Origin of the sequence: Methyloceanibacter sp., from assembly GCF_050726195.1 — a bacterium.
In the GTDB taxonomy this organism is placed as follows: domain Bacteria; phylum Pseudomonadota; class Alphaproteobacteria; order Rhizobiales; family Methyloligellaceae; genus Methyloceanibacter.
On the sequence record NZ_JBOHJC010000003.1, the window covers coordinates 115,343 to 171,515 of the forward strand.

Annotated in this window: 51 protein-coding genes and 2 tRNA genes (2 of these 53 cut by a window edge); 21 read left to right on the forward strand and 32 right to left on the reverse strand. The window is 64.6% G+C overall.

What is annotated here, in order from left to right:
- The 4 genes in view from ACRECX_RS03025 to ACRECX_RS03040 are tightly spaced (at most 18 nt apart) and all read left to right on the forward strand, a layout consistent with a single transcriptional unit that may run on beyond the window.
- Window positions 1-1,609: the 3' portion of a molybdopterin cofactor-binding domain-containing protein gene (locus tag ACRECX_RS03025; protein ID WP_431557332.1), read on the forward strand. It extends 581 nt beyond the left edge of the window; the window shows 1,609 of its 2,190 coding nt (coding positions 582-2,190); the start codon falls outside the window, past its left edge; its stop codon occupies window positions 1,607-1,609.
- A 12-nt stretch (window positions 1,610-1,621) separates the two neighbouring features.
- A complete protein-coding gene (locus tag ACRECX_RS03030; RefSeq protein ID WP_431557333.1) occupies window positions 1,622-2,233 on the forward strand; it encodes an Isoquinoline 1-oxidoreductase subunit in 612 nt (203 codons plus the stop codon).
- 18 nt (window positions 2,234-2,251) lie between these two features.
- Window positions 2,252-3,262, forward strand: coding sequence for an XdhC family protein (locus tag ACRECX_RS03035; RefSeq protein WP_431557334.1), 1,011 nt, complete (start codon window positions 2,252-2,254; stop codon window positions 3,260-3,262).
- Window positions 3,262-3,882, forward strand: a complete 621-nt coding sequence (locus ACRECX_RS03040) for a nucleotidyltransferase family protein (RefSeq protein WP_431557335.1) — start codon at window positions 3,262-3,264, stop codon at window positions 3,880-3,882. Before ACRECX_RS03035 ends, ACRECX_RS03040 begins: the two co-directional genes overlap by 1 nt.
- A gap of 297 nt (window positions 3,883-4,179) precedes the next feature.
- Here ACRECX_RS03040 and ACRECX_RS03045 read toward each other — a convergent pair whose 3' ends face one another.
- The 3 genes from ACRECX_RS03045 to ACRECX_RS03055 are packed head-to-tail and all read right to left on the reverse strand — an operon-like array spanning window position 4,180 to window position 6,073.
- Window positions 4,180-5,358: a calcium-binding protein gene (locus ACRECX_RS03045; RefSeq protein WP_431557336.1), complete on the reverse strand. Its 1,179-nt coding sequence runs from the start codon at window positions 5,356-5,358 to the stop codon at window positions 4,180-4,182.
- A 57-nt stretch (window positions 5,359-5,415) separates the two neighbouring features.
- Window positions 5,416-5,547 carry a hypothetical protein gene (locus ACRECX_RS03050; RefSeq protein WP_431557337.1) on the reverse strand — a complete coding sequence of 44 codons (132 nt, stop codon included), beginning with the start codon at window positions 5,545-5,547 and terminating at the stop codon, window positions 5,416-5,418.
- Complete coding sequence (locus ACRECX_RS03055) at window positions 5,522-6,073, reverse strand: hypothetical protein (RefSeq protein ID WP_431557338.1); 552 nt, start codon at window positions 6,071-6,073, stop codon at window positions 5,522-5,524. Before ACRECX_RS03055 ends, ACRECX_RS03050 begins: the two co-directional genes overlap by 26 nt.
- Before the next feature lie 218 nt (window positions 6,074-6,291).
- On the opposite strand from ACRECX_RS03055, the gene ACRECX_RS03060 reads away from it, so the two are divergent.
- The 5 genes from ACRECX_RS03060 to ACRECX_RS03080 all read left to right on the forward strand — a co-directional run bounded on the left by ACRECX_RS03060 (window position 6,292) and on the right by ACRECX_RS03080 (window position 14,228).
- Complete coding sequence (locus ACRECX_RS03060) at window positions 6,292-7,266, forward strand: helix-turn-helix transcriptional regulator (protein WP_431557339.1); 975 nt, start codon at window positions 6,292-6,294, stop codon at window positions 7,264-7,266.
- A 188-nt stretch (window positions 7,267-7,454) separates the two neighbouring features.
- Entirely contained in the window at window positions 7,455-9,401 is a 1,947-nt protein-coding gene (locus ACRECX_RS03065) for a hypothetical protein (protein WP_431557340.1), read from the forward strand.
- A gap of 980 nt (window positions 9,402-10,381) precedes the next feature.
- A complete protein-coding gene (locus ACRECX_RS03070; protein ID WP_431557436.1) occupies window positions 10,382-11,836 on the forward strand; it encodes an autotransporter domain-containing protein in 1,455 nt (484 codons plus the stop codon).
- A 257-nt stretch (window positions 11,837-12,093) separates the two neighbouring features.
- Window positions 12,094-13,275 (forward strand): hypothetical protein, encoded by a 1,182-nt coding sequence (locus tag ACRECX_RS03075; protein WP_431557341.1) that lies wholly within the window; start codon window positions 12,094-12,096, stop codon window positions 13,273-13,275.
- Window positions 13,276-13,304: 29 nt separating this feature from the next.
- Entirely contained in the window at window positions 13,305-14,228 is a 924-nt protein-coding gene (locus ACRECX_RS03080; protein WP_431557437.1) for a cation diffusion facilitator family transporter, read from the forward strand.
- A 38-nt stretch (window positions 14,229-14,266) separates the two neighbouring features.
- On the opposite strand, the gene ACRECX_RS03085 is transcribed toward ACRECX_RS03080, so the two are convergent.
- From ACRECX_RS03085 to infA, 5 genes are all read right to left on the reverse strand, one after another.
- Window positions 14,267-14,342: transfer RNA gene (locus ACRECX_RS03085), tRNA-Phe, on the reverse strand.
- Window positions 14,343-14,466: 124 nt separating this feature from the next.
- Complete coding sequence (locus ACRECX_RS03090) at window positions 14,467-15,303, reverse strand: universal stress protein (RefSeq protein WP_431557342.1); 837 nt, start codon at window positions 15,301-15,303, stop codon at window positions 14,467-14,469.
- 11 nt (window positions 15,304-15,314) lie between these two features.
- The gene (gene yacG / locus ACRECX_RS03095; RefSeq protein WP_431557343.1) at window positions 15,315-15,554 is read right to left on the reverse strand and encodes a DNA gyrase inhibitor YacG; all 240 of its coding nucleotides are present in this window, start codon (window positions 15,552-15,554) and stop codon (window positions 15,315-15,317) included.
- On the reverse strand, window positions 15,551-16,342 hold the full coding sequence (locus ACRECX_RS03100; RefSeq protein WP_431557344.1) for a Maf family nucleotide pyrophosphatase: 792 nt from the start codon (window positions 16,340-16,342) through the stop codon (window positions 15,551-15,553). Before ACRECX_RS03100 ends, yacG begins: the two co-directional genes overlap by 4 nt.
- Window positions 16,302-16,520: a translation initiation factor IF-1 gene (infA, locus tag ACRECX_RS03105; RefSeq protein WP_045365920.1), complete on the reverse strand. Its 219-nt coding sequence runs from the start codon at window positions 16,518-16,520 to the stop codon at window positions 16,302-16,304. The genes ACRECX_RS03100 and infA overlap by 41 nt, the downstream gene beginning before the upstream one ends.
- 655 nt (window positions 16,521-17,175) lie before the next feature.
- Here infA and ACRECX_RS03110 point away from each other — a divergent pair.
- On the forward strand, window positions 17,176-18,099 hold the full coding sequence (locus ACRECX_RS03110) for a hypothetical protein (RefSeq protein ID WP_431557345.1): 924 nt from the start codon (window positions 17,176-17,178) through the stop codon (window positions 18,097-18,099).
- 20 nt (window positions 18,100-18,119) lie between these two features.
- Here ACRECX_RS03110 and ACRECX_RS03115 read toward each other — a convergent pair whose 3' ends face one another.
- The 3 genes from ACRECX_RS03115 to ACRECX_RS03125 form a co-directional block, all read right to left on the reverse strand.
- Window positions 18,120-18,686 carry a DUF4760 domain-containing protein gene (locus ACRECX_RS03115; protein WP_431557346.1) on the reverse strand — a complete coding sequence of 189 codons (567 nt, stop codon included), beginning with the start codon at window positions 18,684-18,686 and terminating at the stop codon, window positions 18,120-18,122.
- A gap of 379 nt (window positions 18,687-19,065) precedes the next feature.
- Complete coding sequence (locus ACRECX_RS03120) at window positions 19,066-20,001, reverse strand: IS1595 family transposase (RefSeq protein WP_431557347.1); 936 nt, start codon at window positions 19,999-20,001, stop codon at window positions 19,066-19,068.
- Between the two features lie 177 nt (window positions 20,002-20,178).
- Window positions 20,179-20,583, reverse strand: a complete 405-nt coding sequence (locus ACRECX_RS03125) for a hypothetical protein (protein ID WP_431557348.1) — start codon at window positions 20,581-20,583, stop codon at window positions 20,179-20,181.
- A gap of 184 nt (window positions 20,584-20,767) precedes the next feature.
- Here ACRECX_RS03125 and ACRECX_RS03130 point away from each other — a divergent pair, with 184 nt between their 5' ends.
- Window positions 20,768-21,040 (forward strand): DUF3303 domain-containing protein, encoded by a 273-nt coding sequence (locus ACRECX_RS03130; RefSeq protein WP_431557349.1) that lies wholly within the window; start codon window positions 20,768-20,770, stop codon window positions 21,038-21,040.
- Between the two features lie 49 nt (window positions 21,041-21,089).
- Here ACRECX_RS03130 and ACRECX_RS03135 read toward each other — a convergent pair whose 3' ends face one another.
- The 6 genes from ACRECX_RS03135 to murA all read right to left on the reverse strand — a co-directional run bounded on the left by ACRECX_RS03135 (window position 21,090) and on the right by murA (window position 27,019).
- Window positions 21,090-22,778, reverse strand: a complete 1,689-nt coding sequence (locus tag ACRECX_RS03135; protein ID WP_431557350.1) for a calcium-binding protein — start codon at window positions 22,776-22,778, stop codon at window positions 21,090-21,092.
- Between the two features lie 125 nt (window positions 22,779-22,903).
- Window positions 22,904-23,356 carry a low molecular weight phosphatase family protein gene (locus ACRECX_RS03140; RefSeq protein ID WP_431557351.1) on the reverse strand — a complete coding sequence of 151 codons (453 nt, stop codon included), beginning with the start codon at window positions 23,354-23,356 and terminating at the stop codon, window positions 22,904-22,906.
- A gap of 4 nt (window positions 23,357-23,360) precedes the next feature.
- Complete coding sequence (locus tag ACRECX_RS03145; protein WP_431557352.1) at window positions 23,361-23,870, reverse strand: UPF0262 family protein; 510 nt, start codon at window positions 23,868-23,870, stop codon at window positions 23,361-23,363.
- A 2-nt stretch (window positions 23,871-23,872) separates the two neighbouring features.
- Window positions 23,873-25,171 (reverse strand): histidinol dehydrogenase, encoded by a 1,299-nt coding sequence (gene hisD, locus ACRECX_RS03150; protein ID WP_431557353.1) that lies wholly within the window; start codon window positions 25,169-25,171, stop codon window positions 23,873-23,875.
- 9 nt (window positions 25,172-25,180) lie between these two features.
- Complete coding sequence (locus tag ACRECX_RS03155) at window positions 25,181-25,654, reverse strand: DUF2948 family protein (RefSeq protein ID WP_431557354.1); 474 nt, start codon at window positions 25,652-25,654, stop codon at window positions 25,181-25,183.
- Window positions 25,655-25,729: 75 nt separating this feature from the next.
- A complete protein-coding gene (gene murA / locus ACRECX_RS03160) occupies window positions 25,730-27,019 on the reverse strand; it encodes a UDP-N-acetylglucosamine 1-carboxyvinyltransferase (protein ID WP_431557355.1) in 1,290 nt (429 codons plus the stop codon).
- Window positions 27,020-27,475: 456 nt separating this feature from the next.
- Here murA and ACRECX_RS03165 point away from each other — a divergent pair.
- Window positions 27,476-27,550 (forward strand) — tRNA-Thr (locus ACRECX_RS03165).
- Window positions 27,551-27,584: 34 nt separating this feature from the next.
- Here ACRECX_RS03165 and ACRECX_RS03170 read toward each other — a convergent pair.
- A complete protein-coding gene (locus ACRECX_RS03170; RefSeq protein WP_431557356.1) occupies window positions 27,585-28,790 on the reverse strand; it encodes a calcium-binding protein in 1,206 nt (401 codons plus the stop codon).
- Between the two features lie 718 nt (window positions 28,791-29,508).
- On the opposite strand from ACRECX_RS03170, the gene ACRECX_RS03175 reads away from it, so the two are divergent.
- Window positions 29,509-29,724 (forward strand): hypothetical protein, encoded by a 216-nt coding sequence (locus tag ACRECX_RS03175; RefSeq protein WP_431557357.1) that lies wholly within the window; start codon window positions 29,509-29,511, stop codon window positions 29,722-29,724.
- Between the two features lie 9 nt (window positions 29,725-29,733).
- Here the strand turns inward: ACRECX_RS03175 and ACRECX_RS03180 are convergent, their stop codons facing one another.
- The 9 genes from ACRECX_RS03180 to ACRECX_RS03220 are packed head-to-tail and all read right to left on the reverse strand — an operon-like array spanning window position 29,734 to window position 37,916.
- Window positions 29,734-30,531 (reverse strand): sulfite exporter TauE/SafE family protein, encoded by a 798-nt coding sequence (locus tag ACRECX_RS03180; RefSeq protein WP_431557358.1) that lies wholly within the window; start codon window positions 30,529-30,531, stop codon window positions 29,734-29,736.
- 55 nt (window positions 30,532-30,586) lie between these two features.
- Entirely contained in the window at window positions 30,587-32,071 is a 1,485-nt protein-coding gene (locus ACRECX_RS03185) for a GTP-binding protein (protein WP_431557359.1), read from the reverse strand.
- Complete coding sequence (cysD, locus tag ACRECX_RS03190; protein ID WP_431557360.1) at window positions 32,071-32,976, reverse strand: sulfate adenylyltransferase subunit CysD; 906 nt, start codon at window positions 32,974-32,976, stop codon at window positions 32,071-32,073. The genes ACRECX_RS03185 and cysD overlap by 1 nt, the downstream gene beginning before the upstream one ends.
- Complete coding sequence (locus ACRECX_RS03195; RefSeq protein ID WP_431557361.1) at window positions 32,973-34,088, reverse strand: phosphoadenylyl-sulfate reductase; 1,116 nt, start codon at window positions 34,086-34,088, stop codon at window positions 32,973-32,975. The genes cysD and ACRECX_RS03195 overlap by 4 nt, the downstream gene beginning before the upstream one ends.
- A complete protein-coding gene (locus ACRECX_RS03200; protein ID WP_431557362.1) occupies window positions 34,075-35,730 on the reverse strand; it encodes a nitrite/sulfite reductase in 1,656 nt (551 codons plus the stop codon). The genes ACRECX_RS03195 and ACRECX_RS03200 overlap by 14 nt, the downstream gene beginning before the upstream one ends.
- Window positions 35,717-36,010, reverse strand: coding sequence for a DUF2849 domain-containing protein (locus ACRECX_RS03205; protein WP_431557438.1), 294 nt, complete (start codon window positions 36,008-36,010; stop codon window positions 35,717-35,719). Before ACRECX_RS03205 ends, ACRECX_RS03200 begins: the two co-directional genes overlap by 14 nt.
- The gene (gene cysG / locus ACRECX_RS03210; protein WP_431557363.1) at window positions 36,003-37,433 is read right to left on the reverse strand and encodes a siroheme synthase CysG; all 1,431 of its coding nucleotides are present in this window, start codon (window positions 37,431-37,433) and stop codon (window positions 36,003-36,005) included. The genes ACRECX_RS03205 and cysG overlap by 8 nt, the downstream gene beginning before the upstream one ends.
- A gap of 4 nt (window positions 37,434-37,437) precedes the next feature.
- A complete protein-coding gene (locus tag ACRECX_RS03215; RefSeq protein WP_431557364.1) occupies window positions 37,438-37,785 on the reverse strand; it encodes a 2Fe-2S iron-sulfur cluster-binding protein in 348 nt (115 codons plus the stop codon).
- A 2-nt stretch (window positions 37,786-37,787) separates the two neighbouring features.
- Window positions 37,788-37,916, reverse strand: a complete 129-nt coding sequence (locus ACRECX_RS03220; RefSeq protein WP_431557365.1) for a hypothetical protein — start codon at window positions 37,914-37,916, stop codon at window positions 37,788-37,790.
- Between the two features lie 463 nt (window positions 37,917-38,379).
- On the opposite strand from ACRECX_RS03220, the gene ACRECX_RS03225 reads away from it, so the two are divergent.
- Complete coding sequence (locus ACRECX_RS03225; RefSeq protein ID WP_431557366.1) at window positions 38,380-41,076, forward strand: hypothetical protein; 2,697 nt, start codon at window positions 38,380-38,382, stop codon at window positions 41,074-41,076.
- Window positions 41,077-41,081: 5 nt separating this feature from the next.
- Here the strand turns inward: ACRECX_RS03225 and mscL are convergent, their stop codons facing one another.
- Window positions 41,082-41,507 (reverse strand): large conductance mechanosensitive channel protein MscL, encoded by a 426-nt coding sequence (gene mscL / locus ACRECX_RS03230; protein ID WP_431557367.1) that lies wholly within the window; start codon window positions 41,505-41,507, stop codon window positions 41,082-41,084.
- A gap of 137 nt (window positions 41,508-41,644) precedes the next feature.
- Between mscL and ACRECX_RS03235 the strand changes: the two genes are divergently transcribed.
- The 3 genes from ACRECX_RS03235 to pip are packed head-to-tail and all read left to right on the forward strand — an operon-like array spanning window position 41,645 to window position 44,768.
- Entirely contained in the window at window positions 41,645-41,926 is a 282-nt protein-coding gene (locus ACRECX_RS03235; RefSeq protein ID WP_431557368.1) for a DUF4212 domain-containing protein, read from the forward strand.
- A 3-nt stretch (window positions 41,927-41,929) separates the two neighbouring features.
- The gene (locus ACRECX_RS03240; protein WP_431557369.1) at window positions 41,930-43,774 is read left to right on the forward strand and encodes a solute symporter family protein; all 1,845 of its coding nucleotides are present in this window, start codon (window positions 41,930-41,932) and stop codon (window positions 43,772-43,774) included.
- Between the two features lie 13 nt (window positions 43,775-43,787).
- Entirely contained in the window at window positions 43,788-44,768 is a 981-nt protein-coding gene (pip, locus tag ACRECX_RS03245) for a prolyl aminopeptidase (RefSeq protein ID WP_431557370.1), read from the forward strand.
- On the opposite strand, the gene ACRECX_RS03250 is transcribed toward pip, so the two are convergent.
- Together ACRECX_RS03250 and ACRECX_RS03255 are read right to left on the reverse strand one after the other, a co-directional pair.
- Window positions 44,758-46,971, reverse strand: coding sequence for an autotransporter-associated beta strand repeat-containing protein (locus ACRECX_RS03250; protein WP_431557371.1), 2,214 nt, complete (start codon window positions 46,969-46,971; stop codon window positions 44,758-44,760). The two genes, pip and ACRECX_RS03250, sit on opposite strands and share 11 nt — an antisense overlap.
- Before the next feature lie 357 nt (window positions 46,972-47,328).
- Window positions 47,329-47,763: a secondary thiamine-phosphate synthase enzyme YjbQ gene (locus tag ACRECX_RS03255; RefSeq protein WP_431557372.1), complete on the reverse strand. Its 435-nt coding sequence runs from the start codon at window positions 47,761-47,763 to the stop codon at window positions 47,329-47,331.
- A gap of 189 nt (window positions 47,764-47,952) precedes the next feature.
- Here ACRECX_RS03255 and ACRECX_RS03260 point away from each other — a divergent pair, with 189 nt between their 5' ends.
- The 3 genes from ACRECX_RS03260 to ACRECX_RS03270 all read left to right on the forward strand — a co-directional run bounded on the left by ACRECX_RS03260 (window position 47,953) and on the right by ACRECX_RS03270 (window position 52,738).
- Complete coding sequence (locus ACRECX_RS03260; protein ID WP_431557373.1) at window positions 47,953-50,844, forward strand: peptidoglycan-binding protein; 2,892 nt, start codon at window positions 47,953-47,955, stop codon at window positions 50,842-50,844.
- 164 nt (window positions 50,845-51,008) lie between these two features.
- Entirely contained in the window at window positions 51,009-51,935 is a 927-nt protein-coding gene (locus ACRECX_RS03265; protein WP_431557374.1) for a sulfite exporter TauE/SafE family protein, read from the forward strand.
- Window positions 51,935-52,738 carry a TIGR02186 family protein gene (locus ACRECX_RS03270; RefSeq protein WP_431557375.1) on the forward strand — a complete coding sequence of 268 codons (804 nt, stop codon included), beginning with the start codon at window positions 51,935-51,937 and terminating at the stop codon, window positions 52,736-52,738. Before ACRECX_RS03265 ends, ACRECX_RS03270 begins: the two co-directional genes overlap by 1 nt.
- 3 nt (window positions 52,739-52,741) lie before the next feature.
- On the opposite strand, the gene pdeM is transcribed toward ACRECX_RS03270, so the two are convergent.
- Window positions 52,742-53,467, reverse strand: a complete 726-nt coding sequence (pdeM, locus tag ACRECX_RS03275; RefSeq protein WP_431557376.1) for a ligase-associated DNA damage response endonuclease PdeM — start codon at window positions 53,465-53,467, stop codon at window positions 52,742-52,744.
- Entirely contained in the window at window positions 53,454-55,991 is a 2,538-nt protein-coding gene (locus tag ACRECX_RS03280) for a ligase-associated DNA damage response DEXH box helicase (protein ID WP_431557439.1), read from the reverse strand. The genes pdeM and ACRECX_RS03280 overlap by 14 nt, the downstream gene beginning before the upstream one ends.
- A 110-nt stretch (window positions 55,992-56,101) precedes the next feature.
- Here ACRECX_RS03280 and ACRECX_RS03285 point away from each other — a divergent pair, with 110 nt between their 5' ends.
- On the forward strand, window positions 56,102-56,173 hold the 5' end (the start) of the coding sequence (locus ACRECX_RS03285) for a DUF6460 domain-containing protein (protein ID WP_431557377.1). It continues 228 nt past the right edge of the window; the window shows 72 of its 300 coding nt (coding positions 1-72); its start codon is at window positions 56,102-56,104; its stop codon lies off the right edge, out of view.

Below are 56,173 nucleotides of genomic sequence, written 5' to 3' on the forward strand. Positions count from 1 at the left end.
CAAGGACGTCGCGCTGAAGGAACCGAGCACCTTCAAATTGATCGGCACGCCCGCCAAGCGGCTCGACACGCCGGACAAGGTCAACGGCAAGGCCGTCTACGGCATCGACGCCAAGGTGCCGGACATGAAGATTGCGACGCTGGCGATCTGTCCGGTGTTCGGCGGCAAGCTCAAGAGCGTGGACGACAGCAAGGCGCTCGAGGTGAAGGATGTCCTCCAAGTCGTGCAGACCGACGACACCGTGGCCGTCGTCGCCACGAATACAGGCGCGGCGAAGAAAGGCTTGGCAGCGCTGGAGATCGTATGGGACGATGGTCCCAACGCCAAATTGACGACGGACGACATCGTTGCCGACATGGCGAAGGCTTCCGAAGCGGAGGGCGTGCTCGTCCGCCACGACGGCGACGTGCCAAAAGCGTTAGACGGCGCGGAGCAGACCTTGGATGCGATATACCAGGTTCCCTTCCTCGCGCACACCACGATGGAACCCCTCAATTGCACTGTCCACGTGCGCGAGGACGGTTGCGACATCTGGGTCGGAACCCAGGTCATCGGCCGCGCGCAAGCCGTCGCCGCCGAGTTGACGGGTCTTCCATCCGAAAAGGTCGTCGTGCACAACCACATGCTCGGCGGAGGTTTCGGCCGACGCCTGGAGATCGACTTTATCGCCAAGGCCGTGGAACTCGCCAAGCAGGTCGAGGGGCCGGTGAAGATCATCTGGAGCCGCGAGGAGGATATCCAGCACGGCATGTACCGGCCGTACTTTTATGATCGGCTGGACGCGGGACTCGACTCAAACGGCATACCGGTCGCCTGGAGCCATCGCATTTGCGGGTCATCGGTCATCGCGCGTTGGGCGTCGCCTGCCTTCAAGGACGGTTACGACTTCGACACGGTCGATGGCGCCCTTGAAATGCCCTACGCGATTCCCAACGTGAGACTTCAATATGTGCGGCACGAGCCGCAAGGGATTCCGACGGCCTTCTGGCGAAGTGTGGGGCCTTCCCACAACATCTTCGTGGTCGAGAGCTTCATCGATGAGTGCGCTGCGGCGACCAAGAAAGATCCCTTGGACTATCGTCGCGCGCTACTCGCCAAATCGCCTCGTGCGCTCGCCGTGCTCGAACTTGCGGCGGAAAAGGCCGGATGGGGCGGGCCTCTGCCGGAAAGGTCAGGTCGCGGCATCGCGGTGCAGACCGTGTTCGGAACTTTCATGGCGCAGGTTGCCGAAGTGGCGGTTTCCAAAGCTGGCGAAGTTCGGGTCAAGCGTGTCACCTGCGCGGTAGATTGCGGTGTCGCAATCAACCCGAACACCATCGAAGCGCAGGTGCAAAGCGCCATCGTCTACGGCCTCAGCGCGGCGCTGTTCGATGAGATCACACTCAAGGATGGCCGGGTCCAGCAGAGCAATTTCCACAATTACCGCGCCCCGCATATCAACGACATGCCGCAGATCGACGTTCACATCATCAAGAGCAGCGAAGCGCCGGGCGGCATTGGCGAGCCCGGAACCTCGGCACTGGTGCCGGCCGTTTTCAACGCAGTGTACGCCGCGACGGGTGTGAGGCTGCGCAAGCCCCCGCTCAATTCGGATCAGTTGAAAGTTTAGGGGCAACAGGACATGCGCGCGCTACTGATGGCGCTTGGTACGGGCTTGATGGTCCTTGCGGCAGGCATCGGTTTGTCGCTGGCGCAACCCAAGGCCGAAGACGACTCGCTGAAGCCGGTCAACGACTTCTTTGCGATTACCGACGAGAGCGAGCGCTCAGTCGCCCTGTTCACCGAAGCGGGCAAGGTCATCCAGCATCCGAGATGCCTGAACTGCCATCCGGCAGGCGACCGGCCTTCTCAAGGCGAGGACGGCCATCCGCACTTGCCGCTGGTGCTGCGCGGGGCCGGCGGCTTCGGCGTGGTCGGGATGCAGTGCCAGACGTGCCATCAGCGCGCCAATGTCGAACTGGCCGGCGTACCGGGGCACCCGCTCTGGCATCTGGCACCCATCGAGATGGCGTGGCAAGGCAAGTCGCTCACCGAGATTTGCGTCCAGATCAAGGATCCCGAGAGGAACGGTGGCATGAGCCTTGACGATTTGATACATCACATGTCCGAGGATTCGCTGGTGGGTTGGGGCTGGAATCCTGGAGATGGCCGCACGCCCGCGCCCGGTTCGCAGCAGCAGTTCGGAGCTCTGATCAAAGCCTGGGTGGAAACCGGCGCTGTCTGTCCCGATTAAGCCGCAAGAGGGAGGCCTATGAATAGGGTGGAGCCGCAGCGGCCTGCTGAGTCCACACCCATCTCGGCCGCGCGCGACTGGCTTGAGGCATTCGACACGGTCGCGCTGGCGACCGTTGTGTCCACGTGGGGCTCCGCGCCCGTGCCCGTCGGCGGGCAGCTCGTCGTCGCGCCCGACGGGCGCTTCGAAGGCTCCGTGTCGGGCGGATGTGTCGAGATCGACGTCATTGCCGAGGCGCAAGACGTTATCGCGAACGCTAGACCCACGCTTCTCGAGTTCGGCATTGCCGACGAGATCGCTTGGCGTGCCGGGCTCCCCTGCGGCGGCTCGATCAAGGTCTTCGTCGAACCACTCCTTGCTTCGGATAGAGACTTTATAGATCAGATCCTCGCGGCGCGCCGGTCACGGCGCCTGCTCGCTGTCGCGACCAATCTCGCGACGGGAGACCGCAGCCTCGTCGATCCCACATCGGCTGAAGACCGCGAGCTTGCCGTGCAGATTTCGGCAGGCGAAAGCGGGATCGTCACAGTGACCGATCGAGAGGTCTTTCTCCACGTCTTGATGCCTGCCGTCCGGCTCGTCCTTGCCGGCGCGACGCACATTACCCAAGTCCTTGCCGACCTGGCCGCCCGCGTCGGCTATGACGTCGTCATTGTCGATCCGCGTCCTGCATTCGCGAGCGCAGCGCGCTTTGGCGGCATGACCATAGTGGAAGAGTGGCCAGAACCTTCCTACGCGGCGTCAGCGTTCGACAGACGGACGGCGGTCGTCGCGCTGACCCATGCCGCGCACCTTGACGATGAGGCGCTCGCGGCGGCGCTCCGCTCCGATTGCTTCTATGTCGGAGCGCTCGGATCAAGGAAGACCCACGCTAAACGCCTCGAGCGTCTGCGAGCCGCCGGCATTGCAGAAGACCAACTGGCGCGCATCCACGCCCCTGTCGGGCTCGCCATCGGCGCCAAGGGACCGGCGGAAATTGCCGTCTCGATCTTGGCCGAGATCGTCAAGGTGGCGCGCGGAGCGAACTGATGCGGAGGCTCGGCGCGATCCTTCTCGCCGCAGGATGCTCTTCCCGTTTTGGAAGAGACAACAAGCTTCTCGCTAAGATCAATGGACAGCCGATGGTGCGGGTCGTGGCCGACGCCCTCTTTGGCGCGAGCTGCATCGACGAGGTGCTTGTCGTCACGGGACATGACGCACCCGCCGTAGAAGGCACACTCGATGGTCTAAAGGTCCGCTTCATCTTCAACGCGGATTGGCGCGACGGAATGGGCGGATCGATTGCACTCGGCGTTTCGAAGCTCGCGGCGGCGCTGGACGGCGCCGCAATCGTGCCGGGAGATATGCCGTTTCTCACGTCGAGCGTGATCGACAGGCTTGGCGCGAAATTTCAGGAATACGATGGAACGTCGATCGTCTTTCCAGCGACGCCTGCCGGAGAACAACGGAACCCCGTGATTTGGCCGCGCCGATTTTTCGGATTGTTGGAGGATTTGACGGGACCAGAGGGAGGCAAGAGGCTGTTGATCGAACTGGCCGACTCCTCCTGCCCTGTTCTCATTCCGGACGAGAGGCTGCTTCTCGATATTGACGCCCCTGACGATATGCCGGACGCGTCTAAGGACTCGCAGCCCCAAGCTCCTAGTTGAGAGCTAATCTGCTAAAACAGAGTCTAAATCACCTAGCGCATTGAACACAGTAAGAAATTCTGGTGCCGGGGGCGGAATCGAGGTCGCCCACTAGCCCATTGTTTCCGCTGAATGATAGTGCGCGTCAACGCGTCGCGATACCCACATCCGTACCCGCACTTCTCCGCCTGATCGGCATCAAGCGATCGACCGCGTGTTAGGGTTTCGGAGTGTGACCAGCGATGGGTCGCCACAAGCAGCGTGGGGCTCGGCCAGTTCATCCTCCAAGAAGAAACAGGCCGCGCGCGACGACTTGTTCTATAGCAGGAAGTCGCCCTTGCTGAGCGCGCCGACGCCGACCCAGATCTCGAAGTCGGCCTTGCCGTCGCCGTTCACGTCGCCCTGAACAATGACCTTCGAGCCCTTGTCCTCGTAGCGGAGCTCGCCCTTCTTGTCGTGAAAGTCCTGCTTGCCGATCCACTTGAACTTCTGATTGCCGGACACGCCCTTGTGGGCATCGATACCCTTGAGGTCGATGTCGTCGGTGCCGCGCTGGAAGTCGAGGATCTTGTCGCGCTTGCCGCCACGCACACTGTCCTTGATCGAGTTGAAGTCGAACAGGTCCCGGTCGGCACCGCCGAATAGGAGGTCCTTGCCTCTGCCTCCGGTGAGCACATCCGCGCCCGCGCCTCCGTCGAGTTTGTCATTGCCCTTGCCGCCGATCAGCTTGTCGTTGGCTTCCTCGCCGAACACGACGACCGGGAATTTGCCGGCATTGCCGTTGAACAGATCGGCGCCGTCGCCGAGATGGACCTCGCCGATGATCTTGCCCCGGTTGACGATGCTGTCGTTGACGTTGCCGCTCGAGGCTTCGAGAAGGATGTCGCCGTCGATCTTGCCGTTATTGGTGAGTGCGATGCGCCCGCCGGTGTCCAACGTGTGGATCGCGGTCACGTTGCCCGCGATGGTTCCGCCCGCGGCGTTACCGATGACGGTTGCCAGGCCGTTGGCAGTGGCGATCAATACGCCGTCGATACCGGAATGGATAAAACCGGAATTGTTGATCGTTCCGCCGTCGACCGTCGAAGCGATGGCGACTCCGCCTTGCCGTCCATAGACCTCGCCGGAGTTCGTCAGGGCGAAATTGGTGGCGCCGTTGCTGGCGAAGATGCCGAACTGGCTAGAACCACTCACCAGGCCGTGATTGAAAATGGTCGCGTTCGCATCATTGGCGACGATGCCCGCCACTAAACCGACGATGCTGTAGCCGGCATTGTTGGTGATGGTGGCGTTGGGATTGTCGAACCTGGCGCCGATATTGCCGCCAAAGATATAGCCGTTGTTGATCAGCGTGCTGCCGTCTTGCTCGCTGACTACGCCGTCCATCTCCTGTGAGGCGACCAAGACGCCCGTGTCGATGGTCCAGGTCTCGGCCGGACCGCTGTACTCCAGGCCGTGGTTTGTAGTCTCAAAGATGTCGACGGTCACTGTTGGCATTGTCCAGTCTCCTTGGGCGATCGATTGTTGGGGTTCGCAGTGCCGGTCGGATCGGCATCACGTCTGCTGTGGGATCACGATTTTGATGACGTAATCGTCGGCGACCACGCCGTCGGTGACGAAGTCGTTGGAGATCTGAAGGATCGCGTCGCGAAGCTCGCCATCAGATCCTCCCGTGGGCTGTCGCAACTTGCGCGAAATCTCGATGTGACGGATTGCTTGTCTGAGTGTCGGGCCAGACATTGGGACCCCAATGCGACGTCCGCCGTCGGTCGTCGCCGTTCATGCTGTCGGCGCTCTCTACTGTCACACCGGACAGGCTGACGATTGCACCTCGGTTGACCGCGACAGTACCGTCGGCACAAACGCGAAAACCATCGTCCATCCAGGCATCGCCGTCACCGACATTGCCCCGAGTTGGCGTGTTGGCGATCACGACGTTCTTGATCTCGACCTTGCCGCTGTCGATGAGGAACACACGACCGGTATTGGCGGCATCGACGGTGAAGCCGTTGCCGTTGATGGAGATGGTATGAACGCCGTCGCCGCGGATGATGGGCAGCAAATGCGTGAGGACGACAACGCCGCCATGGGGACTGACGATATGGATCGCGTAGTCGTGCGCGACCACGCCGTCGGTGGCGAAGTCGTTGGAGACTTGAAAGATCGCCTGCCGAAGTTCGATCTGATTGGAAACGTTGATCTTAATCGTCATAGGCCTATCCGGTCGACGGCCACAGCGACCACCGAGATTGGTTCAACTCACAATGTCTCCGAAGGCCGGGGTGGGATCGGGCCCAATGCGGCCTCCTTCGGCCGCTCAACGCAGCCTCACCACCCACCGCAAGGAATACGAATTCGTTCGGCCGACTCAACCCTTCGCGTTGTATGATCGCCGGAGCGAATAGTTGTCGGAGATGAAAGGGTAAAGGAATGCCCAATTCTCGTGCCGCTCTGGACTGGCTGCTACGTGAAGACGACGACGAGCGCGCTGTACCGGTCAGCGAGCGCGTCGAGGTCGACGATGATCATTGGCGGATGAGCACGGAGCGGCTCGACATCGGACCCGGCATGTGGGTTTTTCTGTCCTTGGCCGACGTTTGGGGCGAGCCCACGCTCGAACCCCGGCACGAGGAACCCAGCGCTTGGCTTTGCAGCAATATTGCGGTGAAGGGTAAGGTTTCGCTCTCGCTCTCCGATGGCTTGAGCACCGATATCACCGACCGATGTTCCGTGCTCTACCGGGCTGTCGACAAACGCGCGCGATTCAGTCCCGCGCCGAGCCAGCGCTTGCAGCTTGCGGGTTACATGCTGCGTAGTGACAGAGTGAGGCAGATGCTCGGCGAAAGTCTTCCTGCCATGCTTCCGCCGCTAATCGACGAAAATGCGGTGTCGAGCAAGCTCATCGAGGTCCCCGTCGGCGTGCGCGTCCGGCAGGCGGCGGGATCATTGTTCACGACCAAGCTGAGGGGTGCCTTGCGCCTTCTGTTCCTAGAGGGCGTGGTCCTACAGCTGCTTGCCATGCAGACAGCGCGACTCGATCGCGGAGTGAGCGGGAGAGAGAACCCCTTGTCGCCGAAGGAGCGTTCCTCAATTCTCGAAGCGCGTGACCTTCTCCTCGCCAACATGCGCCACCCGCCGTCGCTTGCCGCCCTTGCTGCGGAGGTTGGATTGAACGAGAAGGCATTGAACGCGGGCTTCAAGGAGCTGTTCGGCACCACGGTCTTCGAGACCTTGCGCAACGAGCGGCTTGAGCACGCGCGGCAAGCACTTGAAAACGAAGACCTGCCGGTCAAGCGCATTGCTTTCCGCGTCGGTTACAATCATGTCAACAATTTCATCAACGCCTTTACCGCCCGTTACGGGACCCCGCCCCGCAAATACCGGGTGCGACGCAGCGAGCGCTAGTCGCCGCAGCACTGCCTGGACGCTAAGGCGACCGCGTCACAATTGACGCCGTCAAAGGCACTTCACTTCGGTCTGCACTATGAAGTCCGGCACGCATAGAACGCCAAGATTGAGCGCAAATGCCGATTCGGGTCTCCTCTCTTTCGGGGGGCGCCATTCCCGGTGTCCAGGACCGTTGAGGAGGCTTCATGCGTCGCGCCAAGCGACGCGTCCAGGGGACGCAACCTAGCGCGAGACGTGGGGGACGTTTCGCACATCCGGGGCGCGTTGCCGCGTGCCTGCCGCGGCCGGTTCGTGCCGACCGCGCATCGCTTCTGCTCGGCACGGCCCTCGCCACGACATTCCTCATCGGCAGCGTGATCGCGCCGGCGCCGGCGCATGCGGTGTTCGACTGCCTCGTGGGGCCGCCGCCTGCTCCAGCCTCTCCAGGTCCAATCAGCGCTCTCGGCATCAATGACTCGATCATCTGCGTCAACACCGAAGCGCGTACCAACGCCGCCGGCAACGCCATCGGACTTTCGACGGTCGATAACGATCACTCCATCTCTCTCAACAACAGCGGATTGCTGACGGCTTCCAACGCCGGCGACGCTGCCGGAATCTTCACGCAGACGTCCTCCTCGAACAGTTTCATCGAGATCATGAATAACGGCGACATCACCGCCGCCACCACCGGCTTCGGCGCTGCCTACGGCATCTACGCCGGGACGCAGGCCGTCGACAGCACCATCGAAATCGAAAACCACGGGGACATTACGGTGACTCGCGATGGCGCCCTGGGCAGTGGCCGTGGCATCTCCGCCTATGCCCCCCAAAGCGCCATCAGCATCACCAACTCTGGCGACGTCCTCGTCACCACCAACGGCAGCAGCTCTAGGGGTTACGGCCTGCGCGCCTATACCGACGAGAGCGGGGCACCCATCGGCATCGGCAACGCCGGCGGCATCACGGTAACCACCTCCGGCAATTATGCCACAGGATACGGCATTTATGCCTTCGCGAGACGAAGCGCCATTGGCATCGCGAACTCTGGCGACATCAACATCACCACCACGGGTGTGGAGGCTTTAGCCTACGGCGTGAGCGCCGCGACGTCCGGGAACGCGGCACCCGTCGGCATCGACAACGCCGGGAACCTCACAGTCACCACTTTCGGCCAAGAAGCCGATGCCTTCGGCGTGCTTGCCAATACGTCCTACAGTGCCATCGGCATCGACAACGCCGGCGACATCGTCGTGACTACCTCCGGCGACGGCGCGCAGGGCTTCGGCCTGCATGCCTATACGTTTGGAAGCACGGCTCCCATCGGCATCGACAACGTTGGCGACATCACGGTCACCACCTCCGGCGACCCGGTCAATTTCTTCGGTACCTTCATTGACGCCAACGCCTTCGGCATTCGTGCCCGTGCGCGCCGAAGCGCCATCGGCATCGACAACGCCGGCCACATCGTCGTGGAGACCACCGGCGACCGCGCGCAGGGCTATGGCATATTCGCTTATACGTATGAAAGCTCAGCTCCCATCGGCATCGACAACGTTGGCGACATTACCGTCACCACGCACGACTTCCAGGCCGAGGCCTACGGCATCTACGCCTACGCGAATCAAAGCCCTGTCGGCATAGCCAACGCCGGCGATATCAGGGTGACTGCCGCAGGCCAGGGGCTTGCTGCCGGCATTTCTGCCCGCACGGATACCGGGGACAGCTCCATTGGAATTCAGAACAGTGGGGATGTCAGCGCCGATGGTGGCTTGGTTTACGGCATTCGTGCCGGGGCCGATGGCGCCGCTGCAATCGGCAACGGCGGCTCCATTACCGTCAAGGGGGGCAATGCCAACTTTGCCTCTGCTCTCGGCATTCTTGGAAGCGCCAATTCCACGCTCAGCATCGTCAATAGCGGCAATCTTGCCGCGGCGGTGGGGAATGGCAACTATGCTCGAGCCAGAGGGATTCAAGGTTTAGCTACGCGGTCACCGCCGAGATCGTCAATGGCGGCGACATCGTGGCGACAGCCGGAGACGGCTTTAGGGCGGTCGCTGAAGGCATCAGCGCAATCTCCCCAAACGGCTCAGTTCGCATCCGCAACAGCGGCGACCTCATCCTTACGGCGGGGACCGGCGACCGTTCAGTAGCGAACGGCCTTGTCGCCGGCACAATCTATGGCGCAAATTCAATTGTCGTCGTGAACGACGGCGCAATCGACGCCACCGCCAACGGCTTCTACTCGGTCGCGAGGGGCATCACCGCGGTAGCAAGCCCTGGCCAAAATGGTGCCAGCATCGAGATTCGAAACAGCGGCGACATCGCCGCGACCGCCCCCAAAGGCTTCGCCTTCGGCATCGCCGCGAGGAGCTACGGCACCGCCACCCCCATCGAGGTCCACAACAGCGGCGACATCGCGGCGAAGGGGGGGACCAGCGCCCACGCGCTCTACGCCACAGCCGCCGGCTTAGGCAGCGCCGTCACCATTGTGAACACGGGCGACCTGACGGCGGACGGCGTCACTGCAACGGGCATCCGGGCGCAGGCGCAGGACGGCCCCATCACCATCTCGAACAGCGGCGGCATCGCGACGAAGGGACAGGTCGACGCCTTTGCGATCTATGCATTGGTCGCCGGCGCCGAGGCGGGCAGCGCCGTCAAAATTGTGAATACCGGCGACGTCACGGCAGACGGCGAAAATGCGGCGGGCATCCGGGCGCAGGCGCAGCACGGCGCCATCAGCATCTCGAACAGTGGTTCCGCATCGGCGACCGGCGCCAACAGCTATGGCATCTTGGCCCGCAATTTCGGCCGCAGCCCGATCATAATCGACAATTCCGGCACGGCCTTCGGGGGCACTGCCGCCGGAATCTACGCCTTCAGCAATGCCGGCATCACAATCGTCAATTCCGGCACCATCTCCGGTCAGTCGCTGCTGGCGATCCGGACTGCGGGCTCAGGCAGTGCGGAGATCTTCAATTCCGGCACCATCTTGGGCTTTGTGTCCCTTGACGCCGACGACCGCTTCATCAATCAGGCTGGCGGCACGTTCGAGGCGCGACTTACGAGCGATTTCGATGCGACCGGGCCAGGCGGCACCGACCTGTTCCGCAACGAGGCGGGCGGCACGGTGCATACCGCCGACAATCCCGGCGCGGCGGAGATAACCGCTTTCGTCAATCTCGACCGCTTCGAAAGCGCTGGGCTGATCTCGCTCCAGGACGGTGCGCCGGGCGATACCTTCACCATCTCCAACACGCCGGGCGGCAGCGGCCTCTCCTTCGCTGCCTCGGGCAACTCGACCTTGGCGGTGGACGCGTCTCTCGGCGGGCCGGGTTCGGCCTCAGACGTGTTCATCGTCGAGGGCAGTGTGAGTGGCAAGACCGCGGTCAAGGTGAACAACACCAATGCGGGGCCCGGCGTGTTCAATCCTGTGGGCATCCCGGTGGTGTTCGTGACCGGCGCGACGCCGAATTCCAATGCCTTTTTCTTGGCTGAGCCCATCAGCACCGGCTTCTTCGACTACGACCTGTTCTTCACACCGACCGGCAGCGGCATCTGGGAGTTCAAGAGCTTCCCAGGTGCCAACGCGTTCGTCCTGCCACAGCTCGTAACTGCGGCCCAGGACATCTGGCATCAAGGTTCGTCCACCTGGTTCGACCGCACGGCAGATTTGCGCGTGCTGCTGGCCGGCGGCGTGGCGCCGGCCTACGACCCTGCCGGCGGCGCGCCGCCGAGCAACATCACGCCGGCGACATGGGTGCGCGGTTCAGGGAGTTGGCTCGACCGCGACGACACGGCGACCACCACGGCGTATGGCCGCACCTACCAGTTCGATCTCGGCCGGGATTTGGAGGTCATGGACTTCCAGATGGGGCTCGATCTCGGCAAGCGGGACTTGCTGGCGCCCGGCGACATCCTCGTGTTCGGCGTGCTCGGCGGCTTCATCGAGGCGAGCCTCGACTACGACTCGATCGTGCGGGAGTTCGACTTCGACGGCGGCCAGATCGGCGCTTATGCCACCTATCTTAAGGGTGGGCTGTTCGTCGATACCCTGCTGAACGCGCATCTCTACGAGCTCGACGCCAACGGCACCTTGGGCTTCCCGAGCGAGCTTGACGCCTCGACCGTCGGTCTCAGAACCGACACCGGCTACCGCTTCGGCTCATTCACCCGCGGCGCCTTCCTCGAACCGCTGGCCACCATCGAAGTACTGTGGGTCGATATCGACGGCTTCGCGTTCGGCGGCAACACGGTCTCGTTCGATGATGATGCCAATGTGCGCGGGCGGATCGGGCTTCGCGCCGGCACCACCATGCAGGCCTGGGAAGGCACGATCATGGAGCCGTTCGTCATTGGCAGTCTGTGGAGCAACTTCACAGATGACAATCAGGCGACGCTGGTCTCGACCGGCACGACGTTCCGCTTCGAGGATGATCTCGACGATTTGTGGGGCGAGGTCTCGGCCGGCGTGAACTTCTTCAACCCGAGCGCCACCACCGCCGTGTTCGCCAAGGTGGACGTCGCCTTCGGCGACGACGTCACCGGCGTCGGCGGCAAGGCGGGTATGCGGGTGAATTGGTGACGAATGAAAAAGTGAAATCCTTAAGACTTCCAGGGCGCATTGGGGATGGGTGAAGTTGACTCGACCGGCGACAGTCGGGTCAGCCCTGCTAATTCGAAGCCGCGATGGAGCTCTGCATCCACGCGGCGGATTGCAACATTGCCATGCTCAAACGCCTTCGTTCGCCAGAACAAGCGCGCGAACAGACCCTAAGTCAAAGTTCTGACCAGCTGCCAGGCGGGTCTCGCGAGTCGCAGAGGAAGCAGCGGGCCGTTGTAGTGGGAAGCCTTGCCGGCCTCCTGCTTTACACCGCTTGGATCGGCGGTCCTTATCTCCGCTCGATCTTCATCCGCGACGCCGCAGTCACCACCTGGATCAGCGTCGCGGCCTCGCCTATTGAGGGCTATTTCGATAAGTCCCCGCTTTACCCGGGCCAGCGCGGCGGGCAGGACGGCGTCATCGCCACGATCGTGAATCCCCTCGCCGACGCGACGCCGCTGGCCAAGGCGCAGGCCGATCTCGATAAGGCGGAGAACCGGGTGGCGGCCCTGCAATCGCTCATCGGCAGCCTTCAGGTAGCCATCGACTCGCGCTCGAAGGAGGCGGAGGATTACGCATCCGCCTTCATGCGTGACCTCGATGCACGCATCCTAACCACCGCCGCCGACATCACGACCACCAAGGAGCGTCTGCGGCTCGCACGCGTGCACTCGGCGCGCCTCGCCAGACTATCGTCGTCCGGTTATGCCTCGCAGTCTGCCGCCGATGTTGCCGCTGCGGCCGTTCTCGAGGAGAAACGGGCGTTGATCAGGCTCGAGGGCGAGCTTCAACGTGCGGAGCAACGCCGGGAGGCGGCTGAACACAACACACTGCTCCTCGACGATGCCGAGGACGGCGCCGTGGCCTTGCGCAGCCTCGACGATTTCCGGGTGAACCTGAACCGGTCGGTTTGGGAACTCGAGGCCGCCAAGACCGACGCCATCACCGCGGCCGAAGTCTTAGAGAAGGCGCAGGCACTCTACGAAAGGAATCGGCGCGCGCCGATCGAGGCTAAGCCTGGCGCGATGGTGTGGAGCCTCATTGCTGCCCCGGGAGTGGCGGTTCAGCCAGGGACACCGGTCATGAGCTGGATCGATTGCAGCGTCATGCTGGTCGACGTGCCGGTGCAGGACGTCGAGATCGCGCTGTTGCCGCCGGGTGCGTCAGTCGACATCGTGATCGAGGGCGAGCACGAGGTGCGCAAGGGAACCGTCGTGCTCAAGCGCGGCGCGGCGGCAACCATCGGCCAGGTCGATCTCGCGGCGATCGCCAAAGGGCGGCAGCCGGGCATCGGTCAAGTCCTGGTCAAGCTGGACCCCTCGCCCGCGGACATTGACGCCTGCCCCATCGGCAGCGCCGCCTATGTGGACTTTCCCGGCGTGGGTCTCATAGACATTCTAAAGGCCCGTCTCCGGCTGTAGGCGTGACAATGGCCAAAGATTCCCAAGTCATGCCACATGAGGCGGCTGAGGAGCGCGCCCTCGTCTTTGCACTCTTGGCCGACGCAGGCGTGCTGGCCATCATGATTCCTGTCGGCATACTCGGCGGCTCGCTGACCCTCACCGCAGAGTCCATCCGCTTCGCGCTGATGATGGTCATCGAGTACTTCGTCTATGTGGTCATGTGGCGCGTTCACAGAAACAAACTTCTCGACATGGAGTTCGGCGGCGGGAAGCTTGAGCAGATCGCCAATACGGTCACCGGGCTTGGCATGCTCGGCGCCGCCGTCTGGATCGCCTTCAAGGCATCGGCAATTGTTTCAGGCCAAGCGACGGTCGGTGCGCCGCTCGGTCTAGCGCTTGCTGCGATTGTTGGCGCGCTCAACGCCGTCATTAACCTGTTGGCCTGGAACAAGATGCGCTTGGCCGCTTCGGACGGCAGAGCCAGCGTGGTCATGCAAGGGCAGTTGAAAGCGCGGCGCGTGAAGCTCGTCTCTTCAACTGTGGTCCTCGTCGCGATGACGGTCGCGGCCTTGTCGACGGACAATGTTGTCGTCGCCTGGGCCGATGCGCTCGGTTCGGTCTTCGTCGCGAGCTTCATCCTCTGGAACGGGATTGCCATGCTGAGGATTAGCGTCCCGGATCTTGTGGATCAATCCGCCGGTGGCGCCGTCCGCGACATAGTGGAGCGAATCCTTCGGCGCAATGCCGAGAACTTCAACCGGCTGGACGGCTTCCGGTCACGCCGGTCGGGCCGGGTCGTCTTTGTCGAGGTGGTGCTGAGCTTCGACGCGGGGCTCAGCATCGCCGAGGTAAGCCGGCGTATCGAGCTGCTCAAGAAGGCACTGCAGCAGGAGATCGAGAACGCCGATATCTCCATCCTTCCCATTACCGACGCGGGGTGGGATCTTCTGGAAAACGGCGCCTGCCCCTGACGTTGCTGCTTAACTCATTGAAAACATTGAGAAAATTCTGGTGCCCAGGGGCGGGATCGAACCACCGACACGCGGATTTTCAGTCCGCTGCTCTACCAACTGAGCTACCTGGGCCTGCCTTTGGGGGCATGTGGTGAGGCGGAAAGCTTTCCGCAAAGGCGGGGCCCCACACAAGGCCCTGGCTTATAGGAAATCGGCCCGCCCGTGTCGAGACCGGCAATAGCGCCTCCCGTCTCGCCTATTGATGCGCCATGAACACCGGGACCTCCATGTGCCCCAGGACATGGCGGGTGGCGCCGCCGAGTACCCATTCCCGGAAGCGGGACCGGCCGAAGGCGCCCATGACGATGAGGTCGGCGCCTTCGGCGGCGGCACGCTTCAGGATCGCCTCGCCGGCGCCCTCCTCCGGCGTGTCGGTCGCGCCGACCTCGGCGGCTACGCCATGGTGGCGCAGATAGGCGATGACATCGAGCGGCGCCATGCGCATGGTCGAGGGAAATGCGGCGCGCGACTGACCGATCATGACCGCGACGCGCTCGGCGCGCTGAAGCAGCGGCATGGCCTTGCGCAGGGCGGCGGCCGACTGGGCGCTGCCGTTCCAGGCGATGAGAACGCGGCGTCCGAACTCAGGCGACGTCCAGGCGCGCGGCACGATCAGAGCGGGATGGCCCGACAGCGCAATCTGCACCGCAGGGCCCCACAACAGATCGCTCGGATCCCGGCATTGCTCGACGATTGCCAAATCTTGCAAGCGGAGCGCATGGATGATGATGTCGGCCGCCTCCCCCTCGCCGGTCAGCCAGCTATGCGCCACGCCCACTTTGCCGGCGATGGCGTCGAAAACCTTTTCCGCCGCAAGCGCCTCCACCGATTCCTGCTCGATCAGACTTTCGACCTTGGCCGCCTCGAGGCGAATGAACGGGTTCTGCAGGGCGCTGCGCAGCATAGCCGTCTCGGTGAGGCCGCAAATGCCCGTGAGATGCGCGCCGAAGTTTTTGGCAAGGCGCGCGGCAAGCTCGATCTGCACTTTGGCATTGGCCAAGGGCACGTTGACGAGGATCGCCTCATAGGCCATGTCGCCTCCTCTCAATCCAGTTCATCGTCGCTGGTCTTGGCGGCGGGCGCGCCGGGGACGGCGTAGGCGCCCTTGAGCCAACGGCCAAGGTCGATCTCAGCGCATCGCTTGCTGCAAAAGGGACGATGCTCGCGGGAAACGGGCTTGCCGCAGATCGGACACCGGCCGGACTTCTTCTGCACGGGCGCCGTCGTCTTCTTATCCCCGGCCGGTCCTGGCCGCGCTACCGGCTTGCGCGAGGGCGCCGTCACTCCGTCTCGACCTCCGCCTTCGAGAGCCACAACAGAGTCACCGGATAGCCCTCGCCGGCGAGTAGGCTCACCACCTCGGTCAGCGGCAGGCCAACGATATTGGTGTAGGAGCCAACAAGCTTTACGACCCACGCCCCGGCGATGCCCTGGATAGCATAGCCGCCGGCCTTGCCCTTCCATTCGCCGCTCGCGAGATAAGCGCCGATCTCCTGGTCAGAGATATTGCGGAAACGCACGCGCGTCTCCACCACGCGTTCGCGCCAACGGCCCTCGGGGGTGACGAGGCAGATGGCGGTGTGGACCTTGTGTGCGCGGCCGCGCAGCAGGCGGAGCATGTCGGCGGCCTCGTGCTCGAGCTCGGCCTTGCCGAGCACGCGGCGGCCGACGGCCACCACGGTGTCGGCGGCCAACAGAAAACACTTGGCAAACTCGGGCTCGGTGCGGGTGATCTTGAGGGCGGCCTCGGCCTTGGCGCGGGCAAGCCGGCGCACGATGTGGCGCGGCACCTCGCCCTTGGCCACGCTTTCGTCGACGGAGGCAGGGCGGAGCGCGTCGGGCGCGAGTCCTGCCTGCTCGAGCAGAGCGAGCCGTCGCGGCGAGGCGGAGGCGAGCACGAGCTTCGGCCGGAAGCTCGATCCTGGCGTCGGCGCGCGCCGGCGCGGCGTCCGCGCGGAGGCTTTCGCCTTCTGCGGCGAAGGAATCGCAGGCTCAGCCGTCGCGGGATCGCTCCGCTTCAGCCCGAGCTTGCTACTTAAACCGGTAAGTGATCCGACCTTTAGTGAGATCATAGGGGGTCATCTCGACTAGAACCTTGTCGCCCGCAAGCACCCTGATACGGTTCTTGCGCATTCGTCCCGCCGTATGGGCGATGATCTCGTGTTCGTTCTCGAGCTTCACCCTAAAGGTGGCGTTCGGGAGGAGTTCGGTGACCACTCCCGGAAATTCGAGCATTTCTTCCTTCGCCATAAGGCTCCTTCCGCATCTGCCGATTGCCGCGGAGAATGGTCGGGCGGGGCCGCAAAATCAAGGAGATTGCGCGGCTTTCTGACCTCGGCCTGGCGGTGCGCCGCGCATGAATCGACATTGCCGCGGCGCAGGGTGCGTCCGGCTTATGCTCCTTTCTCCCCTCTAGGCACGAGGGGGTGGCGCGCCGAACGGCGCAATCCGTAATGGTGTCGTGTCCTTGGCGAGGACACGCGGGCGCCTTCCGGCGCGCCACATGCGCTCAAGTAGGCCAGAGGCCGGTAGCGCATGCTCATTTGCGGCGTCTTACTCGGCATCGGGCCCCGCTTTCCGTTGACCGGCGATAGGCTCCGGGCGGTCAGTCAGCTCCTGACAGGGGCCCGTAGTGGCCCCGGGGGGAGCCCCGATGCGGCCCGAGTGCCTCGCAGCGAACGAGACCCGCAGGCGCCGCACCCCGTCCCGCCACTCAAGACGCCTCTAGAGCAACGCCCCTTCAGAAGGACGAGGTGCTCGCAGTGTAGCGGCGCGCGATGCGGAGGTCTAGGAATATTTTCACAATATTATACTTTGCGTACCCACGCCGGGTGCGCTATGCTCGCGTGAGGGTTGAGCTATGCGGGCTCTACCCAAGAAGCGTGTTCAGGAGCGTCGGAAACCGATGACGGTGTGCATTGCTGCGGTGTGCGGGATGGGAACCCCCGGTGGTCCCTTCATCGTGGCGGCGGCTGATCGGATGATTACGATAGGCGAGCTAGAGTATGAGCCTGCGCAAACCAAGACTATTGCCCTGGCTACTCTCACGATTGGCCTGTTTGCTGGCGATATGCTGCTTCACGGCGCCGTTGTTCCACGCGCCATCGCGAAGCTAAAGGGCGGTGGGTATAACACATCCGACCTAAAGGTGAGTGAGATCGCCGAAGCCTACGCTGACGAGTTCGCAAACTATCGGCGGGGGCTGGCCGAGCGCCACACTCTTTCGCCCTTAAATATGACCTTTGATAGCTTTCTGCGGCGACAAAAGGACATGGCTCACTACCAAGTAGATATCATCACTGATCAGCTTCAATCGTTTTCAATTGACTCAACAGCTATCGTTGCGGGGCTCGATTCGACAGGAGGGCACCTTTACAGAGTAGAAAATCCCGGGCGCGCCATGTGCTATGACACGCCTTTCTTCGTTTGCACGGGTGCCGGCGAGGCGTTGGCGCGAACGCAGTTCGTTGTGTCTGGCTTTGACAAAACGTGGGATTTGCCCAGCACCATTTGGCTGACGTTCCTTGCTAAGGCGCGAGCTGAATCAGCGGGTGGCGTTGGGAGCCAGACGGATATGGTCCTTATAGCCGGTGGCGCAGACACGCCAATCTATCCGCTCAAGGAAGAGGAAAAGAACCTTCTATACGGACTGTACGAGAATACACTGCATGATGAGCGCATGGCGGCGGTTAAGGCCAGCGATGCGATTGCAGAGTATATTAAGGCTGGACTAGCGGCGGCGGCGACTACAGGTGACGCCACTACCCAAGCTGCAACAGAAGCCACTCCCGTCGAGGAGCCATCACCTAAAAAAGATGATGCGGACTAATAGCCTCCGGCTACGAACAGTCACTTGATGCTAACCACCCGCCTCCGATGGGGCATGGGTTGATCCGTCCGATGATAAGACATGTTGTTCTGCCATTGTGCTGCCAAACCCTCGAACTCAACATAGACGTGCGGAATGTGAGATAAATTTCGAAGCTCTATGACGTAGGGGCTTGCGGCCTCCCAATCGCGAATCAAGCCAGATTGCATGTAGCGGAACAGAAATTCCTCATCAAGGATGCCACGACGAATCCCAATGGCGATGTTCTCATAATCATTCAGGATCGCCTGAATCGATTTTATGCCTTCTTGGAATTTGTTCCGCTCTTCGGGAGGCCATTTTCCAGGATCGGCGTAGCGTGCAATGTCTTTGGCGTGGCGTAGCCGGCCAAATTGGACACGCTGCTCAATAAAGTCCTGGTCCCAGTTTTTGCGATCAAGAGTTTCAAAAGTAAGACGGGCACGCGCAATGTCTCGTTGGGACCATAGCGTCCACCAACCGAGACCTGCGGCGACTGCCACGGAGAGAATAAGGGCGGCGGCCTCCTGGCTCACCACACCAAAGATTAAGGGCGCCTGCTCGTTCACGAACAGACGCCCTTCGTTGCGGCTGGAAGCCGATCAATAAAACCATACCTCACGAGTAGCCATGAGTTTACTCCTCTGGGGCCGTGCATTTTGGCTGATTAACGCGTTGCGAAGGGCCTTTGTTTCAGGCCAGAACTATAGCGATTCCACGTCGGTTTCTTCAAGGTAAATCGGCTCTAAGAATCGGCACTTTCCCGTGATTTTGGCGGCACAATGAGCCTCAGCGCCCGCTCGAACAGGCTCCCCGACTTGTCAGCCTCAAGCTTCCGAGCGGTCTCCTTGAACCGTTCGGATTGAGGCTTCTCAGAAACGCCTTTTCTTGGCTTGGGCTTTTGCTTCCGCTTTGGTGAGGCCATAAGGCTTTCCACCTTTGATTAGGCTATCGGTACGTGAGGCGCTTGCCGACGATCCCCTTCAACGCGCGGTCGGCTCTTGCCTCGTCGTTCACGCCAAGCGCCACGCGCGCATTGTACCGGAAATCGAACTCGGCAAGATACCTATGCAGATGCTTTTCTGCACAGTGCTGGTAGATGCCCCTCATGCCGCGCTTGAACACTGAGAACACGTTCTCGACAGTGTTGGTATGCACATCGCCGCGAACGTACTCTTTGGCCGAGTGCTTGACGGTTTCGTGTGAGGCGAATTCCTTACCGACGCCGATGTAGATTTTGCTTTCGTCAGTGTGCAAGCGGGTCTCCCGGTGAAGGTTCTCTCTCACCAAGTTGGTGACGTTCAGGGTGCTCGCATGGGCAACGTGGAATGACCGCACGTTACCGCCGCGCTCTACCAGAGCCACGATAGCGCGCTTGCTATAACCCTTGCCGGTAGTGGTGAAGGGACGGCCGCGGCGCTGCGGCGAAGGCTTGGGGTCGGCTTGCTTGCCGTAGTAGGTCTCATCGGCTTCCACGATCTTGCCAGCGCCGCCCATAGGCTCTAGCACGCCCGAGCGCATCGCTTCCCGGATACGGTGAGACATGAACCAAGCTGTCTTGAGGGTGACGCCCAAGGTCCGGTGAAGCTGGTTAGAGCTGACACCCTTCTTGCTGGAGGCCATCAAGAAGATCGCCTGGAGCCACAGATGCAGCTTGACGTGGCTCGCCTCGAATACGGTCCCGACCTTCACGGTGAAGGGCTTGCGGCACTGGTAGCACTTGTAAGTGCCGATCCGGGTGCTGGAGCCCTTCATCTTGGAAATGCGGTCCACGCCGCCGCAGTGCGGGCACACCGGGCCGTCAGGCCAGACCCGCTTCTCTACAAAGCGGTAGGCCGCAGCTTCATCGTGAAAGTGCTTATCGGAAAGAACTGACTTGGGCATGACCCCCTCCTTGTCCCTTGGATATAGGGTTTCGGAGTGGGTACGTCAAGTATAATATTGTGAATATTTTCATATCACGTAGCCCGCATGAAGCGAAGCGAAATGCGGGGATGCAGATGCCCTCACGCGAGGCTCCCGGATTGCGCTGCGCTTCATCCGGGCTACAGACTACTGGACTCAGGACGATGGGGCCGGATCGGGCCGCTCAGGGTTCTCATCCGCATGATCGGCCTCGGCGAGCCGCTGCACCAGCGAGGCGGGCGGCGCGGCATCGCCGCGATGGGCCGCGCCATTGTGCGCCTCCTGCACGACCTCCCGCACCGTGCCGTCGAAATGCTCCAAATGGCCGACGACCTGCTTTGCCAGCTCGACGTAATGCTGGTGGATCAGGATGAGGCGGCGGCGAAGGTCCTCGTTGATCGAGCGCAGGGCAACGATTTCCCGGTGCTGCGCCCCAAGGCGGCTGCGAAGAGCGTTGCGCTCGGCGACAATGCGCTGGATGGCGGCGGCTCCGGCGAGAGCCGCGTTCTCCACAGCCTGATCGGAGGCGAGCTCGGCGGCATGGGGCTCGGCCCTCGGCATGTTTCTCGGCGCTTCATTCATTGGCGGTGCGTCCCCTTCTTGAAATGAGAGGAAAACGGCGTTCGCCCCTTGGCAGTTCCAAAGCGGCCCGATTGTGGCAAAAATCTATTGCCGCAGGTGCGGCATACCTGAAAACATGGGGATTGCGGGGAGCTGCCCGCCAAAACCCACCAGGGAGGCGCCCATGCTGTTTGTCTGCTACGTCACCATCGACCCTGAAAATCGCGATGAGAGCATCAAACGCTTCAAGGAGCACGGCGTCGCCGTGCCGAAGGGTGTCAAGCTCCTCGGCGCCTGGATATCGGTCACGCAACAGGAGACCTGGGCGATTTTCGAGGCGGACGACGCCGAGGCGGTCATGAAGCTCTACCAGCCGTGGACCGACCTCAACGTCCACCAGATCGCGCCAGTGATGGACTTCGCCGAGCTGAAGACATACGTGGACGCAAACGTCTAAGCGAGCGGCTCATACGCCCGGAGTCGCGACAAGCGAGCAGCCGCGCGGATCACAGCACGAAGTCGCCGGCGAGGAAATTGATGTTGCCTAGAGCCTCGATCTCGAAATCGACATTGGCGTCGAGGTCGCCAGCGAGCTCGCCCTGAATAATGGTGTTGGTGCCGTCGAAGAAGAAGCGAATCTCCCCATTTAGGCCCCCAGTGAAGTCGGCGTTGCCGATGAACTGGAACGCCTGGTCCAAGGGGGTCAGAGTGTCCGCGTCGATGGCGGACAGATCGATCAGATCGGCGGCGCCGGATTCGGAAAAATCGGAAATCCTGTCTCGATTGCCCGCGCCAATGCCCGAATCTGACACTAATAGGAACGTAAAGGTGTCTTGCCCGGCATCGCCGGCCAAAAAATCCGCGCCACCCCCGCCGATCAGTATGTCGTTGCCGCCTACGCCGTTCAGCGTGTTATTTCCGCCGTCGCCAATAAGTATATCGTCGAAGGTCGAACCGAAGACACTTTCGATGGCGATGAGCGTGTCTCCCTGCGCGTCGCTGCCGTTCCCGGTGCCGAGGCCAAGGTCGACCGTGACCCCAGCGGGCGACGTTGTGTAAAAGGCGAAATCGAGGCCCTCCCCGCCATCAAGCGTATCGGCGCCAGCACCGCCGATGAGCGTGTCGCTGCCGCCGAGTCCTTGAAGCGTGTCGGCGCCATCGCGCCCTTCCAGAGAATTGAAGCCGCCGTCGCCGACCAAGACGTCATTGAAATCAGAGCCCCTAAGGCTTTCGATGCCGATCAGCGTGTCGCCCGTCGCGTCCCCCCCATTCGCCGTTTGCATGGAAAGATCGACGTTAACGCCGGAAGGCGAAGAGAAGTAATTGGCGAGGTCGAGACCGCTGCCGCCGTCCAGGATATCGGCGCCACCCCCGCCAACGAGCTGGTCGCCTCCTGCTCCGCCTTGCAGGTGGTTGGCGCCGCCGTCACCGGTCAGGAAATCGTTGAAGTTCGAGCCGGTGAGGTTCTCGATGCCCGAGAAGGTGTCGCCCGCCGCGTCCACGCCGGCGGTAAATCCGTTAGACAAGTCGACGGAGACACCGCCAGGAGAGCTAATGTAGCTCGCCGTATCCGTACCGGGGCCGCCGTTCAGCGCATCGGCGCCAGGACCGCCGATCAAGGTGTCATTGCCGTCGCCGCCGTTGAGCGTGTCGTTGCCGCCACCGCCATTCAGCGTGTCGTGGCCGTCGCCGCCATTGAGCGTGTCGGTACCGCTGGCCCCGTCGAGCGAATCGTTGCCGTGGCCACCGTTGAGCGTGTCGTTGCCGCCGCCGCCGTTCAGCGCGTCCTTGCCGCTGCCGCCGATCAGCGTGTCGTTGCCCCCGCCGCCGATGAGCGTGTCGTGGCCACTGCCGCCGACGATCTTGTCGTTGCCCCCGCCGCCCTTCAGCGTGTCCTTGCCGCTGCCGCCCTTCAGCGTGTCCTTGCCGCTGCCGCCAATTAGCGTGTCGTTGCCGCCCCCGCCCTTCAAGGTGTCGTTGCCGCCCTGACCGTTCAGCGTGTCCTTGCCGCTGCCGCCGACGAGCGTGTCGTTGCCGCCTCCGCCTTTCAGGGTGTCGTTGCCTGAGCCGCCGTTGAGCAGATCGGCCCCGGCAAGGCCGATCAGAATGTCGTTGCCGCCGAGACCGAAGATCGAGTCCTTGCCGCCGGTACCCCGGAGGCGATCGTTCCCGCCCGTACCTCGGATCTTTGCCATCGCGCCCTCCTTGAGAGGGCCGGCGCGGCCAGCAGCGCAATCGGCCGCCGCCGCGCGCTATCGCAAGCGGGATTCTAACACGAAGGTGCTGAGTTAGGAACCCTGCGCTGCCTTGGCATCAAGGCTCACACGCCCGGCGCGGCGGCGAGCGGGAAGCGCTGCTTGATCCTGGCGAACAGGCGATCGCGCACGGCGCGATAGGCGTCGAGGATCTGCTCGCGGCTGCCATGGGTCAGAGTCGGGTCGGGGGTCGGCCAGTATTCGACGTCGACGGCGTAGCCATGCGCAAGCTCAAGCGCCTTGTGCTGCGCCTCGGGCGCCAGCGTGACGATAAGATCGAAGGAGCCGTCGTGCACATCGGCGAGCGCCGCCGGTACATGACGCGACATATCGATGCCGATTTCCTCCATCACGGCGACGGCGAAGGGGTCCGGCTCGCCGGGGCGCACGCCGGCGGAGTCCACAAAGATGCGGCGCCCCGCGAGATGCTTGAGAATGGCGGCGGCCATCGGCGAGCGGACGGCGTTGCGGCTACAGGCGAAGAGGACCGCGCCCGGCAGATCGGCCCCCGCGCCCAAGGTCTCAGCCCTTCCAGTGCAGCGCGCAGAGCAGGGTGAACAAGCGTCTCGCGGTGGCGATGTCGACGGCGATCTTGCCCCTGAGCCGTTCCATCAGGAGGTGGCTGCCCTCGTCGTGCAGCACGCGGCGGCCCATGTCGATGGCCTCGATCTTGGAGGCGGGCTGGGTCTTGATCGCGGCGTAGTAGCTGTCGCAGATGATGAAGTAGTCCTTGACGATGCGGCGGAACGGCGACAGCGACAGCATCACGTGCTGCAGCGGCGCGCGCTCGGTGTCGGCTACGGAGAACACGAGGCGGTTGTCGGCGAGCGACAGATGCAAAGTGTAGGGGCCGACGCCGTCATGGCCTTCCAGCGCGAAATTGTTCTTCTCCAGGAGGTCGAAGATGGCGACCTCGCGCTCGTGCTCGACCTCGGCGTTGTCGCGGCCGAGCGAGGCCTCGTCGACGGTCACCTCGACGAGGCGCGCCGTTTCCGGCCAGGACCGCAGGTCTTCTTCGTCGTTCTCGGCCATTTCTAGTCCGGCAGATTGAGCCTGATGGCGACGGAGCGGCGGTGCGCCTCGAGCCCCTCGGCGCGGGCGAGCGCCATGGCCGCGGGCCCGAGCGCCTTGAGGCTCGCCGCATCGAGCTTCAGGATCGACGTGCGCTTCATGAAATCGAGAACGCCGAGACCAGAGGCGAAGCGGGCGCTGCGCGCCGTGGGCAGCACGTGGTTGGTGCCGGCCACGTAGTCGCCGATCACTTCCGGCGTGTAGCGGCCGACGAAGATGGCGCCGGCATCGGTGACGTTGGCCGCGAGCGCATCCGCATTCTCGGCGGCGATCTCCAGATGCTCGGGCGCAAGGCGGGAGGCGATCGACGGCGCCTCGTCGAGGCGCTTCACCAGGATGATGGCGCCGAAATCCTGCCAGCTAGCGCGCGCCGTGGCGGCGCGCGGCAGAGTGGCGAGTTGGGCGTCCACCGCCGCAGCGACGGCATTGGCGAAGTCCGCATCATCAGTGATGAGGATCGCCTGCGCCGCTTCGTCGTGCTCGGCCTGCGCTAACAGATCGGCGGCGATCCACGCCGGATCGTTGCCACTGTCGGCGATGATCACGACCTCGGACGGGCCGGCCACCATGTCGATGCCGACCTGGCCGAACACCTGGCGCTTGGCCGCGGCGACATAGGCGTTGCCGGGGCCGACGATCTTGGCCACGGGGCGGATGGTCTTGGTGCCGAAGGCGAGCGCGGCGATGGCTTGCGCGCCGCCCACCCGGTAGATCTCGTCGACGCCGGCGAGCGCGGCGGCGACCAGCACCAGGGGGTTCAGCACGCCACCCGGCGCGGGCACGGTCATGACGAGGCGCGCGACGCCGGCGACCTTGGCGGGGACCGCGTTCATCAACACGGAGCTCGGATAGCTCGCCGTGCCACCAGGCACGTAGAGCCCGGCCGAGGCGACGGGCGTCCAGCGCTGGCCGATATCGACGCCGCTCGCGTCGGTGTAGCGGTCGTCCTTCGGCAGTTGCCGGCGGTGATGGTCGAGGATGCGCGCATGCGCGAGCTCGAGCGCGGCGAGGGTCTCAGCGTCGACTTGGCCCCGCGCCGCCGCGATCTCGGCGGGCTCTATGGCGATGCCGGCTTCGCGGAGGTCGAGGCGATCGAATTTCGCGGTGAGGTCGATCAGCGCGGCGTCGCCCTCCTCCCGCACGCGGGCGATGATCGCCGCGACGGCGTCGTTGACGTCGGAAGCGGCCTCGCGTTTCTCGGCGAGAAGGCCGGTGAAGCGCTCCTCGAAATCCGGAGCGCGGCTATCAAGCAGGCGGACCATGGCGCCGCCTCAAGTGCCGGACGCGCCGGGGCTCTCCCCGCCGGCGGCGCCGTCGCCCGGGTGCTCCGGCTTGCGGCTCGTGGGCCAGGCGGGGCCGAGGTCCCTCAGCTCGACTTCGAGACACTCGACCTTGAGCTGGATGGTGACGTCGCCGGAGAAGAGAAGCGTGATGTTGCCGCTCGGCGGGTCCTCGGCCTCGAAGGAGATGGCAAGCAGCGACAGCACGCGGTCCTTGAAGTCGGGCCGGAGGTCCTTGTGCTGGGCGGCAAGCACCCGGTCGAAGCGGAGCGCGGTGCGCCGGCGGCGGTAGTCCTTGGTCCCCTCACCCACACCCTCCCAATCGAAGCGGTTGAGGACCGCGGCGAAGCGTTTCTGCGACGGCAGATAGGCAAGGTCGCCGACGCGCACCACGGCATCCTGAAGGTGCGAGGACACCACGGCGAGGTCTTCTTCATCGAGGGCGAGCAGCTTCAACGGGGTCATGGCAAAGGAGCGCCTCTCTGGGGCATGGGAACTACCACGCTCGAGGATGGGAAAGAACCAATAGCGCAGAGGCGACTAGCCGGAAAGGCGCTCAATATGGGCGCCACAATGGCGGAGCTTCTCCTCGATGCGCTCGAAACCGCGGTCGAGATGGTAAACGCGGCCGATCGTGGTCTCGCCCTGGGCGGCGAGGCCGGCGATGATGAGCGACACGGAGGCGCGGAGATCGGTGGCCATGACCTGCGCCCCGCGCAGGCCGTTGACGCCGGTGACGAGCGCCGTATCGCCCTTGAGGTCGATGCGGGCGCCGAGGCGGGCCAGCTCCTGCACGTGCATGAAGCGGTTCTCGAAGATGGTCTCGCGCACCTCGGACACGCCGCTTGCGGTGCACATCAGCGCTATGAGCTGCGCCTGCAAATCGGTGGGGAAGCCTGGGAAGGGCTGGGTCTCGACGGACACGGGCCCCAGACCGTGGCCGTTCCGCGCCACCCTGATGCCGAAGTTGGTCTCCTCGACCTCGACCCCTGAGGTGCGCAGGATGTCAAGCGCCTCCTGCAGGAGGTCGGCGCGGGCGCCCTCGAGGAATACGTCGCCGCCGGTGATGGCCGCGGCCATGGCGTAGGTGCCGGTCTCGATGCGGTCCGGGAGCACGGCGTGCTCGGCCGCGTGGAGCGACGGCACGCCCTCGATGTGCAGAGTGGAGGTGCCGATACCTTCGATTTTGGCCCCCATCTCGACGAGGCAGGCGGCGAGATCGGCCACCTCCGGCTCGCGCGCGGCGTTCTCGATCACCGTATCGCCGAGGGCGAGCACGGCGGCCATCAAGGCATTATGGGTGGCGCCGACCGAGACCTTGGCGAGATGGACGCGACCGCCGATAAGCCCCTTCGGCGCCTTGGCGATCACATAGCCGCCGTCGAGCTCGATCGAAGCGCCGAGCGCCTCGAGCGCGGTCAGGTGGAGATCAACGGGCCGCGTGCCGATGGCGCAGCCGCCGGGCAACGACACCCTGGCCTCGCCGCAGCGGGCAAGCAGCGGCGCCAGCACCCAGAAGCTCGCGCGCATGCGCGCCACCATCTCGTAGGGCGCCGTGGTGTCGACAATCTCGGCGGCGGTGAGCTTGAAGGTCTGGCCGTCGCTCGTGCTCTGGCCGGCGCGTTTTCCCGCGATGGTGATGTCGACGCCGTGATTGCCGAGGATGCGGGAGAGGAGCGTGACGTCGGCGAGGCGCGGCACGCCGTGGAGGGTCAAGGTGTCCTTGGTGAGAAGGCTCGCAATCATCAGGGGCAGCGCGGCGTTCTTGGCACCGCTGATACGGATGGTGCCGTGCAGACGCTGGCCGCCGACAATGCGGATGCGATCCATTATTAAAAACTCTCCCTCGCGCGACATTACCCCCTCGCGCTTAATTTTCCCCGTACACGCGCCGCGCAGGCGCCCCCGCCGTTCGGGCGGCAAACGATAACTCTACTCCCCCCGCGGCGGTTCTGTCCCGCCTTCTTTATTTGTGGGTGTGGCCTTTCGGGCACGGGTTTGCGCCTTGCGTTTCAAGAGGTTGGCGCGAAGCTCCCGCTCGAGGCGGGCGCGGCGCTCGGCGCCCGCGTCTGGGCTCTTCCCGCCGCCTCTATGGTCCCTCTCCTCGGCCATGACTGGGGCTCTTATATCATGGGGCTGAGCTGGGGCGGCACGGCCGAAGCCAGGGGCCTGCGGGGCGCCGCTCCTTGCGTATGCCCCTGCCCTATGGCAGGTTGCGCGCCGCACGAAAAGGCCGCATTCCAGGTGCCGGGCATCAGCCCCAAAACGGCCTTCGAGGTGTCATTCGCCGCCGTAGCTCAGTGGTAGAGCACGTCATTGGTAATGACGGGGTCGACTGTTCAATCCAGTCCGGCGGCACCAGTTTTTCTGTCACGACGCGTTTCGAGCCCCGGCGCTACAGGACGAAATCGCCGGCGCTCAGCGCGCCCACCTTCACCAGGATCTCGAAGTCGGCCTTGCCGTCGCCGTTGACGTCGCCTTGCACGATGACCTTGTTGCCCTTGTCCTCGTAACGCAGCTCGCCCTTCTTGTCGTGAAAGTCGCTCTTGCCGATGAACTTGAACTTCTGATTGCCGGAAACTCCCGTCTTGGCGTCGATGTCCTCGAGGTCGATCTCGTCGCCGATGACGTTGTTGCCGCGCACGAAGTCATTGATGGCGTCGCGCTTTCCGCCCTTCATGCTGTCATTGATCGAGTTGAAGTCGAAGAAGTCGCGCTCGTCGCCGCCGAAGAGACTATCCTTGCCGCGCCCGCCTCTGACGGTGTCGTTACCGTCGCCGCCGTTCAGCCGATCGCCGCTCTTGCCGCCGATCAGCGTATCGTCGCCGTTCTCGCCGAACACTTCGACCGATGTGCCGGCTGAACCGTTGAACCTGTCGTCGCCGTCGCCGAGAAAAACATCGCCGGTGATCTTACCCCTGTTCATCACCACGTCGTTGACGTTGCCGGTGGTGGCGTCCAGGTCAATGACGCCGTCAATGGTGCCGCGATTGTCGAGCGAGATCCTTCCTCCGAACGATTCAATTGCGTTGACAGCGGCCCTGATCGTGCCCCCTGCCGTGTTCGTGATCTCTGTGACTTCCCCATCGTCGATTGAGACTTCGACGCCGTCCCTATCGGACCTCATCAACCCGGAATTGACGATGGTCGCGCCGTCATCGGTACTATCACGGACGGCTATGCCATTTGCATAGATCTCGCCGGCGTTAGTCAGAATGGCATTTTGGGTATTGGAGTAATTGACGCCATTGCCTTGAAAGGCATACACCGTGCCGTTATTGGTGATGACCGAGCCATTGACGCTGCCGATGTTGAACCCATTGAAGACACCGGTGACGATGTTGCCGTTGTTGATGATGGTGGTGTCGTTGCCATCGAATCTCACGCCGTTGGCGCCTCCGGAAAAAACATTGCCGTTGTTGATCAGCGTGCTCCCGTCAAGGGTGCTTTCGACGCCGTCATCGGATTGAGAACCGATAAACACGGCGAAATCGATCGTGATCTCGATGTTTTCGTTGGTTATGTAGCGAAGCCCGGGGCCGCCGGCGTCGTCGAACTCGTCGACGATGATCGTTTGGGTCGTATCTACGTCGATTGTCATGATGCGCTCCTTCTCTGACCTGGTTGCGCGCGCATGAAAGGCGATGAGTAGAGCCCATATAGTTCTGGGGGCGGGGCGAGTATAGGCCACCAGGGCTATGCGAGCACGCCTTTGGGAGGACGTGCCAGTGATGGCGCCCCGGTTCCTGAAACCAATCGTTGAAACCAGTCGTTAAGTGAAATCGGCGAGATTGGTTCGCGCGAACGCGGAGACCGCCATGACGCTCAAGTACGAATTGCTCGTGATTGCCGCGCTGACAGCTGCATGCGTGCTGGCCGCGCCGCTGTTCGAAGGCGCCGCGCTCGGCTAGCTGCTTCCCGGGTTACGCTTCGCTCCACCCGGGCTACCCAACTGCCCAACTACTACCAACGGCCAACAAAAGAACCCCGGACGGGTCGTCCGGGGTTCTGTTTCGATGACGGGGCGTTCCGCGATCCAGTTGGCAATGTCGGCGGGGACCGCCTGAAGCGATCCAATCGTCTTGTCGGCGGGGATCGCGAAATGCCTTGCTGAATTCATAACCGCCGGCTCGGCTTTTCGTTCCGGTCCGCCCTCCCCCGCTTCGGAAAAGCCTCAATAAATCAGCCTGTTGAGTTTTGCTCTCAACCTTAAGACCAGGTTTTCCACCGGCGGCTTCCTCTTGCCACAAAGACGGGGAAACCTTAGCTAATACAGGCAAATTTGTGTCGGGGGGCACGCCTCGTGGAGAGACATGCCCATGCCTACCAATAAGTCCGAATATCGGGGATACGAGATCAGGCTGCGGCGCGAGTGGTCGAACTGGTGCGCCAAGATCCTGCCCACCCGCTCCGACCTGCCGATCATCGCCCAATCGCCCCTGCACACCTTGTCGCTGCACCGGGACGGCGCGCTGAAGGCGGCTAAGAGCGACATCGACGACGCGCTGTCAGGCATCGAGCGGCACGTGGCCTAAAGGCCAGCGCTATTTGTTGAGCAGCGCGTAGGCGGCGTAGCACAGGGTGAGCGCGAGCAGCGGCCTGAGCAGCCAGTCCGGGGCGACGCCCGCGAGGCGCGCGCCGAACAGGATGCCGGGGATCGACCCGCATAGCAGCGCGAGCAAAATTCCCGCATCAACGTGACCGAGGCCGAGATGGCCGGCGCCCGCGACGAGGGTGAGCGGCACCGCGTGCGCGATGTCCGTCCCGACGATGCGCCGCGCCGGCAGTAAGGGGAATAGCGCCGCGAGCACCACGACGCCGATGGCGCCGGCGCCGACCGAGGTCAGGGTCACAAGCAGCCCGAGCGCCGCGCCGAACAGCACGGTGACGAGCGTGCGGGGCGGATCCTTCCCGTCGGCGTTGCCGTTCTTATGGCCCTTCATCAGGATCGGATAGAGCACGATGGCGATGGCGCTCACCGGCAACGCGAAGGCGAGGCCATAGCGGATCCAATGCGCCATGGCCACGGTGTTGAGCGGCATGGAGGCCATGATGGCGAGGAGCACGATGGCCGCGGGAATGCTGCCCGCGGCGAGGCGGAACACGATCGGCCAATTGACATTCTCGGCGACATGGTGGCGCCAGCCGCCGACCGTCTTGGTCACCGCGGCATAGAGCAGGTCGGTGCCGACGGCGACCGCGGGCGAAACGCCGAAGGTCGAGATCAGCAAAGGCGTCATCAGCGCGCCGCCGCCGACCCCCGTCAGCCCCACCAGAAATCCGACGCCAAAGCCAGCGCCAGCCAGGGGCAGCAGGGCTGCTGCCCAGCTGAGGTCAACCATTAATGCGAGCCTCCCCCTACGCTAACGGCGAGATCGTGACCCCTTCGGGCCGTTATTATTGGTCGGTTTCGATCAGAACCGGAACCCCTGCCGAGCGTAGCAGAATTGCTACCTCCTGGGCACGACGGGCAAATTCGGCGGAATCGGCCGGGGAATCGCCGAGATCGGCGCACAACCCGGCGAGCTTCTCGCGGTTCAGGACAAGCACGTGGTCGCCGACCGTGGCCGCTCCGGTCTGCACCCAGGTGACGACCCCGCCGGCCACCGTGGCGCCGTCGATGGCGCTGACCAGCACGAAATTGCCGGTGAGCGGCAGGTCGGCGAAGAGATCGAGCGCCGTCGACCGGCCGAGCAGAATGCGGCAGTCGGCGATGTCATTGACGCCGCATTGGTGCGCTTGTGTCGCGGCAAGGGTCTCGAAGTCGACCAGCGCCGATACGCTCATCGAGGTGACGGGCGTCAAGTCGGTGGCGGTGCGGAGCAGATAACCGGCCTCGGGATCGAACGGTTGCTCCGAGAGCCAGACGAGCCGCGCCTCGATGACGTCGGCATTCACGGGGCGACGCTTCAACTCCGACAGGACCGCGCCGCGCGAGATATCGAGGTCGGTGTCGAGCACGAGGGTGACCGCGTCGCCCTTCCCCGCGAACGGACGGTCGCCGTCCATGGTGGTGATCCGCCGCAAGGTGGCGCTGAGGCCGGTCCGCGCATCGACGACGCGGTCACCGGCCCTGATAGCGCCAGACGTCACGGTGCCGGAATAGCCGCGGAAATCGCCGGAGGCGCGCAGCACGAGCTGCACCGGCATGCGGAACGGCGCGTCCGCGGTTTCGGCCTTTGGGTCGACGCGCTCCAGATAATCGAGCAGGGTCGGCCCCAAATACCAGGGCATCTCGGCCGAACGGGCGACGACGTTGGCGCCGGTGAGCGCCGCCACGGGAATGGTGGCGATCTCGGCGAAGGCGAAGTTTCCGGCAAGCGCACGGAAGTCGGCTTCGATGGCGCGGTAGCGCGCCTCGGACCAGCCGATCAAGTCCATCTTGTTGACGGCGAGGATGACCTTCTTGATGCCGACCAGGTCGCAGATGGCGGCATGGCGGCGCGTCTGCCGTTTCACGCCGTGGCGGGCGTCGATCAGGAGGATGGCGACGTCGGCGTGGCTCGCGCCGGTCGCCATGTTGCGCGTGTACTGCTCATGCCCTGGCGAATCGATGATGACGAAGCGGCGGCGCGCCGTCTCGAAATAGCGCCAGGCGATGTCGATGGTGATGCCCTGCTCGCGCTCGGCCTGGAGACCGTCGAGGAGCAGGCTGAAATCGATGCGCTCGCCGTTGACGGCGCGGTTATGCGAGGCGTGCAGGATGGCGGCGCGCTGGTCGTCGGTGACGCCGGCCGCGTCCCACAACAGCCGGCCGATCAGAGTCGACTTGCCATCATCGACCGAGCCGCAGGTGAGCAGCCTGACCATGGCCTCCGACTTATCGCCGGGGGCGAGTACGGTCCGGACCGGAACTTCCAATTCAAGCGCAGCGACGTCCATCAGAAGTACCCCTCACGCTTCTTCATCTCCATAGCACCGGCCTGATCGTGGTCGATCAGCCGCCCCGCCCGTTCGGATACCCGCGCGGCCAAGGTCTCGGCCACGATCGAAGCGAGATCGTCCGCCTCGGAGTCGATGGCGGCGGTGAGCGGGTAGCAGCCGAGGGTGCGGAAGCGCACCTTGCGCATTTGCGGCTTCTCGCCTGGCTCGAGCCGCATGCGCTCGTCGTCGACCATGATGAGCTGGCCGTTGCGTACGACGACGGGCCGCTCTTGCGCGAAGTAGAGCGGTACCACATCGAGCTGCTCCAAGGCGATATAGCGCCACACGTCGCCTTCGGTCCAATTGCTGAGCGGGAAGATGCGCACGGTCTCGCCCTTGCCGAGGCGGCCGTTGAGCAGCTGCCACATCTCGGGACGCTGGCGGCGCGGCTCCCAGCGATGGCCGGCGGCGCGGAACGAGAACACGCGCTCCTTGGCGCGCGAGGCCTCCTCGTCGCGGCGGGCCCCGCCGAAAGCAGCGTCGAAGCCGCCGGTGTCGAGCGCTTGGCGCAGCGCCACCGTCTTCATGATGTCGGTGTAGACGGAGGGCGGGTGATCGAACGGGTTGATGTCGCGGGCGAGCCCGTCGTGATTGGTATGAACGATGAGATCGAGGCCGAACGCCTTCGCCGTGCGGTCGCGGAAGGCGATCATGTCGTGGAACTTCCACGTGGTGTCGACGTGGAGAATGGGAAACGGCGGCTTGGCCGGCCAGAACGCCTTGCGCGCGAGATGCAAGAGGACGGTCGAATCCTTGCCGATCGAATAGAGCAGGACGGGCGCGCGGAATTGCGCCGCCGCCTCGCGGAAGATGTGGATGCTCTCGGCTTCGAGCAGCTTGAGATGCGAGGTGAGCGCGGTCATGCGGCCTTCCCTTTGCGTTTGCCGTTGAGATGGAGGCCGCACTCCTTCTTTTCCTCGTTCTCCCACCACCAGCGGCCGGCGCGCGGGTGCTCGCCAGGCTGGACGGCGCGGGTGCACGGGGCGCAGCCGATGGAGACGAAGCCGCGGGCGTGCAGCGGATTGACCGGCACGTTGTTGGCGGCGATGTAGGACATCAGCTGCTTGGTCGACCAGTCAGCCATGGGATTGATCTTGGTCAGGCCGCGCTCGGCGTCCCACTCGGCGAGCGGCACGGCGGCGCGCTCGTCGGAATGCTCGCGCCTAAGGCCGGCCATCCACCCTTGGGCGCCTTCGAGCGCGCGATTGAGCGGCCGTACTTTGCGAATCTCGCAGCAGGCCTTGCGGTTCTCCACCGCATGGCGGAAGCCGTACACGCCGTCGCGGGCGACCAGCTCCTCCACCTCCTTGGCATCGGGCACGACGAGGCGGATGCGGAGGCGATAGCGGAGTTCCGATAGCTCGATGGTCTCCAGCACTTCGGGGAACAGGCGTCCGGTGTCGAGGGTGAACACGTCGACGTCGACGCCGGAGTCGGCGATGGCATGGAGGATGGCCTGGTCCTCAAGTCCGAGGCTGGTGGAGAAGGCGATGCGGCCCTCGATGCGGCGCTTCACCTCCCTGATGCGGTCCGTGAGGCTGTCGATGCGGGCCAGGCGCTCGTCGAGGGTCGCCGCTTCTTTCCGCGAAGCGTCCCAGCGTAGCGGCAGCCAGTTGCGCACCGCCGGCTGGTAATTGTGGCGGATGCGCTCGAGCGAGGCCTTCCACACATGCGCCGCCTCAGCGTCCTTGATCTCGGCGGTATCGAAGCCGGAGCGCAGCAGGAACTGGCCGTGGTCGGGAATGAGGTGACCGACCGCCCTGATTTCGCCCTTGAAACCGTGGCGCTCGCGCAGGAGGCGCGCCAGGCTGAAGCCGCGGCCGTCGGTGACCACGGGAAAGGAAATCGCGATGGGGCCCGCGTTGCCTCCGGCCGCCTCCGACAAGGCACTCTCGTCGGCGGTCGGCTCGAGCACCGTGGAGACCTCGGTGGCCCCGCCGACGAGGGCTCCGGTGTGGAGATCAACCAGCGCCATAGAGAGCCTCCTTGAAGGGCGCAGGCCCGACGCGCCGCCACGTGTCGAGGAAGCTCTCTCCCTCGTCGCGCTTGGCGAGATAGGTGTCGATGATGGTGTCGATGGCCTGCGGCACCGCCTCGGCGCGGAAGCCAGGGCCGATAATGGTGCCGATGGCGGCGTCGTCCTTGGGATTGCCGCCGAGCGAAATCTGGTAGAGCTCGGTGCCTTTCTTGTCGACGCCGAGAATGCCGATATTGCCGGAGTGATGGTGGCCGCAGGCGTTGATGCAGCCGGACATGTTGAGGCGCAACGGCCCGATCAGCTCCTGGCGCGCAGGGTCCTCGAAGCGCTTGGCGATCTCCTTGGCGATGGGGATCGAGCGGGCGTTGGCGAGATTGCAGTAGTCGAGCCCAGGGCAGCAGATCATGTCACCGAGGAGATCGAAATTGCCGGTGGCAAGGCCCGCTTCCTTGAGGATGTCGTAGAGGGCAGGGATGTCGGCGATGGCCACATGCGGCAGCATTAGGTTCTGGGTGTAGTTGACCCTGATCTCGTCATGACCGAACCGCTCGGCGAGATCGGCGACCAGGTCCATGGCCTCCGACGAGGCATCGCCGGGGGTGCGGCCTGGCTCCTTAAGCGAGATCACGACGGTCGCGTAGCCGGGCACGCGATGCAGCCGCACATTGTGCTTGTACCAGGTGGCGAACACGGGGTCCGTCTCGCGGCGCGCGGCGAGGCCCTCGTCGCGCATCGGCCGCGGCTCGAGCGCGGGCGGCGCGAAGTAGGACATGATGCGGCGGCGCTCGTCCTCGGGCAGGTCGATAGCGGTCTTGTGGGTCGCCTCCCAGTCGGCCTCGACCGCGTCGCGGAACTTGTCGATGCCGAGCTGATTGACGAGGATCTTGATGCGCGCCTTGTGGATGTTGTCGCGGCGACCGAACAGATTGTACACGCGCAGGATCGACTCGATGTAGGACAGCAGGTGCTCCTTCTTAAGGAAGGACCTGATCTCCTGGCCGACATAGGGCGTGCGGCCCATGCCGCCGCCGACCAGCACGCGGAAGCCGTTCTCGCCATTCGGCCCGCGCACGATCTTGAGCCCGATATCGTGGAAGGCGATGGCGGCGCGGTCCTCGGCGGCGCCTGAGATGGCGATCTTGAACTTGCGCGGCAGCCAGCTGAACTCCGGATGCAAGGTCGACCATTGGCGCAGGATCTCGCACCAGGGACGCGGGTCCTCCAGCTCGTCGTTGGCGGCGGCGGCGAACGGGTCGGCGGTGACGTTGCGCACGCAGTTGCCGCTCGTCTGGATGCAATGCATCTCGACGTCGGCAAGCGCGGCCAGCACGTCGGGGATGTCGACCAGCTTCACCCAGTTGTATTGGAGGTTCTGCCGTGTGGTGAAATGGCCGTAACCGCGGTCCCATTTGCGGCCGATCATGGCGAGCTGCCGCAACTGGCGGGGCGAGAGCACGCCATAGGGAATGGCGATGCGCAGCATGTAGGCGTGGAGTTGGAGGTAGAGCCCATTACGCAGGCGCAAGGGGCGGAACTCCTCCTCCGTCAACTGGCCGGCGAGCCGGCGCTCAACCTGATCCTTGAACTCCGCCACGCGCTCGCGCACGAAAGCGTGGTCGAACTCGTCATAGCGGTACATCGTACCAATCCTTCGTCAACGTGGTGCGGTGCGAGGCGCGAATACGCTCGCGCACGGAAAGGGGATCGACTGCGCCGTCCTTCAGCGCGACCTCCATGGGATAAGCGGCGACGACGCGACGCGCGCGCACGGCCACTTCGGCCTCCGCTTCGAGCGCTTTCGTTTCTTCCTCGGTCTCGGCCAGCCGCGCCCTGGCGATGTCCTCGGTCCATTCGCCGTTCGCGGCGAGATAGACGACGATGCCGTCGGTCAGACGGTTGGCGGTGACGACGTTAGGCATAGACACGCTTGACCTCCTCCAGCGCGAGGATGTCCTCGACCACGCCCGCGGCGGGAAGACCCGCCACCTCGCCGAAGATGAGCACCGCTGGGCTCTTCAAGCCCAGGCTCTCCGGCCGCGCGGCGAGCGCGGCAATGTTGGTTAGGACGCGGCGCTCGTCGTCGCGGGTGGCGTTCTCCACCGCCATCACCGGTAGGTCCGGCCTGAAACCCGCTTCGAGCAGCTTGCGCGCGATCACCGCGGCGGTGGTGACGCCCATATAGACAAGCAGCGTGTTTTTGCCGCCGGCCAAAGCCTTGAGATCGAGATGCTCGAAGCTAGGCTCCTTGCCGCCGGCCTCGTGGCCGGAGACGAAGGTCACGGTGTGTGACACGTCGCGGTGGGTAAGCGGGATTTGCAGGCTCGCCGAAGCGGCGATGCCCGCGGTGATGCCGGGAATGATCTCCACGGCGATGCCGGCGGCGCGGAGCGCCTCGATCTCCTCGCCGCCCCGGCCGAAGATGAACGGATCGCCGCCCTTGAGCCGCACCACGGTCTGGCCGGCCTTCGCGCGCACGATGAGGAGCGCGTTGATCTCCTCCTGCGGCACGCTGTGGGCGCCCTTGGCCTTGCCAACGGCGATGAGCTCGGCCTCGCGGCGGGCGTGATCGAGCACGCCGTCGCCCACCAGCCGGTCGTAGAACACGACGTCGGCCGCCTTCAGCGCGCGGACTGCCTTCATGGTGAGAAGCTCGGGATCGCCGGGTCCGGCACCGACCAGGAGCACGCGGCCTTGCGGCTGGTGCGCGCCGGCCGATTTCTCGATCGCCTCATCGATGAGCGCGCGCGCTTTCGGCTCGTCGCCCTCCAGCATGGCCTCCGCAGCGGCGCCTTCGAACACCGCTTCCCAGAATTTCCGCCGGGGCGCGCCGGACGGGACCTTGTCGGCGACACGGCCGCGGAACTCGCCGGCGAGCTTGGCCAGCGCATCGAGCCGCGGGTGAAGCTCGCGCTCGAGCCAGGCGCGCAGTCGCTGCGCCAGGACCGGCGCCGCGGCGGAGGTGCCGATGGCGACCGTGACCTCGCCGCGATCGACGATGGCGGGAAGCACGAAAGTGCACAGCTCGGGCCGATCGGGCACGTTGACCGGCACACCGAGCGCACGGGCGATGGCCGAGACGCGGGAGTCTTCCTCATTGTCCTCGGCGGCGGCGATGACGAGCGGGCGGCCGCGCACTTGATCGATGCCGGGCTGCGGCGCGATCTGCGTGACCAAGCCGGCCTCGGCGAGCTTGGCAAGTGCGGCGCCCAAAGTGTCCGCGGCGACGTCGACGGTGGCGGCGCGCTTCAGCAAGAGTCGAGTCTTGATGGCGGCGAGCTCGCCGCCGCCCACCACGAGCGGCGGCTTGCCGTCAAAGCTCACGAAGATGGGAAAGGTGCGCATGGCCCTAGCTCCCCACCGCAACGGCCGCGGGCGCCTCGGCAAGGCTTTCCGGCGCAAGCTCGACTTCGAGCCCATCGAGCGCCTTGCTCATGATGATCTGGCAGCAAAGCCGCGAGCGCTCGTCCACCTGGAAGGCGCCGTCCAGCATTTCAAGCTCCTCGTCGGTGGGCGGCATGAGCTTCTCGACCCAGTCGTCGCCCACCCAAACATGGCAGGTGGCGCAGGCGCAGGCACCGCCGCATTCCGCCTTGATGGGGAGGCCCCAGTCGCGGATCACCTCCATCACGCGCCAGCCCTCGAGGGCTTCGAGGCGGTGAACGGTGCCGTCGGGCATGCGCACGTTGACAAACATTCTCAAGCAACCCTCGACTGGCGCCGCGGTTCGAGCGAGCGGCCCATGTACGCGATACGGGCGGGCTTGTCAGGATGAACATCGCCGCAAGCGCGCGATGCGGCCGCGGCGAAACTCGCGTCGATGATCATCTCGCTCGCCTTAAACCGGTGCCCAGGGCGGGTCCCGTCGACCCTTAATAGATGGCCCAGATTACTGAAAAATCATTCCCCCAAAAAGGTGGTTCTACAAGAAAGGACGAAAAATCGTTCTCAGAAGTGGCTTGTAGAAGAACCGCTTTTCGTTTCGGTGGAGAGGCGCACGTTGAATCTCCCGCGTGGGCCGGCTTGGGAAAAGCGTTCCCCCTGAGAAGCCGTGGACTGCCAAGGCGAATCCATCCACAGCTGTGGATTACTCAGCTACCGGCTAGCGGCGTACCGGAAATTAGCCAACCATTAGCCGGGGACGGATTGGGGGGACCTAGCGATGGGGCGATTGCATCGCCGCAGGCGTGGTGTGTTTGCTGCCGCGGACAATAAGTCTTGTCGTAACGCGACCCCTCCCCGCCTCCTTCTCCGAAGCGACCGCCGTCTCCTATTGGCAGGCACCGCGCTGGTGTCGACACTTCTCCTCGGCAGCGCCACCGCGTCGGCCCAGCAAGCGGTGTTCATTCCCGCCTCGCCCTTCCCGGTCGTGCTTACCAACAACGCCGACTGCGCCTTTCTCGGCACTTGCGCCCTGATCAACACGATCGGCATCGGCGCTTTCATCGATTTCACCAACACGGGCGACTTTGCGGTGGCCGGCCCCGGCGCGCTCGGTATTTCGACCAACACGGCCGCCCTGTTCGGGTCGATCGACGTCAACAATTCGGGCAACATCGCCACGGCGGGAGCCGGCGCGATCGGCATCTCCGCCAACACTCTCGGCCCGGTCAGCCCGATTCACATCATCAATAGCGGCGGCATCGCCACCGCCGGCTTCGGTGCCATCGGCATCGAGGCGGCGACCGTTTCAAGCCGCAGCCCCATTGAGATCGTCAACAACGGGGACATCGCGACCGCCGGCGCCGGCGCCATCGGCATCTACGGCTATACGGCGGGCCGCGGCAGCGATCTCAGCATCACCAACAACGGCGGCATCGCCACCGCCGCGCAGGACGCCGAAGGCATCAATGGCCTGACAACAGGCCGCAACAGCGATCTTTGGATCGTCAACAACGGGGACATGCTGACGGAGGGACTGAGATCGGAGGGCGTCTACGCTACGACCACCGGCCAAAATGCCAAGCTCACGGTCATCAATAGCGGCACGATCACCACCAAGGGCCGCTTCTCCGAAGGCATCGACGCGTTCACCTATGGGCAGAACGGCGATCTCCTCATCGTCAACAGCGGCGATATCACCACCAAGGCACGGCTTTCGGAAGGCATCTTCGCCGGCACGGTACTCGGCAACAGCTCTCTCAACGTCCAAAACAGCGGGCGCGTGCGCGCCGAGGGCACATTGGGAATCGGCATCGCCGCCGTCTCGTTCGGACCATCGTCGCCGATCGCGATCGACAATTCGGGCGAGGTCTACGGCAGCACCGTCGGAATCTATGGCGGCAGCAACACCTCGACCAAGATCGTCAACCGCGGCGACATCTCGGCCGGCAGCAATCTCGCCATCGACACAGTTGGCGCCGGCAGCTCGATTTACAACCGCGGCACCATCACGGGCTTCGTCGATCTCACCAACAACCGCGACATCTTCGTGAACCAGGGTGGCGGCCTGTTCGACGCGAAGGAGACGAGCGAGTTCGGCGGCGGGAACGACGTATTCACCAACGAGGCGAACGCTACGTTGCGCACGGCGACGAAGCGTTCCCAGGGCGAATTCACGCGCTTCGTCGGGCTCGAGCGGTTCAACAACCGCGGCACCATCACCATGGAGGATGGGAAGGCAAATGACGTCTTCCGGATCTCGAATACGGTTGGCGGCACCGACCTCGCGTTCGCGGCTTCCGGGGATTCCACCCTGGCGGTCGACACGTTCCTGGCCGGGCCGAACTCGCCCTCGGACCATTTCATCATTGAGGGCGACGTCACCGGCAGGACCTTGGTGCACGTGCACAACACCAACCCGGGAGCGGCGCGGCTCGACACCAAGGGTATCCCGGTGGTGTTCGTGGACGGCGATGTCAAGCGCAATGCGTTCCATCTCGCCCATCCGATCGATACCGGCTTCTTCGATTACGACTTGTTCTTCCGGCCGACGGGAAGCGGCATCTTCGAGCTGAAGAACCATCCCGGCGGCGGTGCCCATATCCTGCCGCACCTCGTCACGGTCACGCACGACACGTTCCACAATACGTCGGAGACGTGGTTCGACCAGAGCACGGACCTGCGCGTGCTGCTGGCGCAAGGGTCCGTATGCAGCGACCCCGCGCGCGGGCATGACACTGTACGCTGCGAGCAACTCTACAATTTCACGCCTGGGGTGTGGGTGCGCGGCGCCGGCACCTGGCTCGACTTGGAGGACGACGCCAAGACGACGGCCAGGGGCCGAACCTATCACTACAATCTCGACCGCGATCTCGACATCTGGACGGTCGAATCGGGAATCGATTTCGGCAAGCGGGACTTGTTCGCGGACGGCGACATTCTCGTGTTCGGCGTGCTCGGCGGCGCGATCGAATCCGCGCTCACCTACAAGTCGCTGGCCCGCGCCTTCGAGCTTGGCGGCGGCGAGGCGGGCGCCTACGCCACCTATCTCAACGGCGGGCTGTTCGTCGATACGCTGGCCAAGGCGTTCTTCGCCAAGCTCGACCCGAGAGACGTGCGGGGCTTCCCCGACAAGCTCGACAGCACGACCTATGGCGTGCGCACCGACGCCGGCTACCGCTTCGGTGGCATGCGGTATGGTCCGTTCTTCGAGCCGCTCGCCACCATCGCCGTGTCGTGGAGCGACATCGACGATTTCGTCCTCGACGGGAACGCCATCAATTTCGGCGATGACGAGAATGTGCGCGGGCGCGTGGGCTTGAGGCTCGGCACCAGCTCCGACATCTGGCAGGGCACCACCATCGAGCCCTTCATCGTCGGCAGCCTATGGGGCACGTTGTCGGGCTCGCACCACGCGACCTTGACCTCGAGCGGAACGACCTTCCGGTTCACCGACGAACCGGAGGAGGTTTGGGGCGTGGTCTCGGCCGGCGTCAACTTCTTCAACCCCGGCGCCCAGACCGCCGTGTTCGCCAAGGTCGACTACACTTTCGCCGACCAGACCGAAGGCATCGGCGTCAGGGGCGGCATGCGCTACAGCTGGTAGGCGGGTTAGCGGGTAGAACGCTTCACCAAAGCGTCGCGGATCTCCTCCAGAAGCTGCACTTCGCGCGAGGGCGGCGGCTCGGTGGCCGGCGCCTCTTCCTGCTTGCGGCGCAGCCGGTTCATGGCCTTGATCACCATGAACAGGACGAAGGCGACGATGGCGAAGCTGATCACGCTGTTGATGAACACGCCGACATTGATGGTCGGCGCACCGGCCTCCCTGGCCTGGGCAAGGGAATCGTAGCTCGCGCTGCTCAACGGGATATAGAGGTCGGAAAAGTCGACTCCGCCGGTGATGAGCCCGATCGGCGGCATGATGACGTCGTCGACCAGCGACTTGACGATGGTCGAGAAGGCGGCGCCGATAATGATGCCGACGGCCATGTCCACCACGTTGCCGCGTAAGGCAAATTCCTTGAATTCCTGGAGCATTGCGCGCATCTCCCTCAAGCCTCGAGAGCGAAGTCACTTCTCTGCCACGTTTCGGCGGCAATTGCACTTAAAGCCCCGTTTGCAAGATCGTCCCTAGCTGCTAACTGCTTGGCGAGACTTTGACTTGGGAGGGGAGCGTGACGGCTGAGGCCCCCGAGATGGAGCACGCGGTCCGCGACCGCCATCAGCTGCGGACGCTGGCCGTCGCCATCACGACCGTGTCGGCCATGCTGTGCGCCGTGATCGGCACCATCGTCTACGCCGTCGCGCTCAACCGACTGTGGTTCCTGCACTTCCCGCTTGGCTTCTACCTCCTGGCGCAAGGACTCCTGATCTTCGCCGTGGTGGTGACCTTCTGGTACGTTCGCGTGCAGGAGCGGATCGACCATACGCGGAGCCTCACCGAGGAGGTCGGGTAGGCGATGAGCGCCCCGTCGCGTCAACGGACACCGAACCCGCATCTTGGCGCCTATTACGGCATCGTCACCAGTGCCTTCGTATCGCTCGTCGTCGTCCTCGCCATGCTCGAGCAGCTCGGCTGGAGCGAAGGCGCCGTCGCGCGTAACGTAATCCTGTGGCCGGTCGCGCTCTATCTCGTCATCGCCGTGGGGACGCGGACGCTCGACGTAGAGGACTTCTTCGCCTCGGGAAGGCGCGTGCCGCCGGTCTACAACGCGTTCGTGCTGGCGGCAACGGCGGTCGGCGGCATCGGCTTCTTCGCCTATACCGGCGCGATCTTCTTCCTCGGTTTCGATGCGCTCGCCATCGGCCTTGGCTGGACGAGCGGCTTCCTGCTCGCAGGTGTGCTGTTCGTGCCGTACCTGCGCAAGGCCGGGGCCTATACACTGCCCGCCTTTCTCGGCCAAAGGTTCAGGTCGCGCCCGGCGCGCATGGCAGCCAGCGTGTTGCAGGTGCCGCCGACGGCGCTGCTGCTCGCCGCGGAGATCAAGATCGCCGCCGTGGCGGCCTCGATGTTCCTGCCTCTGTCCTTCTCGCTTGCCGTGCTTTTGGTTGCGGCATTCGTCGCGGCGGTCGGCATTCTCGGCGGCATGCGCTCGCTCACCTGGACGGGGAGCGCTGAGTTCATCGCCGGCGCCGTGGGCCTCGCTGCGACCTTGATGGTGGTGTCGGTGCTGCTCACCAATCTGCCGGCGCCGCAATTCACCTATAGCGAGATGTTCGGCGCGCTGCAGAACGCTGAGACCGCGGCCGGCGTTTCGCCGGTGAGCCCCGGCGAGATCGATCCAGCCTTTCCGGCGACCGCGCCGACGCAAGCCGCCAAGCCCTTCCTGCAACCCTTCGCGGCCATCAACGAGCCGGGCTTCGTGGCGCTGTTTCTCTGCTTCACGCTCGGCACCGCGGCCCTGCCGAGCCTGCTGGTGCGCAGCGGCGTGACAAGCTCGGTCGGCGACCAGCGCCGGTCCACGGCGTGGGCGCTGGCGCTCGTGGCGCTGTTCGCCATCACGGCACCGTCGCTTGCGGTCTTCGCCAAGATGCTCGTCTTCCGCGACATGGCGCTCGACCCCACCGCCGGTTTGCCATCTTGGCTCGCGGATCTGAGCGGCTGGCAATTGATGGAGGCGGCAGACGGCGACGGCGACGGCGTCGTCCGCGCAGGCGAGCTCCTCATCGCGCGCGACGGCGTGGCGCTGGCGCTGCCGATGCTGGCGGAGCTGCCGTTCGTACTCACCGCACTGATGGCCGCGGCAGGGCTCGCCATCGCGCTTGCCGCGGCCGCCTCGCACCTCTTCACTCTGGCGGCGAGCCTTGCCGACGACGTCTATGGCGTGCTCGACCGGCGCCCCATCGCCCTGCCGAGGCTGATGGCGGCGTGGGCGGCGATCGCGGCCTGCGCGCTCGCCGCCGCCGTGTTTCTGTTCATCGCCGAGGTCGATGCGCTGCGCGCCGCGGTGACGGCCTTCGCCTTCGCCGCCGCGACGTTCTTCCCGGTCCTTCTATTGGCGCTGTGGTGGCCGCGCTGCACGGCATGGGGCGCGCTGGCGGCCATGGGGACCGGGTTCGCGATCCTGGTATTTTTCATCACGGCAGGCGCGTTCGGCTTGGGTGAAACCGTGGCGGGCACGAGCGCCGCCGGCCTGATCGCCGCCGCTCTTGCGCTCGGCGCCGGCGTTGGCGCAAGTCTCTATGGTCCGGCGCCAAGCGCCGCCGAGATGGCCTATTACGAAGAGATGCGAAAGCCCGAGGGCGAAGCCATCTTCGACCGCGCGCAGAAGCGTGCGGCGACGGCAAGCGCCGCGGAGCAGTGAGCGAGGCTCAATCATGGACCCGCAGCGAACGCCGGAGACGCCGCGCCTATCGCTCTATCCCGAGATCGTCCCCTACCGCACGGGGCGGCTCAAGGTCTCGCCCCTGCACGAGCTCTATTTCGAGGAGTGCGGCTCACAGACCGGCAAGCCGGTGGTCATGCTGCATGGCGGCCCTGGCGGCGGCATCAACCCTCTCATGCGCCGCTATCACGACCCGCGCCGCCACCGCATCGTGCTGTTCGATCAGCGCGGCTGCGGCCATTCGATCCCGCACGCCTCCATCGAGGAGAACACGACGTGGGACCTGGTCGCCGACATGGAGCGTCTGCGGACGCATCTCGGCATCGAGCGCTGGCAGGTGTTCGGCGGCTCGTGGGGCTCGACGTTGGCTCTTGCCTACGCCGAAACGTACCCGGAGCGGGTGAGCGAGCTGATCCTGCGCGGCATCTTCACGTTGCGGCGCGCCGAGCTCGAATGGTTCTATCAGGAAGGATGCAGTTGGCTGTTTCCCGACGCGTTCGAGGAGTACGTCAAGGTCATTCCCGAAGCGGAGCGCGGCGACATGATCGCCGCCTTTTACCGGCGGCTCACGTCCGACGATCCGGCGATCCAGGTCGAGGCGGCGCGGGCGTGGAGTGCGTGGGAGGGACGCACTCTGTCGCTCTTGCCCGATTTCGATCGGGTGCAGCGCTTTTCGGAAGATCACTACGCGCTCGCCTTCGCGCGCATCGAGTGCCACTACTTCATCAATGGCGGCTTCTTCGAGCGCGACGACCAACTCATCAAGAACGCCGCGCGGCTTAAGGCCATCCCTGGCGTGATCGTGCATGGCCGTTACGACGTGGTGACGCCGGTCAAGAATGCCTTCGATCTGAAGCGCGCCTGGCCCGAGGCCGATTTGAGGGTGGTCGCCGACGCGGGCCACGCCATGACCGAGCCAGGCATCGTGCACGAGCTGATCGCCGCGACGCGGGGCTTCTCCGCTACAGGATAAAGTCGCCTTTCACCAGGCTGCCGACGCCGACGAAGATCTCGAAGTCGGCCTTGCCGTCGCCGTTGGTGTCGCCCTGCACGATCTTCTTGTCGAAGCGCAATTCGCCGGCTTTCCCGGAGAACTCCTCGTCGCCGATGAACTTGAACTTCGACTTGCCTTTGATGGCGATGTCCGAGACGTCGATTTTGTCCTTCTGGCTGTGCTTAAAGTCGCGAATCTTGTCGCGGTTGGAGCCTTTGACGCTATCCTTGACGGAGTTGAAGTCGAAGATGTCGCGGCCGGCATTGCCAAAGAGCATGTCCTTGCCCTTGCCGCCCGTCAGCGCGTCGTTGCCGGCGCCGCCTTTGAGCGTGTCCTTGCCGCCGCCGCCGTCCAAAAGATCCTTGCCGTCGGCGCCCGTCAGCCTGTCGTTGCCGGTGCCGCCGATCAGCGTGTCGTTGCCGAGACCGCCGTTGAGCTTGTCGTTGCCGGTGCCGCCAATCAGCGTGTCGTTGCCGCCAAGGCCGGAGATGGTGTCATTGCCGCCTTTGCCGTCGATGACGTCCCTGAGATCGGTGGCGATGTGCTGGTCGAGAGGCGCTTGCGAATCGTTGATGATGTCGTCGGCGGCCGTGCCATCGATCCTGGCACCTTCACTGGTCAGCACCACGTCGTTGCCGTCGCCGCCCTTATAGCTGATGGTGAACAGGCGCTGGCCGATGGTGAACTCGGCGCCTTGCGCAAGACCCGCGAAGGTGCCTGACACGGCGAAAGCGCCGTCGTTGTCGATGATGACGAAATCGGTCCTAACGTTCCCGCTTGGGTCGAAGCCGTTGATCAGAGACCGCGCGAGCGTGGCGCCTCCGAGTTGGACGGTCCCGTTGACCTCGAGCTGATCGTATTCGGTTCCAACCGTCGTCCCGCCAAGCTCGACGGCGAAGGTCGATGCCGCCGCGAAGGCGATGGCGCCGGTATGGAGGATGCCGGCGCTGGCGCCGGGCGCGAGCGTGCCACCGGCATTCACGGTCACCGCGCCGGTCGTGCCGTTGCCGCCCAATGTGCCGCCATTGTTGACGGCCACGCCACTCGACGCGGCGATCGAGCCGTCCACCTGCAACGTGCCGCCGTTAACCGCGGTGCTGCCGGTGTAGAGATTGGTGTCTGAGAGGATCAGCTTGCCGGTGCCGACCTTGACGAGCGACCCGCCGACGCCCTGGATGGCGCCGCCGACTTCGGTGGAAAGATCGTTGCTGCCCACTGTGAGCTCGTTGCCGCCGAGGAGATAGGTCCCATCGCCCTCGATCGAGCCGGCACTGACTTTGCCGTCGCCGTTGGCCCCGGCCGTGGCGGAAAAGTCGACGCTGCCAGTCGCCGCGGTGATGAACTGCGCCTGGGCGCCGTCGCTGTTTCCGCTGAATGCCGTTGTCGCTCCGCCGCTGGTGGTGATGACGGCGCTGCCGGCGGCGCTGAAGTCAATGAATGTCAGAGTCGCATCGTTGGTGATTTCGGCGCTGCCGGCCGTGCTGAGGCCGCTGAATTGCAGAGATCCGCCCGATTCGTTGGTGATGCTGGCGTCGCCGGCCGTGCTGGTGGAGAGGAACTGCACATCGTCGTGGTTGGTGATGGCGGCGCTGCCGGCCGTGCTGTTGTCATGGCACTGCAGGCTAAGATCATTGGTGATGGCGGCGGTGCCAGCCGTGCTGTCGTCGTTGAACACAACGAACAAGGTGTTGCTAATGGTGGAGTCGCCAGCCGTGCTGCCGTTGAAGAAATCCATGAACCCGTCGTTGGTAATGACGGCGTCGCCGGCCGTGCTTGAGCCGCGGAAGTTTGCGGTTCCATCGGTGATGATGTTGGCTGCGCCGGCCGAACCGCCGTCGAGGAACTCCACGGTCCCAGAGTTGGCGAGGTCGGCCGCGCCGGCTGTGCTGGTGTTGGCGAACTCCAGGTTCCCAAAGTTGGCGATGCTGGCGCTGCCACCGGCGATGTCGATACCGGCGCCGGTGAAGTTGAAGGTCTGACCGGCAAGAAAGGTGAAGCTGTAATCCGCCGCGTCGGCATTGAAGGTCCAGCCGCCGACGGTCGTCGTTCCGACAAACGTGAGCGCGGCGATGGTCGATTGGCCGAAGAAGGCGGTCTCATCCGGGACAACGCCTCCGCCCCAATTGGTAACCGCATTGTAAGCGCCGTTACCGGGGGTTTCGAGCCAGGTTGCATCAGCCATTTGCGGTTCCTCCGGGCCCATGGAGGGGAAGTCGAGGGCTTCAACCAGAGAAATAAAACGCCGCTCTTATGGGCCTAATGCTGGACCGGATTACGTCTTGGCCGACGCGTTTATCACAGAACTAGTTTGCTCACGGACTGGATAAACATGACGCCTCTTGTTTTCTAATTTTGGCGTCAATGGAGTCAGGTAATCTTGCGGTTCTTATTGATGCTAAATAGCGACAATTATGCTTCTTTAGTTTCATTTGTCCGAGTTTGATCGGGAATAATTCTGTTGTGTCGCGATTTTTTGTTGAAGCTAGAGCGAGCTAATTGCCGATCTCAATCTAGAATCGACGCGCGCCGCCTTGCTGCGTCAGGCGCGGGCGACCTCGCCGATGAAGGAGAGCGCGACGTTGCGCTGATGCGGCGCGTCCCGGTGCTCGATCAGATAAACGCCCTGCCAGGTGCCGAGCGCCATGCGCCCGTCTTGCACCGGGATCGACAGGCTGACCGCGGTGAGCATCGCCTTGATGTGGCTCGGCATGTCGTCCGGCCCCTCCTCGGCGTGCGTGTAGGCGCGGTCCTCCGGCGCCAGGATCTCCAGCGCGTCGAGGAGGTCGCGGCGCACATTGGGGTCGGCGTTCTCCTGAATGGTGAGCGAGGCGGAGGTGTGGGACACGAACACGGTGAGGAGGCCGGCGTCGGCGCCGATGCCGTCAAGCCAGGCGGAGAGCGCGCGGGTGATCTCGACGAACCCCTTGCCGCGGGTCGGGACGGCCAGACTGTGGCTCGCCTGAACCAGGCCCATGGTTCCGCCTCCTCGTCTCGGTCGCGGGCGCGGTCTGGCGCCGTGCCCCTAACGCCCTGGAATTCGTCCCAGTTTAAGGCGCCGCTTAACACAAAATTTACTCGGGCTTGCCACCGTCATGCTGACCGCTTCGCGCGCCGTCTCGTCCGCACGCGGGCCCATAGCGGCGTCGACTCCATGGGGAACGGTATGGCTTCAGAAGCAAGTTGGCAAACGAGCGGCCGGGGCAGCGACGCCTTCACCACCGAACAGCCCATGGACCAACGCACGGTCGAAGTCCTGCTGCGGCGCCTCGTGGAGCGGGTCGAGGAGAGCGAGCGCCGCTACGGCGAGGCGCTCGACGAGCTTCACGCGCGGCTCGACCAGCTGTCGCAAACGGCCGAAGCAGCGCGGGACGCTGGCACGCCCGAGGACGCCGACACCTTCGACCGCCTGCACAGCCAGGTCAGCAATCTCGCCCGCCGGTTAGAACAGGACACGGCGCCGCTCGACGATTTCGAGCGCCTCGGCAAGGCGCTGACGGACAGCTTGAACCATGGCGCGACGGGCGAAGAGGCCTACGCCGCGGAACGCGTCCACGATACGGCAGAGCCGAGCCCGTTCGCGCAAGCGGCGATGGCGGCAAAGCGGCAGACCGGGTCCGAGCCCGGGCCCACGGCGGCCTATCCCGACTTCGGCTATGCGCCGGCCCCGGCCTACGGCCTGCCGCCGCTCGAGTCCGAAACGTTCGGCGAGGCGGCCGTCCTCGACAAGCGGCTGATGGAGATCGCCCAGCGGCTCGAAGAGTCGATCGGCACGGCGATGCCGACAGTCGCCATCGAGGCGCTCAACAGGAAATTGGACGACATCGGCAGCCAGCTCAGCCAGGCGCTCGGTAAGGCGCCGGCGGCCGAGGCGCTTGCGTATGTGGAACGCCAAATTTCGGATATGGGTCAACAGCTTGCCAAGGCCGAGGAGCAGCTCGGCAAGATCGGCGGCATCGAGGGCCATCTGCTCAAGCTGATCGAGCGCCTCGACGAGAAGCCGGCATCGCCGGCTCAGGCCGGGACCACCCCCGCGCAACTCCAGGAGATCGCAGGCAAGGCGGCGGCGGAAGCCGCGCGCCTCGTCGCCGGCGAGGCCAAGCAAAGCGGCGAGCGCCTCGACGCCATGCATCGCGACATCACGGCCATGAGTGGCAAGAGCCGCGAGTCCGGCGACCGTCTCGTCAAGACGCTCGAAGCCGTGCACGAATCGCTGAAGCAACTCGTGCAGCAGGTAGAGCGCGGCGCGCCGGCCCTCCAGCCGAAGCCGCGGGCGTCGCTCGCCGAGAAGACGCGCCAGGCGGAGGCGAAGCCGGCGACGCCCCTGGCTCAGGCAGGCGCCGCGGCCGGGCTCGCCCCGGCGGCTGAAAAGCAGATTGCGGCGAAGACCGGCGCGGGCGGGGAAGCTGCCGCCAAGAAGGAGACCTTACGCGACCGGCTTGGCGCTGCCATCCCAGACTTCGCGGAGACCGAGGTCCCGCCGCCGTTCGGGCGGGCGAAGCGCGCTTCGCCGGACGATGAGGCGGTCGATCTCGACGCGACGCAGCCGCGCAAGGCGCGCATGCGGGCCGAGACCAAGCCGGCCGCAGCCGACGCGAGTTTCGGCGACGACCTCGATGCGCCGGACGACCTCGTCGCCGCGGCGCGCCGGGCGGCACAAGCAGCGGCGCTGCGCGCCGAAGAGCGCAGCGGACGGCGGGGGTCAGGCTACCTCGCCGGCAGTTCCCCCGGCGCCGAGCAGACCGGGCGGCGCAAACGCTCCCTCCTCATGATCGCCGCGGCAGTGCTTCTCGCGCTCAGCGCGGCGCTGCTCTATGGCCGGCTTGCCTCGAAGCCGGATGAGGAGGTCACCGTGCCCGCCACCGAGGAAAGCGCGCCGGCGCCCGCAGCCGAGGGCACGACCGAAGGCGACGGCGCCGCCCCTGCCGGCGAGCCAGACAAGTCCGGCGCGTGGGAGGTGCTGCCCATCGACCCGGCCGACAACGCCACCCGCCAGGGCGCCACCACAGGCTTTACCGAGGTCGCCAAGTCGAAGGTTCCGCCGATGCCGGCCAGCGAGCTCTTGCCAGAGCCGCAACTCGCCTCGCTGAAACCCGACGGGCAGGCTGCGCTCCCGCCCGGGGTGATCTTCTCCATCGAGGACCCGCTTGCCGGAACCGAGCCCAACACACCCCCTCAGGGCGTCGCAGTCACGACGCCCCTCGCCGACCTTCCCCTGCCGCCGGACGCGCTTGGGACCAAGGCGCTGCGTGAGGCCGCCAAGGCCGGCGACGCCAAGGCACAATATGCCGTCGCCACCCGGTACGCCGAAGGCAAGAACGCGGTGCGCGACCTCAAGACTGCGGCGCAATGGTTCGAGCAGGCGGCGGCTTCAGGCCTCGCACCGGCCCAGTACCGGCTCGCCGCCATGTACGAGCGCGGTCTCGGCGTCGACAAGGACCCAGGCAAGGCCCGCTCCTGGTATGCGGCCGCCGCAGAGAACGGCAACGTCAAGGCGATGCACAACCTCGCTGTCAGCGTGAGCGGCCGTGAGGGCGGCGAGTCGGACTATGCGCTCGCCGCAAAATGGTATGGCGAGGCGGCAGCCTACGGTCTCGCCGATAGCCAATTCAATCTCGGCATTCTCGCCGAGCACGGCCTTGGCACCGCCAAGAGCCTTGAGGAGGCTTACAAGTGGTTCGCGCTCGCCGCCGCCAACGGCGACGCCGAAGCCGCCAAGCGGCGCGAGGTCATCAAGGTTCAGCTTGCGCCTTCCACCTTCGCCGGGGCAGAGGCCGCGGTGAAGGCTTGGAAGCCGAAGGAGGCATCGCCTGACGCCAACGAGGTGGCAGAGGAGCCCATATGGGTCGCCACGGCGCCCAAGGCCGAGAATGCTGCCCTCGTCACCCGTGCCCAGATGCTGCTCAACCAGCTCGGCTACGACGTGGGGCCGCCTGATGGGGTCGCCGGCGAGCGCACGCGAACAGCGATCAAGCTGTTCGAGCGCCGCAATGGCCTCGAGGAGACCGGCTCGGTCACCATCCCCCTCGTCACCCAGCTCGAGCGCCTGACGAGCTGAGCAGAAATCAGAATTCGGAAATCAGAAATCGGAAGAGATTTGGAGAGGAAGCCTGAAAAGGAGCCTCGACCTTCTGATTTCTGAATTCTGGCTTCTGTCCCCTGTTGACAGGCCCGCGCGCGGCGAACAGTTTGCCAGGGCTCACTCCTTCAACGCCCCGGCCGATGTTTCAGATTTATCTGCCTATTGCCGAGATCTCCGTGAACCTTCTGGTCATGCTGGGACTTGGCGCGGCGGTGGGCTTTCTGTCGGGCATGTTCGGGGTCGGCGGCGGCTTCCTGCTGACGCCGCTGCTCATGTTTTCGGGCATCCCGCCGACCATCGCGGTGGCGACCGGGGCCAACCAGATCGTCGCCACCTCGGTCTCGGGCACGCTGGCGCAATGGCGGCGCGGCAATGTCGATCTGCGCATGGGCGCGGTGCTCATCCTGGGCGGCGTGGTCGGCGCCATCATCGGCGTCCTGCTCCTCAAACTGCTGCGCGAGCTCGGACAGGCGGGCCTCATCATCTCGCTGACCTATGTGGCCTTCCTCGGGATCATCGGCGCCCTGATGCTGTGGGAGAGCGCCAGAGCCATCTGGCGCCAGCGCGCCGGCAAGACTCTTTCGGCGCGGAGGTCGGGCCAGCACAATTGGATTCACGGACTGCCGTTCAAGATGCGGTTCCCGCGCTCGCGGCTCTATATCAGCACCATTCCGCCGCTCGTGATCGGCGCCCTGGTTGGGCTGCTCGCCGCGTTCCTCGGCGTGGGCGGCGGCTTCATCATGATTCCGGCGATGATCTATCTGCTGCGCATGCCGACGAACATCGTGATCGGCACGTCGATCTTTCAGATCATTTTCGTCACGGCCATCGTCACCCTGTTGCACGCCACGCTCAACCAGACGCTCGACGTCGTGCTTGCCTTCCTGCTGGTGATCGGCGGCGTCATCGGCGGCCAGTTCGGCGTGCGCGCGGGCCAGAAGCTCAGGGGCGAGGAGCTCCGCGCGCTGTTGGCGCTGCTGGTGCTCGCCGTGGCGCTGCGCCTGCTTCTCGACCTCGTGGTCAGGCCGTCCGAGCTTTACAGCATCGTTCCGTTGGTGGGGGCGTGATGAAGACCGCGATCCGCCTGGCCCTCGTCCTTCTCGCGCTGTCATGGGCGCCGGCCATGGCGCAGCAGAAGGCGCCGGCCGCGCAAGACGAACCCGCCGACCAGGAGCAAGTCCAGTCCGACATCTCGACACGTGAGATCGCCATCCAGTCCAACTTCACGGGTATCGAGATCCTGATCTTCGGCAGTGTGGAATCGAGCGATCTGCAGCCACCCGGCAAAGGCGCCTACGATGTGATCGCCGTGGTCCGCGGTCCCAGCGAACCGATCGTCGTCAGAAAGAAGGAACGCGTCGCCGGGATTTGGGTGAACGGGCCGGGCAAAACCTATGGCACCGTGCCTGGATTCTACGCCGTGTTGTCCACGCGTCCGTTCAGGGCGATCGCGTCGGACGAAATGCTGAACAATCTCGACATAGGTCTCTCCGACCTCGAGTTCGGACGCTACACGAAGGGCAATCCCGAGGAACAGGCGTATCGCTCGGCCATGATCAGGCTGATGAAGCAGAAGAACTTGTTCCAAGAGCACGACGACGGCGTGAAGTTCATTGGTCGCAGCCTGTTCAGGGCAACCGTCGCGCTGCCGGTGAACGTGCCGACAGGCCGCTACTCCGTCGACGTCTATCTGTTCCGCGACGGCGCGGTGGCGAGCAAGAGCGAGGGCTCACTCGAGGTGACGAAGGCTGGCATCGAGGCGGTGCTCTACCAGCTCGCGTTCAAGCATCCGTTCGTATACGGCCTGTTGGGGGTGGCGATTGCCGTATTGGCGGGACTGGCAGGCTGGTACGCGTTCCGCCGCGACTAGCTCTTAGTCCGGCAGCAGCAGGCTGCCGAGCACCGGGTAGACGCGGTGCCGCCCCATCATCCAGGCCTCCAGCCGCGGGCGCGCGAAGAGCGGGCGGAAGGCCTGGTCGAGCACGTTGAGACCGCCGGCATAGGCGCCGAAGGCCGGCATCACCAGCCGGTTGCCGTCGGTGGCGAAGCAGCGGCGGCGGATCACAGCGCCGCGCCGGGCGATGCGCGCCACGGGGTGGAGATGCCCTACGATCTCCTTGGCCGATGGGGTTTCCGACGGCTCGTGGCGTAAGGTCACGCCGCACAGGGTGAGCGTGGCGCACACCGTGCCGCCGATGCTTGCCGGCAGGTGCGGATCGTGATTGCCGCAGATCCAGTACCAATCGCGCCCGCGCTGGAGCCCTGTCAGCAGCGCGAGGTCGTCGGCGAGGAGGTTCTCGGCGCACTCGCTGCGATGAAAGCTGTCGCCGAGCGCGACTACTCTGGCCGGATTGATTTTGTCGAGGATCTTGCCGAGGCGGCACAGCGTGCTGCGCGTATCGTAAGGCGGCAGCAACATGCCGAGCGCCGCAAACGCCGCGCCCTTCTCCAAATGCAGGTCGGCGACGAGCAGGGTGTCCTCCGCCTCCCAGTAGAGCGCGCCTGCGGCGAGAGGTGTCAGCACGTGGCCCGACACGAAGAGGTGCGAGCGAAGTGTCGGCGCCGTTTCCGGCATGAGGTCGGGCCTAGCGCGCAGCATGTTCCCCTAATGCCTCAGCGATGAGTTCCTCGGCGGTCTCACGCAACAAGCTCTCGCCTGCGTCGCCGGGGACGCTCTCGCGGCCGATCTCGAGCATGACCGGCACGGCGAGCGGCGAAACGTGGCTCAAGGCACTATGCCTGATTCGACCGTCGATCCGCTTCAGGAAATCGCCGAGGCGGTGGACGTCGATCAGCCCGGTGGCGGCATCGGCGAACGCCGCTTTCAGGAGAATGTGGTCCGGCTCGTGCTGGCGCAGCACGTCGTAGATCAGGTCGGAGGAGACCGTCATCTGGCGGCCGGTCTTCTCCTGACCCGGGTGGCGGCGCTCGATGAGGCCGGAGATGATGGCGCACACGCGGAACGAGCGCTTCATCAGATTGGATTCGGCAAGCCAGGCATCGAGGTCGTCGCCGAGCATGTCCTCGTCGAACAGGAGCGCGAGATCGAGACGGCCGGTGCGTACCATCTCGCTCATGTCATTGAGGCCCCAGATGGCGAGAGCGTATTCGTTGGCGACGAAGCCGAGCGGCGCGGCGCGAGCGCGTTCGAGCCGCCTTGTGAGCAGCATGCCGAGACTTTGATGGGCGAGCCGCCCCTCGAACGGGTAGCAGACGAGATAATGCCGCTGGCCGCGCGGGAAGGTCTCGATGAGCATCTCGTCGGCGCCCGGCACCACGGAGAATTCGGCCTGGATGCGGAGCCAGTCGGAGACCTGGGCCGGCAGCTTCAACCAACTGCCGCGCTCGGCCAGCATATGGCGGACACGATCGGCGAGATAGGTGGAGAGCGGGAACTTGCCGCCTTCGTAAGCGGGCACCTTGGGGTCGGCGGCGTGGGCGCGGGTGACGATGGCGTCCATCTCGCGCAGGCCCTCGAAACGCAGCACCTCGCCGGCGAACACGAAGGTGTCACCGGGCGACAGCTGCTCGATGAAATACTCCTCCACCTCGCCGAGCACGCGGCCGGCGGCGAGCATGCTCTTCGGCTTGAGCGCGCCGCCCTTGAGGCGGGCGAGCCGCACGCGAAGCATCGGCGCCTCGACGATGGTGCCAACATTGAGCCTGTATTGCTGGGCAATACGGGGATGGGCGATGCGATATTTCCCATCCGGCGTCCGTTTGAGCTTGGCGTAGCGCTCGTAATTGGCAAGCGCATAGCCGCCGGTGGCGACGAAGCTCACGATCTTGTCGAAGCCCTCGCGGGTGAGGCCCTGATAAGGCGCGGCGCTGGTCACCTCGCGGTAGAGCAGGTCCGGGTCGAAGGGCTCGGCGCAAGCCATGCCGAGCACGTGCTGGGCGAGCACGTCGAGCGCGCCGGGGCGCGTCGGCGGCGTATCCTGCGCCCCCTCCTCGGCGGCCTCGAGCGCCGCCTGGCACTCCATGACCTCGAAGCGGTTGGCCGGCACGAGCAGCGCTTTGCTCGGCTCGTCGAGCCGGTGGTTGGCGCGGCCGATGCGCTGGGCGAGGCGGCTTGCGCCTTTCGGCGCGCCGACATTGATGACGAGGTCGACGTCGCCCCAGTCGATGCCGAGATCGAGGGTCGAGGTGCACACCACGGCGCGGAGCTTGCCCGCCACCATGGCGGCTTCCACCTTGCGGCGCTGGCCGACGTCGAGCGAGCCGTGATGGAGGGCAATCGGCAGATTGTCGTCGTTGTAGCGCCATAGCTCGTGGAACAGCATCTCGGCCTGGGAGCGCGTATTGACGAACATGAGCGACAGGCGGTGCGCCTTGATCGCGGCGTACATCTCGGGCAGCGCATAGCGGGCCGAATGGCCGGCCCAGGGCAGCTCGGCCTCCGACCTGAGGATGGCGATGTCGGCCTTGGCGCCGCTCGCCGCAGTGACGATCTCGGCGAGCCGGGTCGCAGCCTGTCCGCGATTGGCGACGAGAAACGCGGCGAGCTCTGACGGCCGCGCCACGGTGGCGGAGAGGCCGACCGCAGTGACCTCCGGCGATAGGGTGCGGAGCCGTGCGAGGTCGAGGGCAAGGAGATCGCCGCGCTTGCTGGAGGCGAGCGCGTGCAACTCGTCCAGGATCACGCAACGGAGTTTGCCAAACAGCTCGGCCGCGCTCTTATGGGATAGCATCAACGCGATCTGCTCGGGGGTTGTGAGCAGAATATCGGGCGGCAACATGCGCTGACGCGCGCGGCGCGACGGCGGCGTATCGCCGGTGCGCGTCTCGAGCGTGATGGGGAGGCCCATCTCGGCGACCGGCGTGGCAAGGTTCCGCGCGATGTCGGTGGCGAGCGCTTTCAGCGGCGAGACGTAGAGCGTGTGGATGCCTGCCCTCGCCTGCGGCTTCGGCGCGGCTCTGGCGGTGAGATCGACCAGGCTCGGCAGGAAGCCGGCCAAGGTTTTGCCGCCACCGGTCGGGGCGATGAGCAAGGTGTCGCGACCGGCAGAGACCCGCTCGAGAAGCTCCAACTGATGGTCGCGCGGTCGCCAGCCGCGGGCGCGGAACCAGCCGGCGAAGGGCTCAGGCAGGATCGCGCGGGGCGGCGCGTCGTCCGCTTCCACAACCAGGCTTCGTCTCGCGCCCACCGTCGCTCCTTGATCTTCGCCGCCCCTCGCACCAATTGTGCTAGAGTTTGGACTCGAAGCCCACGGTTTAAGAGGGAAGCGGACAGATGGAACGGTTTTTTGGCGGCAATCCGGCGCTCGTCCTGCTGAGGCTCGCGATTCTGTCGTTGATCGTGGGC

Excerpts from the sequence above, each read along its gene's own strand:
- ACRECX_RS03030 (WP_431557333.1), top strand. The coding sequence starts at position 1,622 with ATGCGCGCGCTACTGATGGCGCTTGGTACGGGCTTGATGGTCCTTGCG.
- ACRECX_RS03035 (WP_431557334.1), top strand. The coding sequence starts at position 2,252 with ATGAATAGGGTGGAGCCGCAGCGGCCTGCTGAGTCCACACCCATCTCG.
- ACRECX_RS03040 (WP_431557335.1), top strand. The coding sequence starts at position 3,262 with ATGCGGAGGCTCGGCGCGATCCTTCTCGCCGCAGGATGCTCTTCCCGT.
- ACRECX_RS03045 (WP_431557336.1), bottom strand. The coding sequence starts at position 5,358 with ATGCCAACAGTGACCGTCGACATCTTTGAGACTACAAACCACGGCCTG.
- ACRECX_RS03055 (WP_431557338.1), bottom strand. The coding sequence starts at position 6,073 with ATGACGATTAAGATCAACGTTTCCAATCAGATCGAACTTCGGCAGGCG.
- ACRECX_RS03060 (WP_431557339.1), top strand. The coding sequence starts at position 6,292 with ATGCCCAATTCTCGTGCCGCTCTGGACTGGCTGCTACGTGAAGACGAC.
- ACRECX_RS03065 (WP_431557340.1), top strand. The coding sequence starts at position 7,455 with ATGCGTCGCGCCAAGCGACGCGTCCAGGGGACGCAACCTAGCGCGAGA.
- ACRECX_RS03080 (WP_431557437.1), top strand. The coding sequence starts at position 13,305 with ATGCCACATGAGGCGGCTGAGGAGCGCGCCCTCGTCTTTGCACTCTTG.
- ACRECX_RS03090 (WP_431557342.1), bottom strand. The coding sequence starts at position 15,303 with ATGGCCTATGAGGCGATCCTCGTCAACGTGCCCTTGGCCAATGCCAAA.
- ACRECX_RS03100 (WP_431557344.1), bottom strand. The coding sequence starts at position 16,342 with ATGATCTCACTAAAGGTCGGATCACTTACCGGTTTAAGTAGCAAGCTC.
- infA (WP_045365920.1), bottom strand. The coding sequence starts at position 16,520 with ATGGCGAAGGAAGAAATGCTCGAATTTCCGGGAGTGGTCACCGAACTC.
- ACRECX_RS03110 (WP_431557345.1), top strand. The coding sequence starts at position 17,176 with ATGACGGTGTGCATTGCTGCGGTGTGCGGGATGGGAACCCCCGGTGGT.
- ACRECX_RS03120 (WP_431557347.1), bottom strand. The coding sequence starts at position 20,001 with ATGCCCAAGTCAGTTCTTTCCGATAAGCACTTTCACGATGAAGCTGCG.
- ACRECX_RS03125 (WP_431557348.1), bottom strand. The coding sequence starts at position 20,583 with ATGCCGAGGGCCGAGCCCCATGCCGCCGAGCTCGCCTCCGATCAGGCT.
- ACRECX_RS03130 (WP_431557349.1), top strand. The coding sequence starts at position 20,768 with ATGCTGTTTGTCTGCTACGTCACCATCGACCCTGAAAATCGCGATGAG.
- ACRECX_RS03135 (WP_431557350.1), bottom strand. The coding sequence starts at position 22,778 with ATGGCAAAGATCCGAGGTACGGGCGGGAACGATCGCCTCCGGGGTACC.
- ACRECX_RS03145 (WP_431557352.1), bottom strand. The coding sequence starts at position 23,870 with ATGGCCGAGAACGACGAAGAAGACCTGCGGTCCTGGCCGGAAACGGCG.
- hisD (WP_431557353.1), bottom strand. The coding sequence starts at position 25,171 with ATGGTCCGCCTGCTTGATAGCCGCGCTCCGGATTTCGAGGAGCGCTTC.
- ACRECX_RS03155 (WP_431557354.1), bottom strand. The coding sequence starts at position 25,654 with ATGACCCCGTTGAAGCTGCTCGCCCTCGATGAAGAAGACCTCGCCGTG.
- murA (WP_431557355.1), bottom strand. The coding sequence starts at position 27,019 with ATGGATCGCATCCGCATTGTCGGCGGCCAGCGTCTGCACGGCACCATC.
- ACRECX_RS03170 (WP_431557356.1), bottom strand. The coding sequence starts at position 28,790 with ATGACAATCGACGTAGATACGACCCAAACGATCATCGTCGACGAGTTC.
- ACRECX_RS03175 (WP_431557357.1), top strand. The coding sequence starts at position 29,509 with ATGCCTACCAATAAGTCCGAATATCGGGGATACGAGATCAGGCTGCGG.
- ACRECX_RS03180 (WP_431557358.1), bottom strand. The coding sequence starts at position 30,531 with ATGGTTGACCTCAGCTGGGCAGCAGCCCTGCTGCCCCTGGCTGGCGCT.
- ACRECX_RS03185 (WP_431557359.1), bottom strand. The coding sequence starts at position 32,071 with ATGGACGTCGCTGCGCTTGAATTGGAAGTTCCGGTCCGGACCGTACTC.
- cysD (WP_431557360.1), bottom strand. The coding sequence starts at position 32,976 with ATGACCGCGCTCACCTCGCATCTCAAGCTGCTCGAAGCCGAGAGCATC.
- ACRECX_RS03195 (WP_431557361.1), bottom strand. The coding sequence starts at position 34,088 with ATGGCGCTGGTTGATCTCCACACCGGAGCCCTCGTCGGCGGGGCCACC.
- ACRECX_RS03200 (WP_431557362.1), bottom strand. The coding sequence starts at position 35,730 with ATGTACCGCTATGACGAGTTCGACCACGCTTTCGTGCGCGAGCGCGTG.
- ACRECX_RS03205 (WP_431557438.1), bottom strand. The coding sequence starts at position 36,010 with ATGCCTAACGTCGTCACCGCCAACCGTCTGACCGACGGCATCGTCGTC.
- cysG (WP_431557363.1), bottom strand. The coding sequence starts at position 37,433 with ATGCGCACCTTTCCCATCTTCGTGAGCTTTGACGGCAAGCCGCCGCTC.
- ACRECX_RS03215 (WP_431557364.1), bottom strand. The coding sequence starts at position 37,785 with ATGTTTGTCAACGTGCGCATGCCCGACGGCACCGTTCACCGCCTCGAA.
- ACRECX_RS03220 (WP_431557365.1), bottom strand. The coding sequence starts at position 37,916 with ATGATCATCGACGCGAGTTTCGCCGCGGCCGCATCGCGCGCTTGCGGC.
- mscL (WP_431557367.1), bottom strand. The coding sequence starts at position 41,507 with ATGCTCCAGGAATTCAAGGAATTTGCCTTACGCGGCAACGTGGTGGAC.
- ACRECX_RS03240 (WP_431557369.1), top strand. The coding sequence starts at position 41,930 with ATGAGCGCCCCGTCGCGTCAACGGACACCGAACCCGCATCTTGGCGCC.
- pip (WP_431557370.1), top strand. The coding sequence starts at position 43,788 with ATGGACCCGCAGCGAACGCCGGAGACGCCGCGCCTATCGCTCTATCCC.
- ACRECX_RS03250 (WP_431557371.1), bottom strand. The coding sequence starts at position 46,971 with ATGGCTGATGCAACCTGGCTCGAAACCCCCGGTAACGGCGCTTACAAT.
- ACRECX_RS03255 (WP_431557372.1), bottom strand. The coding sequence starts at position 47,763 with ATGGGCCTGGTTCAGGCGAGCCACAGTCTGGCCGTCCCGACCCGCGGC.
- ACRECX_RS03260 (WP_431557373.1), top strand. The coding sequence starts at position 47,953 with ATGGCTTCAGAAGCAAGTTGGCAAACGAGCGGCCGGGGCAGCGACGCC.
- ACRECX_RS03265 (WP_431557374.1), top strand. The coding sequence starts at position 51,009 with ATGTTTCAGATTTATCTGCCTATTGCCGAGATCTCCGTGAACCTTCTG.
- ACRECX_RS03270 (WP_431557375.1), top strand. The coding sequence starts at position 51,935 with ATGAAGACCGCGATCCGCCTGGCCCTCGTCCTTCTCGCGCTGTCATGG.
- pdeM (WP_431557376.1), bottom strand. The coding sequence starts at position 53,467 with ATGCTGCGCGCTAGGCCCGACCTCATGCCGGAAACGGCGCCGACACTT.